This is a genomic window from Thermoanaerobacter siderophilus SR4 (assembly GCF_000262445.1).
In the GTDB taxonomy this organism is placed as follows: domain Bacteria; phylum Bacillota; class Thermoanaerobacteria; order Thermoanaerobacterales; family Thermoanaerobacteraceae; genus Thermoanaerobacter; species Thermoanaerobacter ethanolicus.
The window spans coordinates 2,441,453-2,499,123 of sequence record NZ_CM001486.1 but is presented as its reverse complement, the minus strand read 5'-3'; the positions used below and the strand labels follow the sequence as shown (position 1 = coordinate 2,499,123).

Genomic DNA, 57,671 nt, shown 5'->3' with positions numbered 1-57,671 from the left:
AATCTATAGACAGCCTTAAAATAGAGGGAATCTCTATTAATAGAGGACCTATAATCAGAAGATATAATAGCATACTTAGTACAGCCTCTATGCTTTTTGCCATTAAGATATTTAGGATGATTTATAGGGCAGGCAGAATCATCTTTAGAATTACAGAACTTGCAAACAAATTTTTGCTTAATAAAACCATCAAAATACTGCTTGCCATCTTTAAGCATTTTAATACCCGCTTCGCAGACCATATAACCATCATCAGTCAGAGGGGGATTTTTAGAATTGCGCTTGTTAAGAGGAATAAAGCAATGACCGTGGAGAATATTTCTAACATAATTATAAAGTTTCTTAACATCATAGCCTTTATCAGCAATAAAATTAACATACTTAAGGTTAAACCACTTATTAGTCTTCTCAAGTAAAGACAAAGCAACTTCAAAATCAGGGGCATCAGCGGGAGTAGTAGTTTCAGCGATGAGTAAACCAGAGATAGCATCAACAATAATGTGATTTTTATAGCCCCAATAAAACTTATAGCGTTTATTAGAAGAATCATTAGAAGCAGAATAAACTCCTAATTTACAATCCTTATCAGACTTAGGCTGATTATCTTTAGAGAATTTATTTTTAGAAAAAGACTTAGGGTTATTTAACTTAGTGTTAGCTTTAATAGGGGTAGAATCCATGGAAATAAACTCACCGGAGATAATACCCATATTTTTGAGGATATTGACCTGATTTTGAAAAATAGAGGTCAAATAATCATGAGAGAAGTCATTAATAAAACGGCGAAAAGTCCAATAAGAAGGAAGAGGTTTAGAAATGTCGAAGCCACAAAGATGAGCAATGATAAGATTATTGCGGAGATAATCTAAAAGGTCAGAAATTGTGCCGAATCTTTCAGCTTTCATGACAATAAAAGCTCTAAAAAGTGCATGATGAGAGTAACCCTTACGGCCAGGACTAGAGGAAGGGAATTCAGGTATTGAAGACAGGTCAAGATTTTCAAACATAGAAGAATAGAAATCAATTTTAGACTGAGAGGTAAAGAGTTCAGGTATATTTAAAAGTAATTGAAGCTGGTACATGTAGGATTTCCTCCTTCTTAAAAAATTTTTTATAGTGTATATATAATAATTCGACAAATGGGAGGGGAAATCCTACATAAAAGATAAAAAATTCAAGAGTGATAGAAAAAAAGCATGTCTGTGGAATGGCTTAAATGAAGGCTTTTGAATTTTGCACAAGTCTATAGAATATAAAAAGAGGAGGTGAAAAGATGGCAGATTGCATTTTTTGTAAAATTATAAATAAAGAGATACCTTCCAATATAGTCTATGAAGATGATTTAGTAGTAGCATTTCGGGATATTAACCCGCAGGCACCTGTACATATCCTCATTGTACCCAAAGAACATATACCGACATTGTTAGATTTAAATGAGGATAACAAACATTTAGTATCTCATGCTTATATGGTGGCAAAAGAATTGGCAAAAAAAGAGGGCATTGACGAAAAAGGTTATAGAATTATATCAAACTGTGGAAATGACGGGGGACAAACGGTATATCACATACATTTTCATCTTTTAGGCGGTAGATTTATGACTTGGCCACCAGGTTAATCATTGACACATTATGGTTTTAGGAGTATAATAAAATGAGAGTTTCCAGCAGGACATCGCAGCAAAATACGCAGCTTAGTTTGAGCAGTTTATCTGGAGGGAGGGAGAGTAGTGTCTGAAGTAAGAGTCGGCGAAAATGAATCATTGGACAACGCTCTGAGAAGATTTAGGCGCCAATGTTCCAAAGCAGGCGTTTTATCAGAGCTTCGCAAAAGAGAACATTACGAAAGTCCCAGTGTAAAACGTAAGAAAAAATCCGAAGCAGCAAGAAAAAGAAAATATAAATATAATAAATAAAGGAAGTGCTTGCCATGACCCTAAAAGAGCGAATATACAAAGATATGGTAGAAGCTATGAAAAACAAAGATAATTTTAAAAAGAATATTTTAAGTATGGTGAGAGCAGCTATTCTCCAAGTTGAAAAAGATACTCAAAAAGAATTAGACGATGAAGGGGTCATCAATGTAATTTCTAAGGAGATAAAGCAAAGAAAAGAAGTGTTGCCGGATTACGAGAAAAGCGGAAGGCAAGACTTAGTGGATAAAGCCAGAAAAGAAATTGAGATTATGCTTTCTTATTTACCGAAGCAGCTATCCGAAGAGGAAATAGAGGAAATAGTAAAAAAAGCTATCGAAGAAACTGGTGCTAAAACTAAAAGCGATATAGGAAAAGTGATGGGAAAGGTAATGCCAATCGTAAAAGGGAGAGCAGATGGCAACCTTGTTAAAGACATGGTAAACAAGTATCTACAGTAAACAAAGGACTTGATGCTATTAGGTATCAAGTCCTTTCTTCTTTAAACAATTTTTTGATTTCATTGTAATTATTAGAATAAGCAAGAGCTGCCATGAGTTTTATACGAGCTTTTTGCCCTGAGAGATTACCTCCAAAGATTACCCCTAAGGATTCAAGATGCTTTCCGCCACCTTTATAACCGTAAGAGGCATCAACTCTTCCCATAGGACATCTTGAAACTAACACTACAATTACTCCCTTTGATATAGCATATTCTATACCCTCAGCCAATTTTGGAGGTACATTTCCCCTTCCTGTTCCTTCTATTACTATTCCTTTTTCTCCACTGTCAACAAGGAATCTGATAATTTTATCGTCCATACCAAAGGCAACTTTTAAAAGACTGACTCTTGGCTCTAAATGGTCTACTGGTATATAATCTCTTGCCTCAATGTTCCTATAAAAATACGCTCTGTTATTATCTACAACACCTATTGGACCTGTTTCAAGGCTTTTAAAGGTGTCAATACTTGAAGTATGAGTTTTTGTGACATCTCGTGCAGCATGTATTTCGTTATTGAAAACTACTAACACTCCTTTGTTTTTGGCTTTTTCTGAGGAAGCAGTAATTACAGAAGCAATTAAGTTGCTGGGACCGTCGTACCCAACTTCAGAAGAATTTTTGATGGCTCCAGTCAAGACTATTGGTTTTTCGGAATTTATAGTTAAGTCTAAAAAGTATGCTGTTTCTTCTATGGTGTCTGTACCGTGAGTAATGACGACTCCTTTTACTTGTTGTTTCATGATTACGTTTTCAACTTCTCGTCTCAAATTTATTAATAGCTCGGGAGTAAAGTAAGGACTTGGAAAATTACCAAATTGGATTATTTCAATTTGGGCAATTTCTTTTATGTTGGGAACCATTTTTAGTATGTCATTTCCTGATAAAGAGGGTATAGCAGCATTTAAATTCGGGTCATTTTTCATGGATATAGTTCCACCAGTAAAAATTATTACTATTTTCTCCAAGGCAAATCCCCCCAAAAAATAATTTACAGCAACAGGAATATTCATTTTGTTACCTTCATTATAATACATATTTTCTAATTACTCAAAAGGTCTAATTGCCTATAAAAAAGCAAGAGAATTTTTTTAATTTCTTCCTCATAAAATTTTAAGAGAAGGGAGGTTACAGTATGAAAGATGGGATAAAAAACGAACTTGTAAATGCAATAGACTTTCCAAAAGAGGTACTGCTTAATCTCCCTAAAATAACTTTGATAGGGAAAACCCATGTTACTATTGAAAACCACAAGGGAATTATTGAGTATATTCCTGAAAGGATTAGGGTAAATACGACAATTGGAGTTGTTAGAATATTAGGTAAAAACATGATTGTAAATTCTATAATGACAGAGATTATAACGATTAGTGGCGAAATAATGAATATAGAAATAATGGTATAGGAGGAGTATTTTTGGTTGCAATAAAATTATGGAATTTTTTAAAAGGATATGTTATTATTAAGATTGAAGGTTTGTCAATTGAAAAATTTTTAAATCTCATAATGGTAAATGATGTCTATATTTGGGATATTGAGCGTAAGAATTATACTACTATAGTCGCAAAAGTAAGTTTAAAGGGTTTTAAAGAAATAGTGTCTTTTGCGAAAAAAACTAATTGTCGTGTTTCAGTGATTTCTAAAAGAGGGTTGCCTTTTGTAATTTCTCGATTAAAAAGAAGAAAATCATTGGTTTTAGGGGCAGCAATTTCTCTTATACTGATTTATGCATTTTCTACTTTTATATGGGAAATTAATATAGAGACCGTCAACAATGTAAATGAAAAAGTAGTTTTAGAAAAGCTTTCACACTTAGGATTAAAGCCAGGAGTTTCTAAATTTACTATAGATGTTAATAAAATAGAGACAGAATTTTTATTACAAAATAATGATATATCGTGGATAGGAATAAATATAAAGGGTACTAATGCTTTTGTAAAAGTTGTAGGTAAAACAAAACCTCAAGAGGTATTGTCAAAAGATGAACCATGCAATATAATAGCTAAAAAAGATGGTATAATTTATAAGATGACGGTTTTAGAAGGGGAAGCGGTAAAAAAAGTTGGAGATACAGTAAAAGCGGGAGATATAATTGTTACAGGGATAATTGAAAAGCCAGGACTAGAGACAAGATTTGTACATGCTGATGGCCAAATTATTGGGAGGACATGGTATGAAGTTTATGCTGACGCCGAACTCAAAAAAGAAGTCTTTGAGAGGACAAACAACAAAATAACTGTTACAAAAATAATATTTGGCAATAATACTATAACTATATCGCCTAAAAAAGTAGACTTTAAGAATTTTGAAAAAGAGGAAAAAGAGATAATATCAAAAAATTTTCCAGTTAGAATAATAAAAGAAGTATACTATGAAACCAAACCTAAAACTATTGTTTTATCTAAAGAGGAAGCAAAAAATATTGCTTTTGAAAAAGCACTAAAGGAGTTGGAGAAGGTTTTAGGCCCTCAAAGTAAGATAGTAAATAAAAAGAAAGTTATGTGATTATACAAGATAAAATATTAAGAGCCAATATTACTGCTGAGGTTTTAGAGGAAATAGGAATGAAAGAAAAATTTCTTATATAGGAGGGGAACATTGATTAAGGAGTTAGCTATTAATATTGAGGATATGGAGCAAGCTGCCAATTTGTTTGGCAACTTTGATGAAAATATTAAGTTAATAGAAGAGGGATTAGATGTCAAGATAGTGTTAAGAGGAGGAATTATTAAGATAACGGGGGAAGAAAAAAACGTGGAATCTGCTAATAAACTTTTTAACAAATTGATGGGAATGATTGAAAAGGGAGATGTGATTACTACCCAAAATGTTTTGTATACTATGAATATGATTGAGGCAGGAGAAGAAGAAAAACTAAAGTCTTTAATGTCTGATATTGTTTGTATAACAGCTAGAGGCAAACAGATAAGGTGCAAAACTTATGGGCAAATGAGGTATGTAGAAGCTATAAGAAAAAATCAGATTGTATTTGGAATAGGACCTGCCGGTACGGGCAAGACCTATTTGGCTATGGCAATGGCTATTACCGCAATGAAAAATAAAGAAGTAGGTCGTATAATTTTAACAAGGCCGGCTGTTGAAGCAGGAGAAAAGTTGGGTTTTTTGCCAGGAGATTTGCAAGAAAAAGTTGATCCTTATTTAAGACCTTTATATGATGCGCTTTACGACATTTTAGGAGCAGAAGTTTTCCAAAAATACATGGAGAAAGGCTTAATTGAGGTAGCACCCCTAGCTTATATGAGAGGTAGAACTTTGGACGATTCTTTTATAATACTTGATGAAGCTCAAAACACCACTCCTGAGCAGATGAAAATGTTTTTAACCCGTATAGGTTTTGGTTCTAAAGCAGTTATAACTGGTGACGTTACTCAAATAGATTTGCCAAGAGGTAAAAAATCCGGACTAAAAGAGGTTATGGAGATATTAAAAGGAATAGAAGGTATAGAGTTTGTAATGCTTTCTGAAGAAGATGTGATAAGGCATCCTCTTGTAGCTAAAATCATAAAAGCTTATGAAATTTATGAGAAGAACATGGAGGAAAACAAATCAGAAATCCCAGAGCGAGGGGAATAATCCATGAAAAAACTGGACAAACATATAAAAAATATAATTAAAAATGAGCAATTGATAATCATTTTTTTTGTTATTTTTTATTTTGTTTCTTCCTATGCCTTAGTTTATACTAGTGTAACGCCTCCAAAATTTGACTTAAAAGCTGGGGACGTAGCTACTCAAGACATAAAAGCTCCTAAAGATGTAGTAGATGTAGTTGCTACTCAAAAGAAAATAGAGGAAGCAGTAAATGCGGTAAATCCCAAATATGATTATAATGAAAATATTGCCAAAGAATCTTATCTTAAGCTGGTTGATTTTTTTAATAAATTGAGAGATGTACGCAAATCTTCAGAAACAGAAGAAAAGAAATTGCAGGACTTTAAAGCTGTAAGTCCCATAGGTTTAGAAGATAATGACGTGGCTTTGCTTTTAAAAATAGATGATAATACCCTTATAAACATGGAATCGGTGGTATTATCGACAGAAAAAGCAATTATGGCAAGGCAGATTACAGAAGATGCTTTGCCTACTGTTTTAAACGATGCCAAGAGTGTTGTAGAAAGTTCTGATATTTCTGAAGAAGTAAAACCAGTAGCTGTTAAGATTTTATCTTCTGTTATTGTTCCTAATATGATATATAATGCCTATGAGACAAACCTTGCTAAAAAAGAAGCAGAGGAAAGAGTACAGCCGGTTATGTATAAAAAAGGACAAAATATCGTAGTCAGTGGAGAAGTGGTGACACAACAACAAATTGAGGTTTTGAAATCTTTAGGTCTCTTAAAAGGTAGCAGTAAGATTGACTATGGAATGATAATAGGCTTATTTTTGATTTTAGGCTTGTCACTTTTTTTATCAGTGTATTATATTATAAAATTGGACAAAAAGATTACTACAAAAAAATGTACATTGAATTGTTGTGCTTAACAGGTATTTTTTATCTTTTATTAGCTGTTGCCTTTAAAGAGATTGAACCGCTTTTAATTCCTGCTGCTACTTTGCCTATGCTAATTTCTGTTTTAATAGATCCTTATATTGCTATTATGATTGACATAATTTATTCTCTTTTAGTAGGCTTAATGGTGGGTTTTAACCAAGAATTTATTTTTATGTCATTGCTAGGGGGATTGATTGGTGCAGTAAAACTTTCTCATTCTAAGCAACGTTTAGATTTTGTAAAAGCGGGTCTTTACGTCAGTGGGGTAAATCTTGTAAGTATTGTAGGAATAGGGCTTTTAAATAGCAATGATATAATTTCTGTATTAAAAAGTAGTTTATGGGGAATTGTCAGTGGAACTTTTAGTATAATTTTGGTTATTGGTACTTTGCCTTTTTGGGAAGCAGCTTTTGATATCTTAACTCCTTTAAAACTTTTAGAGCTATCAAATCCCAATAATCCGCTTCTTAAAAAACTTATGATGGATGCTCCTGGTACTTATCACCACAGCATAGTAGTAGCAAATCTCGCAGAAGCTGCTTCTGATGCTATTGGAGCAAACAGTTTGTTAGTTAGAGTGGGGGCTTATTACCATGATATAGGTAAAATTAAAAGACCTTATTTTTTCAAAGAGAACCAGCTTTCAGGAGAAAATTTGCATGACAAAATTTCTCCTGATTTAAGTACATTAGTAATAATTTCCCATGTAAAAGATGGTATAGAATTAGCTAAAAAGTATAAACTTCCTCAACAAGTCATCGATTTGATAAAAGAACACCATGGTACTTCCTTAGTGAAATACTTTTATACTAAGGCTTTACAGAATGAAGAGGAATCTTGCGAAGAAGAATCTTTCAGATATCCAGGTCCAAAGCCTTCTACCAAAGAGTCTGCCATTTTGATGTTGGCAGATTCTGTAGAAGCAGCTGTGAGATCTATCCCGGAACCTACTGAGGAAAATATAAAAAATATGATTGATAAAATCGTCGCAGATAGATTAAATGATGGTCAGTTGGAAGATAGCGATTTAACTTTAAAAGATATTAAAACTATAAAAAATTCTTTTTTGACTGCTTTAACTGGTATGTTTCATAAAAGAATTGAGTATCCTGATATTGAACCAAATCAAAATAAAGAGGTGTTAGAATGAACATTTTGATAGACAACAGACAAGATAAAGTTGATGCAATAAATTTGGAAGAATTGGTGGAAAAAGTTATAAAAACAGTATTAGAGGTAGAAGAGGTTATTGATAATGTTGAAGTAAGTGTGTCTTTTGTGGATAATGAGGAAATTAGAAAATTAAATAAATATTATAGAGGTATAGATAAGCCGACGGATGTTTTGTCATTTCCTTTAGCAGAGTTTGAAGATACTTATGCAGAGGTTGAAGAAATAGAGGAAGATTCAGAAGAGGTGCAGCCAATAGGAGATATAGTTATTTCTTTAGAAAAAGCATTAGAGCAGTCAATGGAATATGGGCATTCCTTTGAAAGAGAAGTAGCTTATTTAACAGCTCACAGCATGTTGCATCTTTTGGGTTATGACCATGAAACTGAAGAAGAAAGAAAAATTATGAGGGAAAAAGAAGAGGAAGTTATGGCAAGGCTTAATATTGGGCGGTGATTTTGTGAAATCGAGAAATTTAATTGACAGCTTTAATTATGCGATAGATGGCATTTTACATGCTTTTAAAACCCAAAGAAACATGAAGATTCACTTTGCCATAGCAATATTGGTATTATTCTTTTGCCTTTTTTTGGACCTTTCCAGGGTAGAATTTGTGGTAATTTTATTTACAATTTCTTTAGTTTTAATTTCTGAAATGATAAATACGGCTATTGAAACCACAATTGACATGATGGTTAAAAATTATAATCCTTTGGCTAAGGTTGCGAAAAATGTAGCTGCAGGAGCAGTTCTTATATCCGCGATAAATGCCATTCTTGTAGCTTATTTAATATTTTTTGATAGAGTAAATCCTTGGACAAAAATAATTTTATTAAAGCTTAGAGAGTCACCCATTCATATCACAGTTATAAGTCTTTTAGTTGTAGTGTTTTTGACTGTAATTTTAAAGGTGCATTTTAAAGAAGGAACTCCTATGAGGGGAGGAATGCCCAGCGCTCATAGTGCTATTGCTTTTGCTACTGCGACAGCTATAACTTTTATGACAGCAAATGCTTTTATTGCCACTTTAGGTTTTTTACTTGCTCTTATGGTGGCTGAAAGCAGAGTAGAAGGTAAAATCCACTCTTTTTCTCAGGTATTTTTTGGAGGTTTATTTGGGATATTGATTACAGTGTTGATTTTTCAAATAATCAAATAAGGAGTGATGATATGGGCCATAAAGCTGGTTTTGTAGCATTAGTTGGTAGAACTAATGTAGGTAAATCTACTCTTTTAAATGCAATTTTACAAGAGAAGATTGCTATTACTTCTCCCAAACCCCAAACTACTCGAAATACCATTCGTGGGATTTTGACAACAGATGAATACCAGGTTATTTTTGTTGACACTCCTGGCATTCATAAACCTAAATCTAAATTAAGCGAATTTATGATTGAGGTAGCTAAAAGAACATTGAAAGAAGTTGACCTTATTTTGTATATGATAGAACCAGATACGGAAGTAGGACCTGGAGATAGATACATAATCGAACATTTAAAAGAAGTAGATACACCTGTCATACTTGTAGTCAACAAAATAGATTTGGTGCCTGAGGAAAGAGTAGAAGAGACTATAAAAATTTTTAAAGAGCAATATGAGTTTAAAGATGTAGTAGCTATTTCTGCTATTGAAAATAAAAATATAGATTTGTTAAAAGAAAAAATTGTATCACTTTTGCCAGAAGGCCCCAAATATTATTTGGATGATTATATAACAGATCAGCCCGAAAAATTAATAGTGGCAGAAATAATTCGAGAGAAGATGTTACACTTTTTAGAGGAAGAAGTACCTCACGGTATTTATGTGGAAGTAGAATCTATTAAAGAGAGGGAAGATAAAGATATAATAGACATTGAAGCATATATTTACTGTGAGAAAGAGTCCCACAAAGGAATTATTATAGGCAAAAATGGGCAAATGCTAAAAAAGATAGGTCAAAGTGCGCGACTTGATTTAGAAGAATTTTATGGAAAACAGGTTTTTCTTGACCTATGGGTAAAGACGAGGAAGGGGTGGAGAGACAATACAACGTTACTTAAAAAATTAGGATATGCCATTGACAAGAAAACTTACGAATAGTAAAGTATTTAGTGAAAACAAAAGGAGGTTATATTATGAACATAGCAAAAATGATTGACCACACTTTATTAAAACCAAATGCGACAAAAAGCGAGATAGAAAAGCTTTGTAATGAGGCAAAAGAGTATGGGTTTGCTTCTGTCTGCATAAACCCTTGCTTTGTAGACCTTGCCTATAGTATGTTAAAAGATACAGATGTTAAAGTTTGCACAGTGATAGGTTTTCCATTAGGTGCAAATACTATCGAAACCAAAGTATTTGAAGCAGTTGAAGCGGTTAAAAAAGGTGCGACAGAAGTTGACATGGTATTAAATATAAGCATGTTGAAGAGTGGAGATTACGACTATGTAAAAAAAGAAATTGAAGAAGTTGTGAAAGCGGTAAAATCCTATGGAGATATAGTTGTAAAAGTAATTTTAGAAACCTGCTATCTCACTGATGAAGAAAAGGTAAAAGCATGTCAGATCACAAAAGAAGCAGGTGCTGATTTTGTTAAGACTTCTACTGGTTTTGGGCCAGGTGGAGCGACGGTAGAGGATGTAAAATTAATGAGACAGGCAGTTGGTGAAAACTTTGGTGTTAAAGCTTCTGGCGGTGTAAGAACTGCTGAAGATGCTAAGGCGATGATTGAAGCAGGAGCTAATCGCATTGGGGCAAGTGCAGGCGTTAAGATTGTGGAGGAATGGAATAAACTAAAAATGAGTTGATAAAAAATGCGCTTGTTAAAAACAGAAGCAATAGTATTAAAAAACAATTTAATAGGTGAAACAGACAAAATAGCCACCCTTTTTACTAAAAGCTATGGCAAACTCCAGGCAGTGGCAAAAGGGGCAAGGCGATCAAAGAGCCGATTTGTGAATGCAATAAGGCCTTTTGTTGTTGCCAATTATGTTATTTTTGAGGGGCAAAATTATTACTATATTGACCAATGGGAGTTAATCGAAGCTCATAAAAATATAGAAAAAGACTTAGCTAAATTTTCTGTAGCTTCGTATATTGCCGAAACTATAAACAAAATTTTAGAGGAAAATCAAAAAAGCGAGAGGCTGTATCTGTTTTTAAAACATTCTTTAAAAGCAGTTGACGAGCTACAAATAGACCCTTTAATTTTTATTTCTTCTTATAACTTAAAATTAGTTTCTTTATTGGGATATATGCCTCAACTTGATAATTGTGTTGTGTGTGGAAAAAGAGAGAATTTAAAATATTTTTCTAATTCCTGCGGGGGTGCAGTGTGTATAAACTGCAAAAATAAATGTTTTGACGCCAAGCCATTACATGAAGTAACATTAAAAGCTATAAAGTATTTTCTTAAAGGAGATTATGACAAGCTTCAAAATATTAAAGTTTCAGGAGTTATAAAAGAAGAAGTGGATAAAATAATAACAGCCTATATGAAAGAACATCTTGAAATAGAGTTTAAATCAAAAGATTTTATTGACAAGTTACAAAATATGTGAAAGGAGGGTTTAACGTGTTAGATGAAGAATTAGAAAAAATAGATATGATAGTAGAGAGAATGGGAGTAAGTTATAAAGAAGCAAAAGAAGCATTAGAAAAGTCAGGTGGCAGTGTTGTAGACGCATTGATATATATAGAAGAGAATAGAAAAAGTTGGACTGAGACCTTTACAGTCGCAGGTTCAGAAGTTATGGAAAAAATAAAAGAATTAATTAAAAAGGTAATGTTACAAAAATAAGAATAAAAAAGACGATAAAGTTCTCTTGGAGATTCCTGTAACTGCAGGTGCTATTTCTGCAGTTATCATTCCTCAGCTGACGTTAGTGGGAGCGGCAGTAGCGCTTTTAGCTAATTGCACAATTGAAGTTGAAAAACATGATAAAAGCGTAACCGTATTAAAAGAAGAAAAGAAAAAGATTGACAGAAACTTGTCTCTTTGGTATTCTTAAATAAGTAACGTCAAAAACCTTTCTTCCCAAAAGGGATGAAGGGTTTTTGTATAATTGCGAGAGAAAAAGGAGTGTTATTAAATGTCACAAGCAGTCACAATGGATAAAATAGTTGCCCTTGCAAAAAACAGAGGGTTTGTTTTTCCGGGGTCTGAAATATATGGAGGACTTGCTAATACTTGGGATTATGGACCTCTGGGAGTAGAACTTAAAAACAATATTAAGAGGATGTGGTGGAAAAGATTTATTCAACAAAGTCCTTATAACGTAGGAATTGATACTGCAATTTTGATGAATCCAGAAGTGTGGGTTGCATCAGGTCATGTTAGCAGTTTTAGCGATCCTTTAATGGACTGTAAAGAGTGCAAATCAAGATTTAGAGCTGACCAATTGATTGAAGACTACATTAAAGAAAAGGAATTAAATATTTCTATTGAAGGTTGGACAAATGAACAATTGATGGAATTTATAAAAGAGCATAAAGTGCCCTGTCCAAAATGTGGTGCCCATAATTTTACTGATATTAGGAAGTTTAATCTCATGTTTAAAACCTATCAAGGTGTTACAGAAGATTCTAAATCAGAAGTGTATTTGCGGCCTGAAACCGCACAAGGAATTTTTGTGAACTTTAAAAATGTTCAAAGGACAACTCGTAAGAAAATGCCTTTTGGAATAGGACAAATTGGTAAATCTTTTAGAAATGAAATTACTCCTGGTAATTTCATATTCAGAACGAGAGAATTTGAACAGATGGAATTAGAATTTTTCTGTAAACCGGGAGAAGATATGGAATGGTTTAGTTACTGGAGAAAATATTGCATGGATTGGCTTTTAGAATTCGGCTTAAAAGAAGAAAACTTAAGATTTAGAGACCATAAAAAAGAAGAATTGTCTCATTATAGTACTGCTACCACAGACATAGAATATAATTTTCCCTTTGGATGGGGAGAATTGTGGGGAATAGCTAATAGAACAGATTTTGATTTAAGGCAACACATGGAACATTCTGGAGTTGACCTATCTTATATGGACCCTGTAACAGGAGAAAAGTACATACCATATTGCATTGAGCCTTCTGTTGGGGTAGATAGGTTAATGTTGGCATTTTTAATAGATGCCTATGAAGAAGAAGAGTTAGAAGATGGAGAAACTAGAGTGGTTTTAAGGCTTCATCCTGCTCTTGCTCCCATTAAGGCAGCAGTGCTTCCATTATCCAAGAAATTATCAGAAAATGCCTATAAGCTTTATGACCAGTTGAGAAATAAATTCGTAGTAGATTACGATGAGACAGGAAGCATAGGTAAAAGGTATAGAAGACAGGATGAGATAGGCACGCCTTTCTGTATTACTTATGACTTTGATTCGGAAAATGACCATTGTGTAACCATAAGAGATAGAGATACTATGCAACAAGTGAGAATAAAAATTGAAGAAGTAGAGAAATATCTTGAAGAAAGGTTAAATTTTTAAGGGAATCAGGCTTTTTAACTGATTTCCTTGATTTTTTATGTTGCAATAATTTGTGATATAATAGGAAGGAAACGAAAAAGAAAGTTGGTTATCTTATAAACTTGTGATATAATTATACTAAAGTGATAAACCGATAGAAAACGTTTATGAAACGACAGAGGAAAGTATAAATTGTCAAAAACTTTAAAGGGGTGATAAAGATTCAACTGACAAACCGCCAGCATATAATTATTGACATTGTCAAGAAACATCAACCCATTACAGGGGAACAAATAGCTGAGAAATTAAATGTCACAAGAGCGACTTTAAGACCGGATTTGGCAATATTAACTATGTCTGGGATCTTAGAGGCGAGGCCAAAAGTGGGATATTTTTATACAGGAAAATCACCCCTCAGTTTAGTAGAAGATTATATAAAGAGCATAAAAGTAAAAGATATCAAGTCTTTACCTGTAGTGGTAGAGGAAAGTACATCAGTGTATGATGCCATTGTAACACTTTTTTTAAAAGATGTCGGGACAATTTTTGTACAGGATGGAGGATTTTTAACCGGCGCTGTTTCAAGAAAAGACTTTTTAAAAATCGCAATAGGCAACACTGATATTTATAAGGTCCCGGTGGGAATAATTATGACCCGTATGCCTAACATAGTTACAACTTATGATGATGAGCCTGTGTATAATGCTGCTGTTAAAATTATAGAGCACGAAGTAGACAGTCTTCCTGTAGTTGAGCCTGTAGTGGGAAGTGATGGAAAACAAGGATACAAAGTGACAGGAAGGATTTCAAAGACCAACATTACTAAATTGTTTGTAAAGCTTGGGGAAGGTTAGGGGGATTTTTAATGGAAGAAGGAGTATCAATTTACTTGGTTTCAGATTCTAATGTAGACACAGCAGAAAACATTGCGAGTATTGCTGCTGCCCACTTTGATACTTTTATAGAAAAATAAAAAATATTCTTATGTTGGAGATAAAAATCAAATAGAAGAGATTATCATGGAGGCAGCTAATGATGCAAATAGCATAATAATCCATACTATGGTGGTCCCGGAATTAAAAGATTATCTTCTTAAAAAAGCACAGAAATTTGGCATAAAAATAGTAGATGTAATGGGACCAGTGATAAATGCTATTGAAGATAGTACTGGTATATCCCCCCATACCAATTTAGCAAAAAATAATAAAGAAGATTATTTGAAAAAAATCGAAGTAATAGAATTTGCCGTAAAATATGATGATGGTAAAGATGCAATGGGTATACTATTGGCCGATGTAGTTGTTATAGGGGTTTCTAGAACATCCAAAACTCCTTTATGCATGTATCTTGCTCATAAATACATAAAAGCTGCTAATTTACCCTTAGTGCCAGAAATTGAACCACCTCAAGAATTATTTGAAATCAACCCTAAAAAAATATTTGGGTTAACTATAGACCCTGAAGTTTTGGTAAAAATAAGGAAAGAGAGATTAAAATCTCTTGGCCTTGATGCTAATGCCATATACGCTACTGAAGAAAGAGTTAAAAAAGAGATAAAATATGCTGAGGAGGTGATGAAGAGATTAGGGTGTACTGTAATCGATGTTACAAATAAAGCTGTAGAAGAAACAGCTAATGTTATATTAAACGTATTAAAAGGAGGAGAGATTTCATGAGTAAAAAGTATGTGTATTTATTTAGTGAAGGCGATGCTTCAATGAGAGACCTCTTAGGAGGAAAAGGCGCAAATCTTGCTGAAATGACGAAGTTGGGTTTACCTGTTCCACAAGGATTTACAGTCACCACTGAGGCTTGTACAAGGTACTATCAAGATGGTAAGACTATAGCTCCAGAAATTGTTGAACAAATCTATGAATATATGGCTAAATTAGAAGAAATTACAGGTAAAAAATTTGGAGACCCAACAAATCCTTTATTAGTATCTGTAAGGTCTGGCGCGAGAGTTTCAATGCCAGGTATGATGGATACTATTTTAAACCTTGGTTTAAATGACGAGACAGTAGAAGGCCTTGCTAAAGCTACAAACAATGAAAGATTTGCCTATGACAGCTATAGAAGATTTATTCAAATGTTCTCAGATGTTGTAATGGGAATTGACAAGAATAAATTTGAAGCTATTTTAGATGAAGTAAAAGAGGAAAATGGTGCAAAATTTGATACAGATTTAACAGCTGAAAACCTCAAAGAGGTAGTAAAAAGATTTAAAGAACTTTATAAAAAAGAAATGGGAGTAGACTTCCCACAAGATCCAAAAGAACAACTTCTGGAAGCTGTAAAAGCAGTATTTAGGTCTTGGGATAATCCAAGGGCTATAGTGTACAGAAGACTTAACGACATACCAAGTGATTGGGGTACAGCAGTAAATGTTCAATCAATGGTATTTGGCAACATGGGTAATGATTCAGGTACAGGTGTTGCTTTCACAAGGAATCCCGCGACTGGTGAAAAGGCTTTATTTGGCGAATTCTTGATGAATGCTCAAGGTGAAGACGTTGTTGCAGGTATTAGAACGCCTCAACCAATTTCAACTTTGAAAGAGACTATGCCAGAAGTTTATAACCAATTTGCAGAAATTGCTGAGAAATTGGAGAAACACTACAAAGACATGCAGGACATAGAGTTTACTATTGAAAAAGGTAAACTCTACATGCTACAGACAAGAAACGGAAAGAGAACTGCTCAAGCAGCTTTGAAAGTAGCTGTAGACTTAGTGGCTGAAGGTTTAATAGATGAAAAAACAGCAGTCTTAAGAGTAGATCCAAAGCAATTAGATCAGTTATTGCATCCAACCTTTGAACCAAATGCGTTGAAAGCTGCTAAGCCTGTTGCAAAAGGTTTACCTGCTTCTCCTGGTGCTGCATCAGGAAAAGTATATTTTACTGCTGATGAAGCAATAGAAGCTGCGAAATCAAGAGGAGAGAGAGTAATTCTTGTAAGAACAGAGACATCTCCAGATGACATTGAAGGTATGTCTGTAGCACAAGGAATACTTACAACTCGTGGTGGTATGACATCTCACGCAGCTGTTGTTGCAAGAGGTATGGGTACAGCTTGCGTAGTAGGTTGTGGCGATGCAAAGATAGACGAGCAAGCAAAAGTAATGAGAATTGGCGATATAGAAGTTCATGAGGGAGACTACATATCTATAGATGGTAGCACAGGCAATGTTTACATTGGTGAAATAAAGACTGTTACACCTGAGCTAACTGGAGATTTTGCAACTCTCATGAGCTGGGCAGACAAATATAGAAAATTAAAAGTAAAAACTAATGCAGATATACCAAGAGATGCAAAAGTTGCAGTTCAGTTTGGTGCTGAAGGAATAGGCCTTTGCAGGACAGAGCATATGTTCTTTGATGAAGATAGAATTCCTGCTATGAGAGAAATGATTGTCTCAAAGACAGAAGAACAAAGAAGAAAAGCTTTAGAAAAACTATTGCCTATGCAAAGGTCAGACTTTGAAGGTTTGTTTGAAGTTATGGGTGAATTCCCTGTTACTATACGCCTTTTAGATCCACCATTGCATGAATTCTTACCTCATACAGATGAAGAAATTAAAGAACTTGCAGAAAACATGGGTATAACTTTTGAAGAGCTAAAAGCAACAGTAGAAAGCTTAAAAGAGTTTAACCCAATGTTAGGTCATAGAGGCTGTAGATTAGCTATAACCTATCCAGAAATTGCTGAAATGCAGACAAGAGCTATTATAGAAGCTGCTATAAACGTAAAGAAGAAAACAGGCAAAGACGTAAAACCGCAGATTATGATACCACTTGTAGGTGAACTTAAAGAGCTTAAATACCTCAAAGACATAATAGTAAAAGTAGCTGACGAAGTTATAAAACAAAACAATGTTGAAATAAAATATCTTGTAGGAACAATGATAGAGGTACCAAGAGCAGCTCTTACAGCTGACCAAATTGCTAAGGAAGCAGAATTCTTCTCCTTTGGTACTAATGACTTGACTCAGATGACTTTCGGTTTCTCGAGGGATGATGCTGGCAAATTCCTTGAAACTTATTATGAAAAGAAGATATATGAATTTGATCCATTTGCTAAGCTTGACCAAGAGGGTGTTGGCAAGTTAGTAGAAATGGGTACTAAACTTGGAAGGCAGACAAGACCTGACCTTGAAGTAGGTATATGTGGTGAACACGGTGGAGACCCATCTTCTATTGAATTCTGCCACAAAGTAGGTCTTGATTATGTCTCTGCTTCACCTTACAGAGTACCTATTGCAAGACTGGCTGCTGCTCAGGCGGCAATAAAATACGATAATAAATAATTAATTTCAAAGGCAGCAAATCAAAATTTGCTGCCTTTGAGCATTGTTTAAGGTTATTGTTTTTTGACCATTCATGTTATAATATTAAGTAAAATTGGTAACTTTAATAGTAGGAGGAGAGTTAAATGGATAGAAACACGGCCTTAGCGCTTGTCAAAGAATATGTGTCAGATGAGACTTTAATAAATCACATGATAGCTACAGGTGCTATAATGGGAGGTTTAGCTGAAAGATTAGGACAAGATGTTGAAAGATGGGTAGTTACAGGGATATTACATGACATAGACTACCAAGAAACTAAGGACAATCCAGAGCTGCACAGTATAAGGGGGGGAGAAATTTTAAGAGAGCATGGTCTTGATGAGGAAATAGTACATGCAGTTATGGCACATAATGAAATTCATGGCATTGAGAGGATAACTCTTCTTGACAAAGCTCTTTTTGCCGTTGACCCTTTATCAGGTTTAATTACTGCAACAGCTTATGTGATGCCTTCTAAAAAATTGGAGGAGGTGCAAGTAAAATCATTAAAGAAAAAGTTTAAAGATAAGACTTTTGCTAAAGGAGCAAATCGCGACCAAATCAAAACTTGTGAAGAATTTGGAATTTCTTTAGACGAATTTTTAGAGATTGCCCTTAATGAAATGAAAAAAATCGCACCACAGATAGGATTGTGAGGAATGGGAATGAATGTGAAGGAAAAACTTTTAGAATTAATGAATGAAGAAGATTATAAGCCTTCTAAAATAGAGGAAATAATGAAAATATTAGGGATAGACTATAGTCAAAAAAGCATTTTAGAAAAAATATTAAAAGAGATGGAAAAAGAAGGACTTGTTTTTAAAACAAAACGAGGTAAATATGCTCTTCCTGAAAGATTAGATTTGGTCAAAGGTAAGATTGAATTTCATTCAAGAGGCTATGGCTTTTTAATTCCCGAAGATAGCAATATAAAGGACATATTCATACCTGTAAGCGGCATGAACGGTGCAATGCATGATGACACTGTTTTGGTAAGAGTTACAAAAAGGGTGGATGGAAAGAGTGAAGAGGGAGAAGTTGTAAAAATTCTCAAAAGGGCAAATACAACTATTGTTGGAACTTACGAAAAAAGTAAAAATTTTGGCTTTGTAGTACCAGACAACAAAAAGATCCATCAAGATATATTTATTCCTAAAGGAGAAGATAAAGGCGCCAAAACAGGCATGAAAGTTGTAGCCAGAATTACTAAATGGCCTGAAGGAAGGCGAAGTCCTGAAGGGGAGATTATAGAAATATTAGGGTATAAAGGAGACCCTGGTATAGATGTAATGTCCATTATAAGGGAATATGATATTCCTGAAATTTTTCCTAAAGAGGTTTTAAAGGAAACAGAAGAGATATCGACAGAAATTCCTGAAGAAGAAAAAAAGAGAAGAATTGATTTGACTAACTTAAACTTTGTCACAATTGATGGAGAAGATGCAAAAGATTTAGACGACGCAGTATGTGTTCAAAAAACTTTCAGAGGAAAATTATCTTTTATATGTGAGTATTGCAGATGTGAGCCACTACGTAAAAGAAGGTTCTCATTTAGATAAAGAAGCATTAAAGAGAGGATGTAGTGTATATTTCATTGATAGAGTAATACCAATGTTGCCACCTAAGTTATCTAATGGTATTTGCAGTTTAAATCCGCAGGAAGAAAGACTGACTCTCACTGTTAAAATGAAAATAAACTCTCAAGGAGAAGTTGTAGACCATGAAATTTTTGAAAGCATTATAAAAAGCAAAGAGAGAATGACATATACAAATGTTTACAAACTTTTAGAAGAAAATGATGAAGAATTAAAAAAGAGGTATCAGTACCTATTGGAAGATTTTAAACTAATGAAAGAGCTAGCTCTTGTTTTGCTAGAGAAAAGGAAAAGAAGAGGCAGTGTAGATTTTGATTTTCCTGAAGCTAAAGTAATAGTAGACGAGAAAGGTAAGCCAATAGATATTGTAAAAGTTGAAAGAAATATAGCTCACAGGATAATTGAAGAATTTATGTTAGCAGCTAATGAAACGGTAGCGGAGCACATGCATTGGTTAAATGTACCTTTTGTTTATAGAATTCATGAACATCCGGATATAGAAAAGCTGATTGCTTTTAATAAGTTTATTCACAATTTGGGGTATCATATAAAAGGAATTGAAGGAGGACAAATACATCCAAAGTCTTTGCAAGAGTTAATAAGACAAGTGAGAGGAAAGAGTGAGCAAAGAGTTGTAGAAACTTTGCTTTTAAGGTCTTTAAAAAGAGCAAGATACAGTCCAGAAGACATTGGCCATTATGCTTTGGCGACCCAATATTATACTCACTTTACTTCCCCCATAAGGCGATATCCTGACCTTATAATTCATAGGATAATCAAAGAATACATAAATGGAAAATTAACAGAAAAAAGGCAACGCCATTACAACAGAATTTTAAATGACATTGCTTTAAAATCTTCTGAGAGAGAAAGAGCAGCAGAAGCTGCAGAAAGAGAAATAGAAGAATTAAAGAAAGTAGAGTACATGGCAGATAGAATAGGGAATGTTTATAAAGGGATAATTTCCAACGTGACAAATTACGGATTTTTTGTAGAACTTGACAACACTGTGGAAGGGTTAGTAGATGTTGCTTCATTGGAGGATGACTATTACCATTTTGATCCAGAAAGATATGTTTTAATTGGTGAAAAGAGCAAAAAAGTTTACTCTATAGGTAAAGAGGTTTATGTAAAAGTTGTTCATGTAGATGTGGATAGGAGAGAAATAGACTTTGTTTTAGCAGAAGAAGAAAAAGATAATTTAGAGATTGGCTTAACCGAGCATAAAAGCTGAAACATATATTGACACTATTTAAAAATGTGTTATAATATAATAGCGATGAAGGTGCCCTATTTGTGACACACAAGTAGGGCAATTTTCTCCTAAAGAGGGTGTTTAAAATTTGGCGAAGGAAGAAATTAAAATAATCGCTCAAAACAAAAAAGCTTACCATGATTACTTCATTGAAGAAACTTATGAAGCAGGAATAGTGCTTAGTGGAACTGAAGTTAAATCTATTAGGATGGGGAAAGTCAATTTAAAAGATAGCTTTGCAAGAGTTGAAAACAACGAAGTTTATCTTTATAATATGCATATAAGTCCTTATGAAAAAGGTAATATATTTAATAAAGACCCCTTAAGGACTAGAAAATTACTTCTCAATAGACATGAGATTAATAAACTAGTTGGTTATGTGACAAGGAAGGGTTACACTTTAATTCCTACAAAGCTTTATTTAAAGCGAGGCCTTGTCAAAGTCGAATTAGCTGTAGCGAGAGGTAAAAAACTCTACGATAAGAGAGAAGATATTGCGAGAAGAGATGCAAAAAGAGAATTAGAAAAGCACTTTAAAGAAAAACAATTAGGCATATAACATGGGGGTGTACTGGTTTCGACGGGGGCAGTCGAGGTAAAAGTAGCGAGCCGAGTTGTCCGCCAGCTCGTAAAAATGGTGGAGTAAAAATAAACGCAGACAGAGAATTAGCTTACGCTGCCTAATTTAAGGTAGCCGTCCAACCTGAAATGCCCACGTTTCAGGATTGGGCGTCAAAAAAGTGGGGAACTGGTTTTGCTCAGGCTTCGGGGCAAAACCGGAACTTATGAAGCTACCGAGGCGGTTATCCTGTCGCTGGGAGAACCGCTGAGGGAAAGTTAAAACAGCGACTGCGCTCGGAGAAGCTTTTACTGTGACGCCTTCGGACCGGGGTTCGACTCCCCGCACCTCCACCAAAAATAAATATGGGGCTGTAGCTCAGTTGGGAGAGCGCCACAATGGCATTGTGGAAGTCGTGGGTTCAAGTCCCATCAGCTCCACCAGAAAATACTGAAAAATAGATGCACTTAGGGTTCATTTGCCTAAGTGCTTTTCTTTTTTACTACAAAATTGTTGTAATGGCCTAAAAAGATATAAAAGTTTATACATAAGTGTCATGGTAAAAATAGGATTTACAGGATTTATAAATAATTATGACTAAAAATTTATAAAATTGTAGCCGTGGCCACAGTTTTATTTATGTATTGTGATATAATTACAAAAAAATAAATCCATTTTAAAGGGGGATAGTTTATGATTAAGTTAATTGGTATTTTAATCATTATTGTGGGATTTATCTTGAAGCTCGATACTTTAGCAGTGGTTTTAATTGCTGGTATTGTGACTGGCCTGGTGGCAGGGGTACCTTTTCCTAAAATTGTAGAAATTTTAGGAAAAGCTTTTGTAGACAACAGATACATGTCTATATTTATTATCTCATTGCCTGTAATTGGAATACTTGAAAGGTATGGTCTCCGTGAAAGGGCTGCATATGTAATAGGAAAAACAAAAGCAGCTACAGTGGGAAAAGTAACTGCTTTATATTTAGTACTTAGGACATTGGCAGCGATGTTCGGCTTAAGGCTTGGGGGACATGTACAATTTATACGACCTTTGATATTACCTATGGCAGAAGGGGCAGCAATGAATAGATATGGCGAAATAAAAAGCGAAGACCATGAAAGGATTAAGGGCTTAGAAGCTGCAGTAGAAAACTATGGTAATTTCTTTGGGCAGAATGCTTTTGTTGCAGCAGGAGGTGTTTTGCTAATTGTTGGTGTATTAAAAGAATTAAACTATACTGTAGAAGCTTTAGATATCGCAAAAGCGTCAATACCTATCGCGTTAATAATAATGGTAGTTGGCACTTTGCAGTTTTTCTATTATGACAGAAAATTTGATCAAAAGTATGGGATAAGAGCGAGGGCCAAAAAAGAAAATAGGTAAAATGTTTAGGAAGGAGGAGTATTGAATGCTTAAGGAATCTTTAACTGAAATCCTATACATTATGATGGGCATAGTTTCTTTTTACTCAGCGTATGCTACACTAAAAGAAAAAAATCATCCTTCAAAAATCCCTACTGCTTTATTTTGGGGGTTATTAGGAATAATTTTTACATTTAGTCGAATAGGCTTATTGTGGGGTAATAAAAACATTTATATACCTGATATATATACAGGATACATGGTTATTGTATTGACTCTATTATCTGCATTTCGATTAGTCAAAATTGGAAAATTTGACGAATCAACCTCAGAATTTAAAGAACAAATGTCACAAAAAATTGGCAATCTAATTTTTGTTCCAGCTTTGGCTCTTGGCATAGTTACATTTATTGTTGCTCAAATATGGACAAAACAACTTGGCTCTCTTGTTGCATTTTGGATATCAACTGTAGTAGCTGCAATTTTAGCATTGGTGATTACAAAAGGGAAAGTTAAAGAAATGGCTGATGATGGTAGAAGATTACTTGAAGTAGTAGGACCTATAAGCATTTTACCGCAACTTCTTGCTGCTTTAGGAGCCGTTTTCACAGTTGCAGGTGTAGGTGAAGTAATAGCAAGTGGGATAAAGACAATTATTCCTCAGGGTAATATACTTTTAGGGGTAATTGCTTATTGTGTAGGAATGGCTCTATTTACAATGATAATGGGCAATGCTTTTGCAGCATTTGCGGTTATTACAGCAGGAATTGGAATTCCTTTTGTAATAGCTCAAGGAGGGAATCCGGTGATAGTAGCGGCTTTAGGTATGACAGCAGGATATTGTGGAACTTTAATGACACCAATGGCAGCAAATTTTAACATAGTTCCGACTGCAATATTGGAAATGGAAGATAAGAAATATGGAGTTATAAAATATCAAGTTCCTGTAGCTATTGCCATGCTCATTATTCACATAGTACTAATGTATTTTTGGGCGTTTTAATATTTTTATGAAAGGGTGATATGATAATGAAAATACTCGTAACAGCTTTTGATCCTTTTGGGGGGGAAAATATTAATCCTTCTTATGAAGTATTAAAAAACTTGAAAGATAATATAGAAGGTGCGGAGATAATTAAGATTCAAGTTCCTACTGTTTTTTATCTTTCTGTTGAGAAAGCAATAGAAAAAATAAAGGAAGTTAAGCCGGATGCAGTTCTAAGTATTGGACAGGCTGGCGGACGATATGATATAACTGTTGAAAGAATAGCGATTAATATTGATGATGCTAGAATTCCAGATAATATAGGGCAACAACCAATTGATACCCCGATTGACCCTGAAGGTGCTCCAGCTTATTTTGCTACTATTCCCATAAAAGAGATAGTAGAAGAGATAAAAAAAGAAAATATACCGGCATCAATTTCTAATACAGCAGGTACGTTTGTGTGCAATCATTTAATGTATGGAATTCTCAATTATGTTCACAATAACAGATTAAATATTAAAGCAGGCTTTATTCACATACCTTATTTGCCAGTGCAAGTTTTGAATAAGCCTTATACTCCTTCCATGTCTTTAGGGGATATGGTTAAAGCTATAGAAACTGCTATAAAAGTAATTGCAAAAAAAAGTAGATAGCAGTTATTTAGGAGAAACAAAAAAATTATTTGTATATGGGGAGAGATTATTACTTTCTATGATGATGGCAGCGTTTTGCCAAGTATTGATGAATTAGAGTCGTATTTTGGAGATAATCATGAAATTATGTATCTGAGAGAAAAAAGAGAAGTGTTTTATGAGGATGGCAAGAAAGAAGATGTAGATATTTATGTATATAAAAAGGACATAAAAAACGAGCCTCATATTTATATTGCAACGGGTGATTGGAGGGTATTTTTACTAAATAGATGAAACTATTTTAGGCATGGGGATTTTATGCTCCATGCTTTTTTGATATAAAAGATCAAAATATAGAAATATAATTTTGAAAATAGTATAATAAATTTTAAGGTTGACTTTTTTAATTAAACATATTGTAAAAATAGTAAAATTGTTGGTGCAATTTTTATTGTTTCAAACAGGAGAGAAGTGGGGAGCTGAAAGGGGATGACTATAAGTTCGGTATATAATGAAATGTTTGATATAAATCGACAGAAAGATATGAGAAAATTTTTCCTTAATATAGCTATACAGGGATATAAAAAGAGTTTTTTGAAAAATGAAACTATAACAATTAATTATAACAAACCATATATTGCCATAATAACAAAAGGGTTGATAAAGCAATTTATTTCAAATAAAAATGGAAAGATAAAAGTTCTTTATTTGCTGCAACCAGGGGAAATATTTGGAGAATTTTCCTATTTAGGAGGAGGATTTGATTTAATTGAAGGTCAAGCTATAAAAGATAGTGAAATATCTATTATTTTTGAAGATAAATTAAGTTCTATTCTGGAAACAAATCCTGATATGTATAAATATATTGCTCATAGCATGAGCAGAAAATTTAGAATTGTTACTATGCAGATGAGCGATTTGATTTTCAAAGATTCAATGGGAAGACTGTGCGATTTTCTAATTAGATTATTCTATCAACAAGGCAAGAAGATAAAAAAAGGTTATATAATAGATATTCCTTTAACCCATGAGAATATTGCCAATTTAATAGGATGTGATAGAGTAACGGTTACAAAAGGACTAAATAAGTTAAAAAAAGAAGGTTTAATTGAGATAGATGGAAAAAAGATTATAATAAAAGACCTTCGCTACCTTGAAAATTATGCGGATTCATAACATTTAAGCATGATATAATAAATAACAACCCCGCCTTAAGTGGCGGGGTTACAGACTGTAGACAAACTTTCGTAAAGGAGATATTTTGCATAAGGAACGACTTGTGACAAAGCGGCAACAAAACTTAGCGAGACCAAGGGTGGAGGCAGGGCCGTAGCCACGGATGGCGGAGGCGGGCACTAAGACAAGGATGTCGAATGTGCCCGGTACCCTGCCGGAACCCGAAGGTCGAGTTTAGTTTTGTCGCTTTGGAACATCGGAGTGACGATGCAAAATATCTCCTTTGAATATTTTTTAACTTTGTCAACAAACTGCAACCCCGCCTTAAGTGGCGGGGTTAGTAATTTGTGAAACATATAGTTCACTTAACCTTTTCAATTATGGCTTTTACAAAAGCTACCAAATCATTTGGAGTTCTGGAGGTTATTAAATTTCCATCTACAACTACTTCTTCATCTACATACTGGGCTCCTGCATTTATTAAGTCATCTTTTATTGAGAAAAAGCTTGTCACTCTTTTTCCTTTTAAATTGCAAGCGGAAGCCATAATCCAGGGGCCGTGGCAAATAGCCGCTATGGGCTTTTGCAGTTTGTCCATTTCTTTGACAAAATTAATAGTGTCATTACATCTCCTCATGTAATCAGGTGAATAACCTCCAGGGACTATTACTGCATCATAATCTTTGGCTTTTACATCTTTTGAAGCATGGGTGCTTTTCATTGGATATCCATGTTTTCCTGTATATACTTTGTCTTTTTCTGGACCTATTAAATGTACTTCATATCCTTCTTCTTTAAGTCTATAGTATGGATATAGTAGTTCTGGTTCTTCATACATATTCTCAATTAATATAGCAATTTTTTTCATAAGAATTCACCTCTTAGGATTTTTATGGTTAATATTATTGTAACATTTATGGCAACTTATGTCAAGAAATTAAAATTGTGAAGGGAATTCTTTAAGGTAAGACAGGAATTCATTAAATAAAGGGGAGGGGTATTTGTCTTTGTTTCCCACTGTTGTACTTGCCCCAATGCGAAGCTTTCCGGCTTTTAAGTTTGAAATATCTAAAAGAGTACTTTGGGCTTCCTCAACTAAAGAAGATATTCTTTTAGCGTATTCTTTTAAAACTTCTCCTGCATATGTCAACAAAAGTTTTTTGCTCATTCTTTCAAATAATTTTACATTTAGTTCCTGTTCTAATTCAGAGATTGTTTGGCTTATTGAAGGCTGTGTCATATAAAGCTTTTTTGCTGCTTTTGACATGCTGCCACTTTCGCAAACTGTCAAAAAAATTTTCAGTTGCCTTAAATTCATATTAACCACCTCATAAGTTTTCACTTATATGTTGTATAAAATTATATTATTTTACTTATGTCAATGCAAGTTTTAAAATATAACTATGAAAGAGGTGGTCAATGTGTTATTAAAAGAAGGGAAAATAGGGAATATTAAGTTAAAAAATAGGATAATTATGTTGCCTACTGTTACAAATTTATCAAATGAGGGTTTTGTAAGCGAAAGAGAAGTAGAATATTATAAAAGAAGATCAAAAGGTGTCTCATTGGTCATTGTGGGTGCAAGCTATGTAAATAAGCTGGGGAAATTCTTTGTAAATCAAATAGGAATAGATGATGACGACAAAATACAGGGACTTAGAAAATTATCGGAGGTAATTCACCAAAATGGGGCACAAGCTGCTATTCAGCTTGCAATGCACAATCCAAAATACAAGCCATCAGATTTTACAAAACAACAGATACAGGGCTTTGTACAAGATTTTGTAAGTGGAGCAATAAGGGCGAAAAAGGCTGGTTTTGATGCTGTGGAGTTGCACTTTGCCCATGGTTGGTTTGTAAATCAATTTTTATCGCCTGATACAAACAAAAGGACTGACGAATACGGAGGAAATTTTGAAGGAAGGACAAAGTTTGCACTTGATATATTGCGAGGAGTTAAAAAAGCTCTTCCGGATATGACAGTAATTTGCAGGATTAATGGCAGTGATTTTACAGATGGAGGCTTTTCAATCGAAGAGAGTGTAAGATTCGCAAAACTGTTAGAATACCATGGTGCTGATGCTTTAGATATATCGGGAGGTGTATCTTCCACATCAGAATACCATATCTCTCCTATGGGGATTGAAGATAAGCCTTTAATTGGAATTGCAAAGAGGATAAAGGAAAATGTAACTATACCTGTTATAGCGGTTGATAAGCTGGGCAGTGTTTATGATTGGGAAAAAATTTTAGAAGAGGGTATAGCTGATTTTATAGGCATAGCCCGAGGACTTATAGGAGATCCGGACTTAGTAAAAAAGTTGATAAAAGGACAAGAAGATATAAGGTATTGCATTCACTGCAATCAGGCGTGTATTGCATACATTCAAAAAGGACTTTCTGTTTCTTGCATGATTAATCCAGAGGTAGGTAGAGAAAAAGAATTTGAAGTAAAGACCGATAAACCTTTAAATATAGCTGTAATTGGCGGTGGACCTGCTGGTATGTCCGCAGCTAAATATCTCGCTAAAAAAGGCCATAATGTTACTTTGTTTGAAAAAGAAAATAAACTTGGTGGACAACTAAATGTAGCAAAAGTTCCTCCCCATAAACAAGAGATAGGAAAAGTTATCGAATATCTGGAAAATGATTTAAAGAAATACAATGTCAAAGTATATTTAAATAAAAAAATAAGTTTAAATGAAATAAAAGAAATGCCTTATGACAAAATTGTCATTGCTACAGGCTCAAAGCCAGCTAAAATCAATTTAGATGCAGATATAAAGCCTTACACGGCTATTGAAGTATTGGAAGGAAATATTCCAAAAGGAAAAGATATTGCAATAATTGGTGGAGGCCTTACTGGACTTGAAACAGCCGAATACCTTGCTGAAAAAGGGAAAAATGTTACAGTTTTAGAAATGAAAGGAGAAGTTGGCGAAGGGATATACCCAATGGTTAAAAAACTGCTTTTAAATAGATTAAAAGAACTTAAAGTTGATATAATCACAAATGCTTTAATAAAAGAAATATCTGGGGGGAAACTCATGTATACTTCCAAGGACACATATAAAGTAGTCAAAGTGGAGGATGTAGTTTTAGCAGTTGGAAATTTACCTGATACTGAATTTGAGGAACTAAAAAATGAGGACAGATATTATTTCATTGGCGACTGCAAAACTGTTGCTTCTGCAGTAGAAGCGATAAGGGATGGAGCAGAGCTTTCACTCATTATATAAGAGGTGATTCAAATGGTTATAAAAAATGAGTATGTAGATATAAAAGGAAACAAAATCCATTATTTAGAAGTGGGTGAAGGAAACAATAACGATATAGTTATGTTATTACATGGAAAAAGGTACAATGCCTATGATTGGATAAATTCAGGGATAGCTGAAAATTTGTCTAATGAAGGATTTAAGGTGATATGCTTTGAGCTTCCCGGATATGGTTCTTCCCAAGAGTGCGATTTAGAGAAGGAAGAGGCTTTACTAGAATTTGTAAAAAACTTAAATATCCCTTCTCTTCACCTTGTAGCTCCCTCTTTTAGCGGGGAGATATCTATAAAATTTGCACTCAAATATGGCAATATGCTTAAAAGTTTGACAATTGTGGATAGTATAAATATAGATAAATACAAAGAAAAATTAAATGAAATATATGTAAAAACATTGATTGTATGGGGGAAGAAGGATGAAATTGCACCCTATGAATTTGCAGAAATATTAAAAAATAATATTAAAAACAGTGCCTTGTTTGTGTTTGAAAATTTAGGACACACCTGCTATTTTGATGATGCCAAAAAAATTCTCTGAGGTGTTGATAAATTTTATAAGTGCATAAATTAAAGGGGCTGTCTTTAGGATGGCCTTTTTTTTATGTTGACAAATACAAAATTTCGTGTATAATGTATACATGATACCCCTAAACAGAGGGGGAGTATTTTTAATGGAGGTAGAATCATGAGAGTAGCAAGAATCGATGAAAATATATGCGACAGGTCACCTTTTTGTCCAGCAGCAATGAGTTGTAGATTTAAGGCTTTTAAAGTTACGTTTGGAGGGTCATTTAGGATAAACATAAGCATCGATGAAGAAAAGTGCACAGGGTGTGGTGTTTGTACGAGATATTGTCCTCATGGAGCAATTGAACTTATAGATAGAGAAAAAGCTTCATAAAAATAAGGCACACTTAAGTGCCTTATTTCAGACTGTAGACAAACTCTTTATGATATGTTGGCATTTTGCATAAGTGTAGCGACTTGATAGAGCAGTAACTAAACTTAGCGAGGCTGAGAGGCGAAAGCGGGGCCGAAGCCAAGGATGGCGGAGGCGGGCACTAAGTCAAGGATGACGAATGTGCCCGGAACCCCGCTTGAGCCCGAGGACGAGCGCTAGTTTAGTCTGCGATATCACCGGAGCAAACGATGCAAATGCCAACAAAAATAGAACTTTGTCAACAAACTGAGATAAGGCACAAACAAGTGCCTTATTTTACATTTGCCTTTTCTACTAATTTAATCCTATGCATTGTAGAAGGATGAGAATAAGAAAACCATTCTATAAAAGGCGGCGGAGCTACATCCAATAAACTTTTTTTAGCAAGGTCAATCTGAAGTTTTATTACAGGTTTTTTGTCGTGAAGGTACTCTACAGATAGTAAATCTGCTTGTTTTTCCATCTGCCTTGATATGTAATTTTGTATTGGAGTTGTGTCAAAATTTATAAGTAGTATAAACAAATATATCATCGCTAAAACTGCAGGAGTCATTCTTTTACCATAAGGGAGAAATAGGCTTGAGTGAATTAAAATATTAAGAAAATAAAGGCCTATTACAAGTCCTACTATGCCTATTAACATACTTTTTAATACGTGATTTTCTTTCCAATGACCTGCTTCATGAGCTATAACTGCCTTTATTTCATCCTCTGGATAATTTTTTAATAATGTATCATACAATACAATCCTACTTGTCTTTCCAAATCCATAAAAGTAGGCATTGGCAAGAGTAGTCCTTTTACTTGCATCCATTTCTTGAATCTTATCTATTTTTATTCCCGCATTTTTTTGATATTTCCTTTACCATGTTTATTATTTTTTGGTCTTTGATTGGGGTGAATTTATTAAATAAAGGTGCTATAAAAGTAGGATAGACGTAAATTTGCACAAACATAATTATCGTCAAAAAGACTGCAGCACTTACCCACCAGTTATTAGGCCATTTATTTAGAGCCACAAATAAGAGCAATACTCCCATTGACGAAAAAACAAAGTCTAAAGCCGCACTTTTAAAATAATCACTCCACCAAGAAACCATTGTCTGTACAGAGAAACCCCATTCAACTTGAACAGAATGGCTTAAAAGGCTAAAGGGTAGAGATATTAACCTTAAAATTACCCATAAGGCAATGAAATATAAAAAGACATTCACATAGTATTTACCTGAAGCTAATTTTTCGGTATAGTATGAAAGCTTGATAGCATTATTCCCAAATACAAGCCATAACAAAAAAGCTGCTTTTGTCAAAAAAGAAGTTATGTAAATCAATCGATTTATTTTGTGATACTTTTGCGCTTTTGATATTTCTGCAGGGGAAAAATATTTGTAGACTTCATGAGGTATATTTCCTGGAAATAATGTATAATAAAGGTATAAAACAGAAAATATTGTGGCAATTAATATAAGTATCAGCCACAATTTATTGAATTTTATAAAAGCCATAATCTTCAATCCTTTCACAAAGTTTTACCTAACAATATTATATCTCATTGGAGGAAAAAATAGTTGTGCAAATAAAATTATTTGCTTTTTTGTATAAATACTTATATTATATATTTGTAAAATGTAGTAAAATGCGAGGGATATATATGAAAACACTTCTTGTAGGAATCAATGCAAAATATTATCACACAAATCTTGCTATAAGAAATATAAGAAAGTTTTGTCATCCTTATGATATAGAGATTTTTGAAACTACTATAAATGACAGTACAGATTTTATGCTAGAAAGTGTTGTAGAAAAGGAACCAGACGTAGTAGGTATATCTTGTTACATATGGAATATAGAAATAGCATTAAATTTGGCTGAAAATATAAAAAAGATACTTCCGAAAGTAATATTGATTTTGGGGGGACCTGAGGCTTCTTATGATGTAGATAATCTTTTGTCAAAAGGCTTTGTAGATTACATAGTTTTAGGGGAAGGGGAAATTGCTTTTAAAGAATTATTGGAAGCGTTAGAAGGAAAAAGGGATATAAAAGAAGTTGCAGGAATTAGCTATAAGGTTGATGGGCAAATAGTAATTCAACCACAAAAAGATTATGTCAACTTAAATGAAGTTCCCATATCTTATGAGGAAAAGGAAGATTTGAGCAATAAGCTTGTGTATTATGAGACTTCAAGAGGTTGTCCTTTTAAATGTGCTTATTGTCTTTCTTCTATTGACAATAAATTGAGATATGAAAGCCTTGAAAAAGTCGAAAGGGATTTAAAGTGGTTTGTAGATAAAAATGTGAAAATATTAAAACTTATTGATAGGTCTTTTAATTCAAATAGAAAGAGAGCAAGAGAGATTTTAAATATTATGAAAAAAATAGGTGGAGATACTGTATTTCACTGCGAAGTTAACCCTGAGCTTGTGGATAAAGAGTTTATAGAAGAATTAAAAGGGTTGGAAAAAAGAATACAGTTTGAAGTAGGAGTTCAGACTACAAATAAGAATAGCCTAAAAAAAATATCTCGTATTACTGCAGTTGAAAAAGCCTTGAGAGGAATAAAACTGCTTAGAGAAGCGGGAATAAAACTGCATGTAGATTTGATAGCGGGACTTCCTGAAGATAGCTTTGGGACTTTTAGTAAAGCTTTTGATGATGTGTATAATTTAAAACCTGATGAAATACAGTTGGGATTTTTAAAAGTATTAAAAGGTACTCCTTTAATGAGAAAAGTGGGGGAGTTTAAAATAGTTTATGATAGTAAGCCCCCCTATGAGGTCTTGTATACAAAGGATATTAGTTATCAAGAGTTAGTCATTTTAAAAGGTATAGCATTCCTTTTGAACAAATATTATAATTCTGGAAAATTTAAAAAAACTCTTGAATATTTGGAGAATAAATTTGAAAGGCCATTTGACTTTTATCTTGAATTTTATAAGTACTGGAAGGAAAACGAGCTATTATATAAAAATCATTCATTAAAAGCCTTATACGATATTTTATATAAATTTTCTATTGAAACACTCGATGTCGATGAGGATTTAATAAAAGACATTATAAAATTTGATTTTTTGTATTTTAATGCTGCCAAAGATTTACCTGATTGTGTAAAAGAAAAATATGAGAAAGGTCAAGAGATTTTTAAAAAGTATCTTAAAGATGAAAATTGGTTGAAAAAAAATCTTCCACAAGCTGTTGGACTTTCCAGTCTTGAATTGTCAAAGAGAGTGACTTATGAATTTTTTAAACACGATGTGACAGCAGATTTTAAAAAAGAAAATTTAATAATAATTTTCCTTCATGAAGAAGAACAAACTTATTATACAAAATTAATTTTGTGAATTTGTTTTTAAAGGTAAGTGTGATAAAATTTGTATAGTAATTGAAAAATGAGGAGGCATATTTATGAAACCTTTAGTAATCGCCCATAGAGGAGATTCAAGAAATGCTCCAGAAAACACATTAGCATCTTTTAAAAGGGCTTTAGAAATGGGAGCTGACGGTATTGAATTGGACGTGCAGCTTACTAAAGATGGACAACTAGTAGTGATTCACGATGAAAGGGTAGACAGGACTACAGACGGAATTGGCTTTGTTAAAGATTTTACTTTAAAAGAGCTTAAGAGGCTAGATGCTGGCATAAAATTTGACAAGAAGTTTGCAGGGGAGAGAATACCAACTCTTTATGAGGTTTTTGAACTCATTGGACATAAAAATTTTATTATAAATATAGAGATAAAAAGTGGAGTTGTACTTTATCCAGGAATTGAAGAAAAGCTTATCAAAGCGATAGAGGATTATGACTTTGAGGATAGAGTAGTTATTTCTTCTTTTAACCATTATAGCTTAAGGGATGTAAAGAGAATGGCACCGGAGTTTAAAATTGGGCTTCTTTATCAATGTGGGCTTGTAGAACCATGGCACATGGCAATACGAATGAAAGCGTATTCTCTGCATCCTTTTTATTTTAATATAATACCTGAATTAGTAGAGGGATGTAAAAAGAATAATATAAAATTATTTCCTTGGACTGTTGATAGGAAAGAAGACATGGAAATGATGATAAAAGCAGGTGTGGATGCAATTATCACTGACGACCCACAAACTTTGATAAATCTTTTAGAGAAGGGAGAATAATATGTCCTCGCGATTGAATTATTTGAAGATATTTAATTTAGGCCTTGGTTTTATGGTAATTTCCATGATTTGGGCAGCATATAATGCCTATATGCCCATTTTTCTTGGTAATTTTACAAAAAGCAATACTTTAATTGGGTTTGTAATGAGTTGGGACAACATTGCTAACCTTTTTATACTTCCATTTTTTGGGGCTTTAAGCGATAATACGCGAACAAGAATAGGCAGGCGAATGCCATATATACTTGTAAGCATGCCTCTTGCTGGCGTTTTATATGCTTTGCTTCCACTTCAGACAAAACTTTTATCGCTTCTTGTTATAGATTTGCTGTTTAACATTGTTGTAGCTACGTATAGGACTCCTATGGTAGCTTTAATGCCAGATATTGTAGAAGAAGAGCACAGAAGCAAAGCTAATGGAGTCATAAATTTTATGGGAGGATTAGGTTCATTAATAATATTTTTTATTGGATCTCAGCTTTATAAAATAAACAAAGCATATCCCTTCTTTTTGTCAGGGATTTTATCATTAATTATACCTATAGTTTTATTTTTAACAATTAAAGAACCTAAAATAGTTGTTAATGAGGAAAAAAAGAAAAACAGAGTATTTTAAAGGCCCTTGCAACTGTGGTAAAAGATCAAAATAAAGCACCCTTTTATACTCTCCTGTCAATTTTTATGACAATTGCGGGTTTTGCTGCAGTTGAAACTTTTTTCACAAGGTATTGCAAAATAGCTTTAGGGATAGACGAAAGTGTTTCTTCTTTTACAATGGGTTTTTACGCTTTGGCATTTTTAGTTTTTGCTTTACCTGCTGGATTTATAGCTACAAAAATAGGGAAAAGAAAAACCATGATGATTGGAGCTTTTGGACAAGGAATTTTATTTTTAATATTTATGATAGTACGTGATTTTAGGACAATCCAAATTTTGATGCCTTTTGCTGGAATGTTTAATGCTTTATTTACAATAAATTCTTATCCTCTTGTAGTGAGCTATACTTCAGCTGAAAAAATAGGGACATATACAGGACTTTATTATTTCTTTTCATCCCTGGCCGCAATAGTTACTCCTTCCTCTTTTGGAGCTATTATGGATTTTATAGGATTTAACAAGTTATTTTTAGCAGCATCTATATGTTTATTTATATCTTTTGCTTTTCTATGGATAATTGGTGAAAAATATGAAAACACAATGTCGTGAAAATATCAGTTTTTTGTGATATAATTTTAAGCGTAAATAAAAATTAAAATTAGGGTGATGAAATGAAAGAGAGAATAAAATTAATAAAGGGGAATATTGTGGATCAAGAAGTAGATGCTATTGTAAATGCTGCAAATTCTTCTTTATCTGGAGGTGGTGGGGTAGACGGAGCTATTCATAGAGCGGGTGGCCCTTCTATCGCTGAGGAGTGCAGAATTATAAGAGAAAAACAAGGAGGATGCCCTACAGGTCATGCGGTTATAACTGGAGCAGGTAATTTAAAGGCTAAATATGTTATTCACGCTGTTGGGCCTATATGGAGAGGCGGCAATCATAATGAAGATAATTTATTAGCAAGTGCTTACATAGAAAGCCTTAAATTGGCGGATGAATACAATGTAAAAACTATAGCTTTTCCCTCTATAAGCACAGGAGCATATGGTTTCCCTGTGGAAAGAGCTGCAAAAATAGCTTTAAGAGTAGTATCTGATTATCTTGAAGGTAGCAATATAAAAGAAGTGAGATTTATACTTTTCAGTGATAAAGATTATGAAGTATATTCAAAAGCTTATGAGGAATTGGAATAAATAAAATAAATAAAAAGGATAGGCCATAAATGGGTCTACCCTTTTTTGTTTTTATTATTTAACTATCTTTTCAGATATTAGAAGTAACATAAGTAGTCCTACAATTAGCCTATAATAAGCAAATGGTTTTAAAGGATGTTTTGCGAGATAGGACAAAAATTTATCTACTACAAATAAAGCGGTTATGAAGGACATTATGAATCCTACTGTAAGAGCTTCCCATTCCAATAAGGACATGGCAGTAAAACTTTTGATAAGTTCAAAGCCTGTTGCTGCCAACATTGTAGGTATAGCTAAAAAGAAAGAAAATTCTGCAGCTGCTTTAACTGATAAACCTACAAGCATACCTCCCATTATAGTAGAAGCAGACCGTGACATTCCAGGGAAAAGAGACATAACTTGTGCTATACCTATCCAGAAAGATTTTTTTGTGTCTACTTTGTCCATGTTGTCAATTTTATATCTTTTTCCGAAAGTATCTTCTATGACTATCATCATTATTGCACCTACAATGAGGGCAATTGCTACAGTGAAGGGCGAAAATAAATGCTCTTCAATGTATTTGTGAGTAAATAATCCTATAACTGCTGCTGGTATAAAAGCTATAAAGATTTTGAACCACAAATTAAATCCCCAATCTCCAGGTTTTAAATTTTTAAGAGAAGCAAATATTTTTCCCTTGTAATAATATACAACTGCTAAAATAGCTCCCAACTGAATGACGATTTCAAACATTGTAGCAAATTTTCCGGTAAAATTAATAAAGCTTCCTACAATGATTAAATGTCCTGTAGAGGAGATGGGGAGAAATTCAGTTAACCCTTCCACGATTCCCATTATAAAAGCTTTGATTAATAGTTCCATTACCATACCCCTTTGTCTTAAATTTTGTAACCTCTATTATTTTATATGATTAATAAGGACTAATCAATCAAAAAAATGTAAATTTAATTTATTTTTAATTTGCAAAATATGATATAATGTAATCAAGATATGAGAGGTGATTACAGGGTGATGGAAGGGACTTTTTCGTTTATTGTTGCTATTTTAATATTAGTTTTTATTTTATGGCTTTTAGGTAAATCTCTAAGGTTGATGGTAAAGTTTGTATTAAATGCCTTAGTGGGTTTTGTGATGCTTTTGTTTTTAATTTTTTTGGTGTTCTATTTGGGATTTACTTGCCTGTCAATATAATTACTTCATTTATTACAGGAGTTTTTGGAATAGCAGGTATAGCAATTTTGCTGATTCTTAAATATTTATTCCATGTCATATAGGTTCCTTTTTAGGAACTTTTTTGTTTATTATTTTTTGTTTTGGGAATTATATTAGTGAATCTTACAATTGGAGGTATGTTATGGACATAAAAAAAGCTGTGCTCGACAACTTAAAAGGAAGAACAAAAGAGGAAATCAAAGGGTTTATACAGGAGGTTGTTGACAGAAAAGAGGAAAATGCAATACCAGGATTGGGGGTGATTTTTGAGGCGATATGGGAAAAAATGACTGATGAAGAAAAAGACAGTATGATGAATTTGATAATGAGGGGAATATCTTAAAAGCCGAGGTTTAGTCCTCGGCTTTGTAATTATAATAAAAATATTGTAACAAGATATGCTGCTATAAGACCTGCTATTGCAGGTACCATGTTTTTTTAGCGATTTTTTCGGCTTCTACGTCTATTACTGTAGAAACAGCTACGGTACTCCAAGGTATTATTGTACCACCTCCTGTCCATATTGCGACTATCTGCCCTATAGAAGCTAAAATTGCTGGGTTTAGATTTAAAGTTGAAGAAAAAGTTTTAGCAATAGCACCTATTAAAGGAAGTCCAGAAAATCCAGAGCCGGATAAACCAGTCAGAACTCCTAATGAAAATTCTAATAAAGAAACAGTGTACTTATTTAATGGAATGTGCTGAGATAAATACATTCCTAAATCTACAAGATATCCTTTTGCATGAGGACTTATAACTTCCTTTGCCATGCTTGTTTCTCCAAGGAGAAAAAAGGCGCTGATGACTATAATTGGGGCAAAAGTTCTCATTCCAGTTATGAAACCTTCTCTTAAATATTCGCGGGTTTTATCTAGAAAATTTTTTTGTACTAAAGTAGAGGCAATTAAAACTATTATAGATGTTCCTCCTATCAAAGCAGTGGCCGCGTTAGAGTGAATTCTAAATAACAGCATCAAAATTATGTCTAAAATAAAAAGTCCTACTGCGATTATTGAAACCACCACACTACTAAAAGGAGGAGAAGGCTTGTCAGCATTATTAATGTCTAAATGATTGTTTCGCTGTTGTTTTTTACTTTGCTGCAATGTAATAAAATAAAGTATAAGAATGCTTACAGCTGAAGCTGTAGCCCAAATAGGTAAACTTGCCAATATTAATGTGTGAATTGGTATACCTGTTGCCCTAGCTGTTATAGAGGGAGCTCCTTGTATGAAAAAGTCTCCTGATAATGCTGATCCAAAGCCAAAAATTGAAACAATAGAGGCAAGGCTTACTTTGTCAATACCCGATTTTAAAGCGGGATTGATGAGAACCGCACCGATTAAGCCGACTGCAGGGGCAGGCCATATAAAAAATGATAAAAACATCGTTAAAAAACCTATTATCCAAAAAGAAAAAGTAGGAGTTTTTAAATATTTTATAAAAGGTTTTGTTATGATTATATCTGCGCCTATGTCATCTAAAGCTTTTGACATAGATATTATAAGAGATATTATTACTACGATTTGCCACAACCTTTTTCCTGACACAAAAATTGCAGTGTAAAGTATTTGAACTGCTTTTAAGATATTTCCAGTTGATAGAAATCCAATTAAAAATATTGCTAATATTATGGGTAAAATTATATCTTTTCTCATTAAAAGTAAAATCAATATAATTAAAATCATTATTAGATATGCTATGTGGGATGCAGTCAAGGTAACCATTTCAACACCTCTCAATATTTTTCATAGTTTTATGATAGCTATATTTTGAGTTTTTATACCTTTTATAAAGTGGTATAATTGTTATGAGGTGTTATAATGAACAAGATTGCAATGATTGCTTTATTAACTTTAAATGTATTTTCTTTTGTTTTAATGGGTATTGATAAATATAAAGCGTTACATAAACTTTGGAGAATAAGTGAAAAGACCTTTTTCTTTTTAGCACTATTTGGCGGTTCAATAGGCGTATGGCTCGGTATGTATTTTTTTAGACATAAGACAAGACATAAATTATTTACGATAGGAATACCCTTGATTATTTTTTGCCAAATTTTATTGTTTTTTTACATAAAAGTTTGGTAAAACAATGCATATAATAAAAACTTGCAAGAAAAACTATTTTTTTTATAAAAGATTATTTGCTATAATATAGTTGAGAAATTAACAAATAGGAGGGGACATCGATGAAAGCAATGACTATAAAACCAGGAGTAAGTAAAATTGGCGCAGTACATTGGGAGAGAAGATTATTCGACTCTTTAATACCCCTGCCAGATGGTACGAGTTATAATGCTTATTTGGTAGAAGGAAAGGATAAAATAGCCCTTTTAGATACTGTAGATCCGATGACTTCGGATGTTTTGATAGAACAGTTAAAGGATGTAGAAAAAATTGATTATATAATAGCACATCATGCAGAGCAAGACCATTCGGGATGTATTCCTTTAGTCCTTGAGAAATATAAAGAGGCTAAGGTGATATGTACTCCTAAAGCAAAAACTTTTTTAATGGATTTACTTTTAATACCTGAAGACAAATTTATTACTGTAGAAGACGGTGAAACTTTAGATTTAGGAGGAAAGACGTTAAAATTCATACATGCCCCGTGGGTACATTGGCCAGAAACAATGTTTACTTACCTTGTAGAAGATAAAATCCTTTTTACGTGTGACTTTTTAGGTTCCCACCTTGCAACTTCTGAACTTTATGCAACAGATGAGTGCAAAGTGTATGAGGCAGCAAAAAGATACTATGCAGAAATAATGATGCCTTTTAGAAACTTTATAGAAAAGGACTTAGAAAAAATAAAAGATTTAGATATAGATATAATTGCTCCCAGTCATGGTCCTGTGTACAATAACCCTAAATTTATCTTAGATGCTTACAATGAATGGGTTTATGCAAAACCTAAAAATATAGTCGTAATACCTTATGCTACCATGCACGGCAGTGTGAAAAAAATGGTGGAATACCTACAGACTGCTCTTGTGGCAAAGGGCGTCATTGTAAAGCCTTTTGATTTGTCTGTTACAGATATAGGTGAATTGGCTATGGCATTAGTGGATGCTGCTACAATAGTTATAGGTACTCCAACAGTACTTACAGGTGCTCATCCAATGGTGGTTTATGCTACTTATTTGGCCAATGCTTTAAAGCCGAAGACAAAGTTTGTTTCAATTATAGGCTCTTATAATTGGGGTAGCAGGGCACAAGATCAGCTTTCTCAAATGATTACCAATTTAAAAGTAGAGGTTATTTCACCAGTTTTCATAAAAGGATTCCCAAAAGAAGAAGACTTTAAGGCTCTTGATAAGTTAGCTGAAGAAATAGTGAAAAAACATGAAGAGGCTGGAATTTTATAATTTAAAAGCACTCGTGATTAGTGCGAGTGCTTTTTTATGTCTTCTATCAAATTTTTTACATTTTCTTTGATTATATCTCTTATTTCACGAAATTTATTTAAAACTTCTTCTTCTGTGCCTGTTGCTCTTGCAGGGTCTTCTAAGTCCCAATGGAGGCTTTTTATTGAAGGAGGCAAAGCAGGACATTTATCTCTTGCATCACCACATAAAGTTATCACATAATCTGCTTTAAAAAGGATATTTTCATCCAATAAATCGGAAGTTTGATTGCTTATGTCAATTCCTATTTCCTTCATAACTTGTACAGCTTTTGGGTTTAAACCGTGAGCTTCTACACCACCACTATATACTTCAAAATCATCTTTTCCATAATATTTGCCAAAACCTTCTGCCATTTGACTTCTACAGGAATTGCCAGTGCATATAAAATACAAAATTTTTTATTTTTTGACACGTAACATCCCCCTTTTTGTTTATTCACAAATTATTATAAATGATTGTAGATTATAAAACAATCCGCTTTTTGTTAAGAATATGTTAAATTCTTTTGAGTAAAATAAAGTAGAGGTGATGTTTAATGTTGAATTATCCATACGGGCAAAATTCCATAGCGCCTGGTATAATTGTTACACCAGACAATGGAAATGCAAATTTAAAAGTACCTACAGATACATTTAGTATATATGTAAATGGGAAATATGTGGGAGAAAAAATCCTTATTGCACAAGGAGATTTAGGGGAAAACTCTGTAAAAGAGTACCTTATGAATCAAGGTTTTACGGATTTTAGTTATACAATTGATGGAAAAAATATTTATATAGACACCTATGAAGAAAATGCTAAAAATATGATAAATTATTTAAAAGTGTATTTAAGAATAAGGTAAAAGGGACTAAAATAGGTCCCTTTTTAAAATTTGTTATATTGCAGATAAAAACAAGGGAAAATAATAGTGTAAAGGTATTAAGCAGGGTTTTTCCTTGCTTTTTAAATGAAAGCATGTGATTTTCGTCATTTAAATTTTTAAAATGTGTGATATAATTATATAACACACTCAAGTAAAAAATATTATACAACAATAATTATTATTAAGGAGGATTTATATGAAGGTAGGTTTAATTGGATTAGGACGAATGGGATTTAATCTTGCTTTAAATATGAGAGACCATGGGCATGAGGTAGTGGCATATAACAGGTCACCTGAGAAAATAAAGGAGGCTGAAAAGGAAGGAATAAAAGGAGCTTATACAATTGAAGATTTAGTAAAAAAACTTGAAAGGAGAAGAATAATATGGCTTATGGTACCTGCAGGAGACCCTGTTGACGAAATGATAGAAAAATTAGTTCCCTTGCTTGAAGAACATGACATCATAATAGACGGCGGCAATTCCTACTATAAAGATACTTTAAGAAGGTATGAGATGCTTAAAGAAAAAGAAATTGATTTTGTAGATGTAGGCACAAGTGGAGGAATTGAAGGAGCAAGACATGGGGCTTGCACCATGATAGGAGCAGAAGATGAGGTCTTTAAATATATTGAACCTCTAATTAGGGATATAAGTGCGGAAAACGGTTATTTACATACAGGCAAAAACGGCTCAGGACATTTTGCAAAAATGGTTCACAACGGCATAGAATACGGAATGATGCAAGCTATAGGAGAAGGGTTTGAGGTTTTAGAGAAAAGTCAGTTTGATTTTGATTTAAAAGAAGTGGCCAGAGTTTGGAGTCATGGGTCAGTGATTCGCGGATGGCTTATGGAGCTTATGGAAAAAGCTTTTGAAAAAGACCCTAAATTGTCTGGGATAAAAGGAGTAATGCACTCTTCTGGAGAAGGACTCTGGACGGTAGAAGAAGCTTTAAACCTCAAAGTGCCAGTGCCTGTAATTGCACAGTCTTTATTTATGAGATATCGTTCAGAGCAAGAAGATACATTTGCAGGAAAGGTTGTAGCTGCTTTGAGAAATGAGTTTGGAGGACATGCGGTGGAAAAGAATTAATAGAGGTGGTTTTATGGTTAAAAATAATATATCTAATATAATGGTTATATTTGGCGGGACAGGGGATTTGACTCACAGAAAACTTATGCCTGCTTTGTACAATTTGAAATACCAAAAAATTCTTCCTGAAAATTTTGCTGTTGTATCCATAGGAAGAAGAGACAAAACAGAGGAACAATATAGGAAGGAAGTATTAGAGTCCGTTAAAAATTATTCGAGATTTGACATTGATGAAAAAGTTTGGCAAGATTTAAGTGAAAGGATATATTATAAGAGATTTGACTTTGTATATGATAATGGCTATATGGAATTAAGTTCTTTTTTAAAAGAACTTGATGAAAAATACAATACAAAGGGCAATAGGGTATACTATCTTGCAGTAGCTCCAGAATATTTCGGTATAATTGTTGAAAAACTCTATAGGCATGGTATGGTAAATAATGAGACTTCCTGGCAAAGGGTGGTCATAGAAAAACCTTTTGGAGAAGATTTGGAATCGGCACGGAAATTAAATAAAATAATAACTGATGTTTTCACGGAAAGGAATACCTACAGGATAGACCATTATCTGGGAAAAGAGATGCTTCAGAACATAATGATAATTAGATTTGCTAATGTATTTTTTGAACCTGTGTGGAACAGAAGGTATATTGATAATGTTCAGATTTCTTCAAATGAAATAGTCGGAATAGAAAATCGCGGTGGGTATTATGAAAAAGCCGGGGCGTTACGAGATATGGTACAAAATCACATGCTTCAACTTCTAACTTTAACGGCAATGGAACCGCCTGTAAACCTCGATACAGAATCTATAAGAGACGAGAAGGTAAAAGTTCTGAAGTCTTTGGAGATATTTACTCCAGAGGCTGTTGAGAAAAATGTTGTGAGAGGGCAGTATGCAGGATATAGACAAGAAGACAAAGTTTCCCCTACTTCTAGTACAGAGACATTTGTAGCTTTGAAAGTGCATGTAGAAAATTTTCGCTGGGCAGGAGTACCTTTCTACATTCGCACAGGCAAAAGAATGCCGGAAAAGTCTACACAAATTGTAATACAGTTCAAACCGTTGCCAGGAATCTTGTATTTTAAAGAATATAAAAATTTATTGCCAAATTTGTTAGTTATAAAAATTCAACCTGAGGAAGGTGTAAAGCTTCAATTTAATGCAAAAGTCCCTGGGGCAGGAGATATCACCATACAACCTGTAAATATGGATTTTTGTCAAAATTGCCAGATTTCAAATAATTCTCCAGAAGCTTATGAAAGACTTCTTTACGATGTCATGAGAGGAGATTCTACTTTATTTACGCGATGGGATGAGGTAGAATATTCTTGGAAGTTTGTAGATGCTATTGCTGAAGCATGGAAAGACAAAACGCCTGACTTTCCTAATTATCAGCCAGGGACCTGGGGACCTAAAGAAGCAAATGAGCTGTTACTAAGGGACAATAGAATGTGGTGGAATGTATAAAAGAAGGGGGTAAATTAAATGAAAATATACGATATTTCAATGGAAATTCACGAAAATATGACTGTTTACAAAAATAAAGAAGAGAAAAGGCCTAAACATACTATTACTGTTGATAGTGGCGATGTGAGAGAGTCCTGTATTAGCATGGACATGCATACAGGAGCGCATATTGATGCTCCTCTACACATGATTAGGGGAGGAGATACAGTAGAAAATATAGACCTCAATAAGGTTATAACTAAATGTAAAGTATTTGACTTTACAAATATATCTGATAAAATAACATCGGAAGACCTTGCAAGTAAAGACATTCAAAAAGGAGATTTTATAATATTTAAAACAAGAAATTCTTTTAGAGAGGATTTCGATTTTGAATTTGTCTATTTAGATAAAAGCGGTGCCCAGTTTTTAAAAGAAAAAGGTGTAATTGGTGTAGGTATTGATGCGTTAGGAATTGAGAGAAATCAGCCGGAGCATGAAACTCACAAGATTCTTTTAGGAGCAGGTATAGTTATTCTTGAGGGACTACGGTTAAAAGATGTAGAAGAAGGAGAATATTTCTTATATGCTGCGCCTTTAAAAATTAGAGGTGCCGAAGCCTCCCCTACAAGAGCTGTTTTGATAAAGGAAGAGTAAAAAATCATGAAGTTAAAATGGTCTAAGGGCAAAAATTTTGTTTTTGGAAAAATCTCATATGATGAAGAAAATACAGATGAATATATAGAACTTTTATTTGAAAAATTCGGCAAAGAATTTTTTGAAGAAGTATATTTAGAGTATCAAAAAGGTACGACTATTGACGTAGCTTTTAAAGAGGTGCTAATCAAGCATAATAAGCTAAAACCCTTAAATATAAAAAAATTGAAAATAAAAAAGCAATAAGTCAGATTTACTGGCTTGTTGTTCTATTGCATTTTTATAGGGCTAAAGGTACAATATAGTTAAGAAAACTTTTACGTAAGGGGATTTTGTATGAGAGAATACAGTGTATTTGATATTATGGGGCCTGTGATGATTGGACCCAGCAGTTCTCATACAGCAGGGGCCGCAAGGCTTGCGAAAATTGCTCGAGAAATTGTGGAAGAGGATATATCAGAAGTGGAATTTGTATTGTATGAATCTTTTGCCCGTACATATAGGGGACATGGTACGGATAAGGCTCTTGTGGCAGGGATATTAGGTTTTGACCCAGATGATGAGAAACTGCCTCATTCTTTTGAAATAGCAAGACAGCAAGGGATAAAGTTTAAATTTACTGAAAGTGACGAAGAATCACCACATCCCAATACTGTAAAAATGATAATAACAGGTAAAAGTGGACAGAAAAACAGCATTTTAGGATGTTCTATTGGTGGAGGAAATGTGCTTTTAAAAGAGATAAATGGCATAGAGGTAGAGTTTACTGGTGAATATGAAACGTTGATTACAAATCACATAGATAGACCAGGGATAGTGGCAAATGTCACTAAAATTTTTGCAGATTACAAAATAAATATAGCTTTTATGAGAGTGTACAGGCATTCAAAAGGTGACAAAGCTATTATGGTCATAGAATCAGACCAAAAAATACCTGATGCTGCAAAAGAAACCATAAAAAACATTGATGGAATTTTAAATGCCATAATAATAAATCCTATGTAATGGAGGTATAAAATGTATCAATTTAATCATGGTTATGAACTATTAGAACTTACAAAAAAATTTAACTTACCAATATCGCAAATTGTGGTGCTAGCGGAGCAAGAAAAGACAGGAGAAGGCCTTGATACAATTTTTCAAAAGATGAGAAATAACCTCAAAGTAATGAAAGAAGCTATTAATAAAGGTTTAAATGAAGATTTAAAATCAGTAAGTGGTTTATCAGGTGGAGATGCAAAAAAACTATATGAAAGAATAATCATTGGCAATACTCTTTCTTGTGAAACAATGGCAAAAGCTGCTGCTTCTGCTCTTGCAGTGACAGAAGTAAATGCTTCTATGGGTAAAATTGTTGCTGCTCCTACTGCAGGTTCCAGTGGAGTTATTCCGGGAGCTCTTATTACAGTGGCGAGAAAATTTGGCAAAAGTGATGATGATATGACAAGAGCTCTTTTCACTGCTACCGGCATAGGTATTATAATAGCTAAAAATGCTACTTTATCTGGAGCTGAGGGGGGATGTCAAGCAGAAGTAGGTTCTGCTTCAGCGATGGCTGCAGCAGCTTTAGTAGAACTTATGGGGGGAACACCAGAACAGTGTTTGACGGCAGCTTCTTTTGCTATAATGAATTTGCTAGGGCTTGTATGCGACCCAGTTGCAGGGTTGGTAGAAATCCCTTGTGAAAAGAGAAATGCCCTTGGGGCGCTTAATGCTATGATATGCGCTGATTTTGCAATAGCAGGAATGGACAGTGTCATACCCTTTGACGAAGTGGTAGAAGCTATGTATAAAGTAGGGAAAGCTATACCTTACGCTTTAAGGGAAACTGCAGAAGGGGGACTTGCAAAGACTCCTACAGGGATAAGGCTTAAGAAAGAGATATTTGAAAAAGTTGAACGGGGGGATTAAAGTGGAGGTTTTAAAAGATAGAAGCGAAATTGAAGATAAGTATAAATGGCGACTTGAAGATATATATGAAAATGAGAATTTGTGGGAAGAAGACTATAACAAGACTAAAGAGCTTTTAAAAGAGATTGTAAAGTTTAAAGGCAAAATTAACACTTCAAGAAATTTATTAGAGGTACTAAAACTTAATGACCAAATTGGGATGACAGCCAGCAAAATTTTTGCCTATGCCCGTATGAGAAGAGACGAAGATAATACTAATCCCAAATATCAAGCTTTGACTGACAAGGCCATGAGACTCAATGTTGAAGTTATGAGTGCTACTTCTTTTATAGCTCCAGAGATTTTATCCATTGATACACAAAAATTAATGGAAATGATAGAAGAATTAGAAGAATTAAAGATTTATAAGCAATATCTTGAAGATTTAATCAGGTTTAAACCTCATGTACTTTCATCGGAAGAAGAAAAAATATTAGCAGAAGCAGAAACATTGGCAGAATCTGTTTCAAATGTATATACTATGTTGAATAATGCTGACATGAGATTCCCCACTATTAAAGATGAAGAAGGCAAAGAAGTAGAAGTGACTCATGGCAATTTTGTACGCTTCATGCAGAGTAAAGACAGAAACGTCAGAAAAGCCGCATTTAACGCCATGTATGACACATACAAAAAATTTATAAATACTTTTGCTTCTACAATGGCGGGGAATGTAAAGAAAGATATTTTCTACGCTAAAACACGGAAATACAATTCTTCTTTGGAAGCTTCACTTTTTGAAGACAATGTTAGTGTAGAAGTTTACAACAATCTTATAGAGACAGTACATAGTAGACTTGATGTATTACATAGATATGTGAGGCTTAAAAAGAAGCTTTTAGGTTTAGATGAGCTTCACATGTATGACTTGTATGTGCCCTTGATACAGGAATATGATAAGAAATTTACATATGAAGAAGCAATTAACCTCGTGCTAGAAGGACTACAACCGTTAGGAGATGAATACATAAATTTACTAAGGAAAGGATTTAATTCTCGTTGGGTGGACGTATATGAAAATCGAGGAAAAACTTCTGGAGCTTATTCATGGGGAACTTATGGCACTCACCCTTATGTACTTTTAAACTATCAGGGCAAATTAAATGATGTATTTACAATTGCCCATGAAATGGGACATTCTTTGCATACCTATTACTCAAATGCGACCCAGCCCTATGTGTATGCAGGTTATAAGATTTTTGTGGCAGAAGTAGCTTCTACTTGCAATGAAGCTATACTTATGAATTATCTTTTAAAAAATTCTAAAGATGAAAAAGAAAAACTTTATCTTTTGAACCACTTCTTTGAGGAATTTAGAGGGACAGTCTATCGGCAAGTTATGTTTGCTGAGTTTGAAAAACTCATACACGAAATGGCAGAGAGAGGAGAACCTCTTACAGCGGAAGTGTTAAACAAAAAATATTATGAATTAAATAAGCTCTACTATGGAGATGACATAGTGGTAGATGAAGGAATAAGCTATGAGTGGGCGAGAATCCCACATTTTTATAGAAATTTCTATGTTTATAAATATGCTACTGGATTTTCTGCGGCAATAGCTATTTCTCAGATGATATTAAATGAGGGGGAAAAAGCTGTAGAAAGGTATAAGGAGTTTTTAAAGAGCGGGAGCTCTGATTATCCCTTAAACCTTTTAAAGAAGGCAGGAGTGGATTTAACTACTCCAAAACCAGTAAATGAAGCTTTGGATGTTTTTGAAAAATTGCTTGATGAGTTTGAAAAAATGCTATAATGAATCAAGAGGGCAGTAAAAGAGACTGTCCTTTTTGTTTTTTAATAATCAGTAGAACCAGAATTTGAAGACATGTACCTCTATTATTTTGATAAAGAGCCAGAAGAAGTTTAAGCTGAAATATTGTTTTACTCATTTTGCTTAACTTTTTCTTTTTAATGATGTATAATATTAAAATAAAAAAGTGTGAGGTGTGAACTTTGGATTTTATAACAGTTGATTTAAAAGAAAGGTCTTATCCTATTTATTTTGCCTATGATTATTTGGATAAAGTAGGAGAAGTGATAAAGAAACATGTGAGAAGCAGTAAAACATTTGTAATAACTGATTCTAATGTTTATCCTTTGTATTTTGAAAAACTCAATGAAAGTCTTAAAAAAAGTCGTTTTGATGTGTCATATGAAGTTATTCCTGCAGGGGAAACAAGTAAAACAATGGAAATGGCACAAAGGCTTCTTGAAAAAGCTTATGACTATGGACTTTTAAGAGACAGTTCAGTTATAGCTCTTGGAGGAGGCGTTGTAGGAGACATAGCTGGATTTGTCGCAGCAACTTACATGAGGGGAATAGACTTTGTGCAAATTCCTACGACTTTGTTGGCGCAGGTTGATAGCAGTGTAGGGGGCAAAGTAGCAGTCAATCTAAAAAAAGGCAAAAACATAATAGGAGCTTTTCATCAACCTAAAATGGTATATATAGACACCGCCGTTTTAAACACGTTAGATAAAAGAGAAATACTTGGTGGATTAGCTGAAATAATCAAATATGGTATTATATGGGATTTTAGTTTATTTGAGTATATTGAAAGCAACATTTATGAAATTTTAGATTTAAAAGAAGATAAATTAAGGCATATAATCAAAAAATCTTGCGAAATAAAAGGGAAAATCGTATCTCTTGATGAAAAAGAAGAAAACCTGCGTTCAATATTAAATTTTGGCCATACAATAGGACATGCCATTGAAGCTTTAACAGGTTATGAGAGGTATATTCACGGTGAAGCTGTTGCTATAGGTATGGTATACGCTTGTAAACTTGCATTAAATTTAGGGTATATTGATGAAAAATATTTTGAAAGAATTTTTTCTTTAATACAAAGGACAGGATTACCTACAGATTATGAGGATTTGCACAAAGAAGACATCGTAGAGGCTATAAAACTTGATAAAAAGAGTAGAGAAGCCAAAATAAATTTTGTTCTTCTTCGTGGTTTAGGAAAAGCTGAAGTTACGACTGTTAAAGAGGAAGAAATCTTAAAAGTTTTAAAATAAGCGGGTAACCGCTTTTTTCTTTATCTTTTTTAGACTTTATGAAAAATTTACTTGACTTTACTTATGCAAAGTATTAAAATATCACCAATATTATAAATTGCAAGGGGGTGTTGGATGAAAATTGGTTATTTAGGGCCTAAAGGAACATTTTCTGAAGAAGCTGTTATAAAATACACACAAGGTGTTGAAAACTGTGAAGTTGTAGAGTTTAACACCATTCCGGAAGTCATAAATTGTATAAGCAATAGCTTATGCGAAGAGGCAGTAATTCCTATTGAAAACTCTATCGAAGGTTCTGTAAATATTGCCGTAGATATGCTGATAAACGACGCAAATGGGATAATGATAAAAGGAGAGGTGATAATACCTATTTCCCATTGCTTGATTTCGGATGCTCCAGTTGAATTTAAAGATGTACATTGTATACTTTCTCATCAGCAGGCAATTGCTCAGTGCAGGGAATATATATCTAAAAAATTTCCCAATGCGGAAATAAAAGCTACAGACAGTACTGCCCAAGCAGTCTTAGGTGTCAAATCTAAACCTGGAGTAGTGGCGATAGGTCCTGAAAGAGCAGCTGTTATTTACGGTATGAGAATAATTGATAGGGACATACAAGATGTAAAAGAAAATTATACAAGGTTTTTGGTCCTTTCTCAAAAGGACGGGGTTGTCACAGGGAAAGACAAGACATCAATAGTCTTTTCTGTCCCAAATGTTCCAGGCAGTTTATATAACGCTTTAGGGGTTTTGGCCAACAAAAAAATCAATATGACAAAAATAGAATCTCGACCTTCAAGGAAAAAACTTGGGGAATATGTTTTTTGGGTGGACATTGAGGGGCATAGAGAAGATGAAATAGTAAAGAGTGTCTTAGAGGAGTTAAAAGGTAGAACGGATTTTTTAAAAGTATTAGGTTCATATCCTAAATTTAAGTAGAACGGTAGAATGGAGGAATTGAAAATGGTAATTGTTATGAATATTGATGCCACTGATAAGCAAATCTCTGATATTACAAATCTTTTAACATCTCTTGGTTTAGGTTACCACATTTCAAAAGGTGAAGAAAAAATAGTCATAGGTGTTATAGGTGATAAGAAAAAATTAGAAGGTAAGGCTGTAGAAATGATGGAGGGAGTAGAAAAAGTCATTCCTATTGTGGAGCCTTACAAACTTGCTAGTAAGATATTTAAACCAGAGCCAACTGTGGTAAAAGTAGAAGACATCGAAATTGGTGGAAGCAACATAGTTATAATGGCGGGCCCTTGTGCGGTAGAAAGCAGAGAACAACTCTTTGAAAGTGCTATGGCTGTTAAAAAAGCGGGAGCTCAATTTTTAAGAGGAGGAGCATTTAAACCGAGAACATCACCTTACTCCTTCCAAGGCCTTGAAGAAGAGGGCTTAAAGATGCTAAAAGAAGCTAAAGAACTTACTGGACTTAAGATTGTTACAGAAGTTATGGATGTCCATTCAGTTGAACTAGTGGCGGAATACGCTGATGTTATACAAATAGGTACAAGAAATATGCAAAATTTTCCATTACTTAAAGCAGTAGGTAGAATCAACAAGCCTGTTTTATTAAAGAGAGGACTTGCGGCAACATTAGAAGAGTGGTTAAGTGCTGCGGAGTATATCCTAAGCGAGGGTAATAAAGACGTCATCCTTTGTGAAAGAGGAATAAGGACGTTTGAAACTTATACGCGAAATACTTTGGATTTAAGTGCAGTCCCAGCCATAAAAAAGTTGAGCCATTTGCCTATAGTTGTTGATCCCAGTCACGGGACTGGGAAATGGCACCTTGTAGCTCCTATGGCTAAAGCCGCTATAGCAGCAGGAGCCGATGGCCTCATTATTGAGGTACATCCAGACCCTAAAAATGCATTATCCGATGGGGCTCAATCCCTTACTCCTGAAAATTTTGAGACTTTGTGTGAGGACATAAAGGTTATCGCTAAAGCAGTAGGGCGTGATTTTGTATGATAAAAAATGCGGTTATTGTAGGATTGGGTCTTATAGGAGGGTCACTGGCAAAAGCGTTAAGTAAATATACTGATATAAAAGTTATGGCTGTTGATATAAATGAAAATAGTTTACACAAAGCGTTTGAAGAGGGAGTAATTTCTTATGGCGTGACACACCTTGATTTTCAAGTAGATGCTGATGTAGTTTTTATATGCACGCCTGTTGGAAAAATTGTTGAAAAGACTAAAAATATACTTCCTTATTTAAAAAAAGGTTGCATTGTAACTGACGTTGGAAGTACAAAAAAAGTTATAATGGAAGAAGTGCAAAAATTTTTGCCCGATGAAATTTTTTTCATCGGGGGCCATCCTATGGCTGGCACAGAGAAAGCAGGTTATGACAACGCTGATGCAGATTTATTTGTCAACTCTAATTATTTGTTGATGCCTTTTGATAATGTAAAGGAAGATGTTTTAGAATTATTTATAAATGAAGTAATAATAAAAATAGGTGCAAAACCGGTAATAATGGATTATAATAAACACGATGCCATTGTCGGAATAATAAGTCATGTACCTCATATTCTTTCTGCTACCCTTACGAATTTTGCTTATAACAAAAGCAGTGAAGCATTTAAATACGCAGCTGGTGGGTTTAAAGATACTACGCGAATTGCCTCGTCTCAGACTGAAATATGGAAAGACATAATTTGTACAAACAAAGAAGTTATTTTGGAGTTACTAAAAAATTACAGGAAAGTCCTAAGTGACTTTATTTGTTATTTAGAAAATGACGATATTGACAGCATACAAAAGTTTCTTGAAGATGCAAGAAAATATCGAAACACTATAACTTGAGGTGTTGTTATGGATATTGAAGTTAAAAAGAAAAGATTTTTAAAAGGTATTATCTCAGTCCCTGGAGACAAGTCAATATCCCATAGAGCTGTAATGATTGGGTCAATTGCAGAAGGGATTACAGAAATTGAAAATTTTCTTTTGGGAGAAGATTGTATATCTACTATTAATTGTATGAAGGATTTAGGAGTTGATATTGAATTAAAAGGAACAAATGCTAAAGTTCATGGAAAAGGGCTTTATTTAAATAAAAGCGAAAAAATCCTTGATGTAGGAAATTCGGGTACTACCATTAGGCTTTTGATGGGTATTCTCGCTGGTCAAAAGTTTGAGACAACGCTTACAGGTGATGATTCTATAAAGAGACGCCCTATGGGAAGAGTGATAACTCCTCTTAGTATGATGGGAGCGAAAATAGAAGCAAGAGAAGGAAATTTTGCACCTCTTACGGTTTTTGGAAACAAACTTAAAGGCATATATTACAAAATGCCAATTGCCAGTGCACAGGTTAAGTCCAGCATAATGTTGGCAAGCCTTTACGCTGATGATAAAACGACTATTGAAGAGCCTTACCCTTCAAGAAATCACACGGAACTCATGTTTAGTTCTTTTGGTGCTAAAGTGGATGTAAATGGCACAAAAATAACTTGTTACCCTGGCTACAAATTACAAGGGCAGAGAGTTATTGTACCAGGGGATATATCGTCAGCAGCATATTTTATTGTTGCTGCAACTCTCGTTCCAAATTCGGAGGTTACTATAAAAAATGTAAATGTAAATCTTACAAGGACTGGTATTATCGATGTGATAAAAGAGATGGGAGGAGACATTGTCTTAACAAATGAAAGAACTATAAACAATGAAAAAGTAGCGGATATAACAGTTAAGACTTCAAGGCTAAAAGGAATTGAAATTGGAGGAAGTCTTATTCCAAGGCTTATTGATGAAATTCCAGTAATAGCAGTTGCAGCAGTCTTCGCAGAAGGGAAAACAGTGATAAAAGATGCCGAGGAGTTAAAAGTAAAAGAAAGCAATAGAATAAATACAATCACTTCAGAATTAAAGAAAATGGGAGCAAAAATTTTTGAAACAGAAGATGGGATGATTATAGAAGGGACGGGTTTTTTAAGAGGAAATACAGTGGAAAGTTACAACGACCACAGGATTGCCATGTCTTTATGGGTTGCTGGACTTATAGCAGAAGGAGAAACTAAGATAAAAAATGCTGAATGTGTAAATATTTCATATCCAGATTTTTATAAAACCTTTGATATGCTATAATATCATTGGTGATGAATGATGAAAGAAAAGATACTTATCATAGAGGATGAAAAGCACATAGCCCGTTTTTTACAATTGGAGTTTGAACATGAAGGATATACTGTCACTGTGACTTACGATGGACCTTCTGGCTTAAAGGAGGCATTAGAAGGAGATTATGACCTTGTGCTTTTGGACATAATGCTTCCGGGAATTGATGGATTTGAAGTTTTAAAAAAATAAGAGAACATTCTGACATACCTGTTATAATGCTTACTGCCAAGTACGAAGTAAAAGACAAAGTGGAAGGACTTGACATTGGAGCTGATGACTATGTGACAAAACCCTTTTCTATAGAAGAGCTTTTTGCAAGAGTGAGGGCTGCTTTGAGAAAGAAAAAGCCGCATCTTAAAAAAGATGTGTTAAGATATAGCGACATCACTATGGATTTGACAACTCATGAAGTAAGAAGAGCGGGTATAAAAATTGAACTTACAAAAAAAGAATTTGACCTTTTAGAGTTTTTAATTAAAAATGCGAATATAGCTTTGACAAGGGAAAAAATCCTTGAGTGTGTGTGGGGTTATGATTATTATGGAGATACTAACATAGTGGATGTATATATAAGGTATTTAAGGAGCAAGATTGACGACCCCTTTGACCGGAAGTTAATCCACACCATAAGAGGAGTGGGGTACACTTTGAAGGAGGATAAGGATGAAGATTAAACTGTGGCCCCGCCGCATAACTTTAAGGATAGCTCTTCTTTATTCTGTAGTTTTTTCAGTAATATTGGTTGCGCTTAATGCTTCTGTGCTTTACGGCTTAAAATATTATTTAATATACCAAGCAATGGACCAAGTAACAAGCCAGGCAGAGGCTATAAAAAGTAAACTGGGGGAAATAAAAGGGGACGTCAATTTATCTGAAAAAGATTTGATTTTTTCAAGCATACCAAATGAAAATATTTATACAAAAATATTTGATGAAAAAGGGAATGTCATCTATTCTTCTAAAAGATTAGAAAGAATTAATATTCCTCATGATGTAAACATAGATATTCCTGTTAAAATTGACAAATATGATAAGGATTTGACTTACCTCAATACCATTTTTAAAAGCGATGATAAAGTGTTCTATATTCAAGTGATAAAAGACATGGAAAATGAATATTTGTTTTTGAAGCTACTTTTTATTTTGATGTTTTTTGCGGATGCGGCAGGAATTTTTGTGTCCTTTATTGCAGGATATTTCGTTACAAAGAGGGCTTTAAGACCTGTGGATTATATGACAAAAGAAGTAAGAGAGATAGATGCCCATGGGTTAAATAAAAGACTTAAAATATATGGAGAAGACGATGAACTTACAAGATTGGCAAAAACCTTTAATGACATGCTGGATAGGTTGGAAGATTCTTTTAAAAGGCAGAACATGTTTGTCTCTGATGCTTCTCACGAACTTAGAACCCCAATTTCTGTAATAAAAGGGTATATTGACATGTTGGATAGATGGGGAAAAGAGGACAAAGCCGTATTGCAAGAGGCTATAGAGGCGATTAAAAGAGAAACGTTAGACATGGAGCATCTCATTGAAAGACTCCTTTTGTTGGCAAAAGGAGATAATAAGTCAATAAAGTTAAATAAGGAACAATTTAATTTAAAGGATGTAATAAAAGAAGTTGCAGAGGAAATAAAAATGTTAAATGAAAGCAAAAATATAGTTGTAAAAGGGCAAAATGACATAAATATAACGGCTGACAAAAAACTCATTAAAGAGCTTATAAGGATATTTTTAGACAATGCAGCAAAATACACTTCTTCAGATGGCAATATAGAAATTGATGTGGGGAAAGATAATTCAAAAGCCTATATAAAAATTAAAGATGATGGCATAGGTATACCACAAGAAGATATTCCACATATTTTTGATAGGTTTTACAGAGTAGACAAAGCGAGAGCCAAGGAGACAGGTGGGGCAGGATTGGGATTAGCTATTGCTAAGTGGATTATTGAGGAACACAAAGGAAGTGTCACTGTAAAAAGTGAAGTAGGGAAAGGTAGTGAATTTACCATAACATTGCCTTTAAGGTGATGTTATTTTTTTATCGAACTTTGCTCTTGAAATTCTATATATTGTGTGGTATTATAATAATACAACAATATATAGAGGTGATTAAAATGAAAAACCAAGTGGCAGAGGATAAAAAACAGCTAAAAGAAAATAAAGCTGATCAAAATAATGTAAATGTGTTTACATGTCCGGATTGCGGTGCTAAATTGGTTCATGAGGGAGGTTGTGTTTTCTGTCCTTTCTGTGGTTACAGTGAGTGCCAGTAAGTACCTATCTTTCCACCAGTTTAATATGGACACAAGTTAAATATCCGGCTATAATTTAGTTAAAAATATGCCGAATCCCCGATAAGGGGTACGGGGGAACTAAATTGGGGTGAATCCACTTTTGTGGTAGGGTGTCCCTAACCCGAACCCGTCAACTAACCTCGGAGGCAAAAGGGGGAACAACATGTTTAATATTCGCATCAAGGTCAAACCTCTCATCGCATCAGTTATAGCCGGATTGTTTATTTCCCAATCAGTATTTGCCGCAACTTACACAGTTAAACCCGGCGATACCTTATGGGGTATAAGTCAAAAATACGGGACTACCTATACTAAGCTGATGTCTTTAAACGGCCTTCAAAATACAATAATATATCCAGGGCAAGTTTTACAAGTGCCGGGCAGTGATAACACATATGTTGTCCAAAAAGGTGACAGCTTGTACTTAATTGCTTTAAAATACGGTATTACTGTTGATATGCTCAAATCTGCAAACGGATACAAAAGCGACATAATATATCCTGGACAAGTCTTTATTATACCCCGTGATACTTCTTCTAATAGGACATATCAGGATGTCAGCAGAGGTTCTATTGAAAGGGGTGTAATACCCTACACAAAAGAGGAATTTGACCTCCTTGCGCGACTTGTTACCGCGGAAGCAGATGGAGAACCATACCAGGCTAAAGTAGCAGTTGCGGCCGTAGTAATAAACAGAGTTAAAAGTGGTATTTTCCCTAATACTATAAAAGACGTGATATATCAAGTCGATGCATACGGAAATTACCAATTTACTCCTGTGTTAAATGGGTGGATAAATAGACCTGCCTCAGCTGACGCTATAAGTGCAGCAAGAGATGCGTTAAGTGGTGTTGACCCAACAAACGGAGCCTTGTATTATTTTGACCAAAGTTCTACTAATGCGTGGTTGTGGTCACTTCCTATAGCGGCAAGAATAGGTAATATGGTTTTCTGTTACGGCAGGTAAAACTTCCGATGAGAGGGTCAAAAACGGGTACAATTTAAGTACCCGTTTTTGACGTGCGCCCGGCATGGGCGATAACTAGGCGGTGAAAGTCCGCTGTGGGCTTGGTAGTGGGAACCACTAGCCAAGAGCAAGGGTGTCCATCGTGAGGTGGAATCTGAAGGAAGCTTAAGGCAAAATCTCGGTCTGATGAACAAGAACCAGATAAGAGGCTGAATTGGGATGGATGAGTTTGCGTAACAAAACGAAGTCCAACACTACCCGAATCCCATACAGTAAATCTGGCAGATATATGAGATGAAAGTTATCGTTCTTACCCGGGGAGGTCTCAAGGATAAGTCATGGAAGTAAAATCTGAAGTGACAACCCATACAGTGATGTATGGTTGAACCTTGAGAAGTCAGCAGAGGTCATAGTACTTATCTAGACATGAATAGATAAGGAAGGACCGAACGTTAGGAGGTTTTGGAAATCTTATGGACTCGAAAGATATGCAGAGACTGCAGACAACTCAACAAAGAGGCTATCCGTTGAATAGAGAAATGGAATTTCAAAAGACAACGGAAGTGCATAGTATATCATCGGCGTCGGAAGATGGAAGAAACGAGGTACAAAGATATACCGGCAAGATGCTTGAAAAGATTAGTTAAAACCAGGGAAACATGGAAAACCTCCATACAAGCTACTTTGTTTCAAAATAAAAGGGAAGCCTAAGGAAATTCTTATGGGGAATGGGAAGGTAAATTAAAACTTTTCCCACGAAATTTTACAATAAAAAAATTAGGCCCCTCTCAGTAAAATAAAACAACTGTCCTCGTGGAGGGGGAAAAAAACAAAACACACAATAACCCCGGGTCGTATAAGAAAGATATAAAATTTCCCCCAAAATAACCTGAATTGGGTGGGGGAGGAGTAAAAGACCCACTCCCCCGCTGAACATATTAACCCCTTTACAGCCGGCCCCTTTTATGATATATATAGACTGCGATAACTATAATTATTCAAGTGTGCGCTCGCGAGAATGGCA

General features: G+C 34.1%; 52 protein-coding genes, 1 tRNA gene, 1 other RNA gene, 11 pseudogenes and 1 riboswitch (1 of these 66 cut by a window edge). Of the genes and pseudogenes, 57 read left to right on the top strand and 8 right to left on the bottom strand.

All coding sequences use genetic code 11. The features are described from left to right. Positions 1 to 1,082: the 5' portion of a transposase gene (locus THESIDRAFT1_RS12440; protein ID WP_006570545.1), read on the bottom strand. It extends 196 nt beyond the left edge of the window; 1,082 of the gene's 1,278 nt are visible here — the first part of the coding sequence; its start codon is at positions 1,080 to 1,082; the stop codon falls past the left edge of the window. A 191-nt stretch (positions 1,083 to 1,273) separates the two neighbouring features. Between THESIDRAFT1_RS12440 and THESIDRAFT1_RS12435 the strand changes: the two genes are divergently transcribed. From THESIDRAFT1_RS12435 to THESIDRAFT1_RS12425, 3 genes are all read left to right on the top strand, one after another. Then, positions 1,274 to 1,618: a histidine triad nucleotide-binding protein gene (locus THESIDRAFT1_RS12435; protein ID WP_006570544.1), complete on the top strand. Its 345-nt coding sequence runs from the start codon at positions 1,274 to 1,276 to the stop codon at positions 1,616 to 1,618. Between the two features lie 111 nt (positions 1,619 to 1,729). Beyond that, positions 1,730 to 1,915 (top strand): 30S ribosomal protein S21, encoded by a 186-nt coding sequence (gene rpsU, locus THESIDRAFT1_RS12430; protein ID WP_003869512.1) that lies wholly within the window; start codon positions 1,730 to 1,732, stop codon positions 1,913 to 1,915. Between the two features lie 14 nt (positions 1,916 to 1,929). Beyond that, positions 1,930 to 2,373 (top strand): GatB/YqeY domain-containing protein, encoded by a 444-nt coding sequence (locus tag THESIDRAFT1_RS12425; protein ID WP_003869511.1) that lies wholly within the window; start codon positions 1,930 to 1,932, stop codon positions 2,371 to 2,373. A 25-nt stretch (positions 2,374 to 2,398) separates the two neighbouring features. Here the strand turns inward: THESIDRAFT1_RS12425 and THESIDRAFT1_RS12420 are convergent, their stop codons facing one another. Then, the gene (locus THESIDRAFT1_RS12420; protein WP_006570543.1) at positions 2,399 to 3,451 is read right to left on the bottom strand and encodes an asparaginase; all 1,053 of its coding nucleotides are present in this window, start codon (positions 3,449 to 3,451) and stop codon (positions 2,399 to 2,401) included. Between the two features lie 98 nt (positions 3,452 to 3,549). Between THESIDRAFT1_RS12420 and yqfC the strand changes: the two genes are divergently transcribed. From yqfC to THESIDRAFT1_RS12305, 24 genes and pseudogenes are all read left to right on the top strand, one after another. Beyond that, positions 3,550 to 3,819 carry a sporulation protein YqfC gene (gene yqfC / locus THESIDRAFT1_RS12415; RefSeq protein ID WP_003869509.1) on the top strand — a complete coding sequence of 90 codons (270 nt, stop codon included), beginning with the start codon at positions 3,550 to 3,552 and terminating at the stop codon, positions 3,817 to 3,819. Between the two features lie 11 nt (positions 3,820 to 3,830). Further along, positions 3,831 to 5,016: pseudogene (gene yqfD, locus THESIDRAFT1_RS12410) on the top strand (sporulation protein YqfD). Then, positions 5,013 to 6,008, top strand: a complete 996-nt coding sequence (locus tag THESIDRAFT1_RS12405) for a PhoH family protein (RefSeq protein WP_003869507.1) — start codon at positions 5,013 to 5,015, stop codon at positions 6,006 to 6,008. Before yqfD ends, THESIDRAFT1_RS12405 begins: the two are co-directional and overlap by 4 nt. Positions 6,009 to 6,011: 3 nt before the next feature. Beyond that, positions 6,012 to 8,077, top strand: a pseudogene (locus THESIDRAFT1_RS12400) (HD family phosphohydrolase). Beyond that, the gene (ybeY, locus tag THESIDRAFT1_RS12395) at positions 8,074 to 8,553 is read left to right on the top strand and encodes an rRNA maturation RNase YbeY (protein WP_006570541.1); all 480 of its coding nucleotides are present in this window, start codon (positions 8,074 to 8,076) and stop codon (positions 8,551 to 8,553) included. Before THESIDRAFT1_RS12400 ends, ybeY begins: the two are co-directional and overlap by 4 nt. A gap of 4 nt (positions 8,554 to 8,557) precedes the next feature. Further along, positions 8,558 to 9,256: a diacylglycerol kinase gene (locus THESIDRAFT1_RS12390; RefSeq protein WP_003869504.1), complete on the top strand. Its 699-nt coding sequence runs from the start codon at positions 8,558 to 8,560 to the stop codon at positions 9,254 to 9,256. Positions 9,257 to 9,267: 11 nt separating this feature from the next. Continuing rightward, positions 9,268 to 10,176, top strand: coding sequence for a GTPase Era (gene era / locus THESIDRAFT1_RS12385; RefSeq protein ID WP_006570540.1), 909 nt, complete (start codon positions 9,268 to 9,270; stop codon positions 10,174 to 10,176). 35 nt (positions 10,177 to 10,211) lie between these two features. After that, the gene (gene deoC / locus THESIDRAFT1_RS12380; protein ID WP_003869502.1) at positions 10,212 to 10,883 is read left to right on the top strand and encodes a deoxyribose-phosphate aldolase; all 672 of its coding nucleotides are present in this window, start codon (positions 10,212 to 10,214) and stop codon (positions 10,881 to 10,883) included. Positions 10,884 to 10,889: 6 nt separating this feature from the next. Next, positions 10,890 to 11,636 carry a DNA repair protein RecO gene (recO, locus tag THESIDRAFT1_RS12375; RefSeq protein WP_003869501.1) on the top strand — a complete coding sequence of 249 codons (747 nt, stop codon included), beginning with the start codon at positions 10,890 to 10,892 and terminating at the stop codon, positions 11,634 to 11,636. A 14-nt stretch (positions 11,637 to 11,650) separates the two neighbouring features. Continuing rightward, a pseudogene (locus tag THESIDRAFT1_RS14825) lies at positions 11,651 to 12,086 on the top strand (DUF4342 domain-containing protein). An 81-nt stretch (positions 12,087 to 12,167) separates the two neighbouring features. Beyond that, positions 12,168 to 13,556 (top strand): glycine--tRNA ligase, encoded by a 1,389-nt coding sequence (locus THESIDRAFT1_RS12365; protein WP_006570538.1) that lies wholly within the window; start codon positions 12,168 to 12,170, stop codon positions 13,554 to 13,556. Positions 13,557 to 13,747: 191 nt separating this feature from the next. Next, positions 13,748 to 14,389: a transcriptional regulator CcpN gene (gene ccpN / locus THESIDRAFT1_RS12360; protein WP_003867910.1), complete on the top strand. Its 642-nt coding sequence runs from the start codon at positions 13,748 to 13,750 to the stop codon at positions 14,387 to 14,389. Positions 14,390 to 14,400: 11 nt separating this feature from the next. Then, positions 14,401 to 15,211, top strand: a pseudogene (locus tag THESIDRAFT1_RS12355) (pyruvate, water dikinase regulatory protein). Continuing rightward, positions 15,208 to 17,841 (top strand): pyruvate, phosphate dikinase, encoded by a 2,634-nt coding sequence (gene ppdK / locus THESIDRAFT1_RS12350; RefSeq protein WP_006570536.1) that lies wholly within the window; start codon positions 15,208 to 15,210, stop codon positions 17,839 to 17,841. The pseudogene THESIDRAFT1_RS12355 and the gene ppdK overlap by 4 nt, the downstream one beginning before the upstream one ends. A 125-nt stretch (positions 17,842 to 17,966) precedes the next feature. Next, positions 17,967 to 18,518, top strand: a complete 552-nt coding sequence (locus THESIDRAFT1_RS12345; RefSeq protein WP_003869493.1) for an HD domain-containing protein — start codon at positions 17,967 to 17,969, stop codon at positions 18,516 to 18,518. A gap of 9 nt (positions 18,519 to 18,527) precedes the next feature. Then, positions 18,528 to 20,691: pseudogene (rnr, locus tag THESIDRAFT1_RS12340) on the top strand (ribonuclease R). A gap of 109 nt (positions 20,692 to 20,800) precedes the next feature. Further along, a complete protein-coding gene (gene smpB, locus THESIDRAFT1_RS12335; RefSeq protein WP_006570534.1) occupies positions 20,801 to 21,271 on the top strand; it encodes an SsrA-binding protein SmpB in 471 nt (156 codons plus the stop codon). Positions 21,272 to 21,274: 3 nt separating this feature from the next. Further along, positions 21,275 to 21,627, top strand: a transfer-messenger RNA (tmRNA) gene (gene ssrA / locus THESIDRAFT1_RS13110). Between the two features lie 11 nt (positions 21,628 to 21,638). Then, positions 21,639 to 21,714, top strand: a tRNA-Ala gene (locus THESIDRAFT1_RS12330). A 250-nt stretch (positions 21,715 to 21,964) separates the two neighbouring features. Next, the gene (locus THESIDRAFT1_RS12325) at positions 21,965 to 22,657 is read left to right on the top strand and encodes a DUF969 domain-containing protein (RefSeq protein WP_006570533.1); all 693 of its coding nucleotides are present in this window, start codon (positions 21,965 to 21,967) and stop codon (positions 22,655 to 22,657) included. A gap of 25 nt (positions 22,658 to 22,682) precedes the next feature. Then, positions 22,683 to 23,639, top strand: coding sequence for a DUF979 domain-containing protein (locus THESIDRAFT1_RS12320; protein ID WP_006570532.1), 957 nt, complete (start codon positions 22,683 to 22,685; stop codon positions 23,637 to 23,639). A 26-nt stretch (positions 23,640 to 23,665) separates the two neighbouring features. Next, complete coding sequence (pcp, locus tag THESIDRAFT1_RS12315) at positions 23,666 to 24,277, top strand: pyroglutamyl-peptidase I (protein WP_019907597.1); 612 nt, start codon at positions 23,666 to 23,668, stop codon at positions 24,275 to 24,277. A gap of 24 nt (positions 24,278 to 24,301) precedes the next feature. Next, positions 24,302 to 24,550 carry a gamma-glutamylcyclotransferase gene (locus THESIDRAFT1_RS12310; protein ID WP_463281340.1) on the top strand — a complete coding sequence of 83 codons (249 nt, stop codon included), beginning with the start codon at positions 24,302 to 24,304 and terminating at the stop codon, positions 24,548 to 24,550. A 195-nt stretch (positions 24,551 to 24,745) separates the two neighbouring features. Beyond that, complete coding sequence (locus THESIDRAFT1_RS12305) at positions 24,746 to 25,432, top strand: Crp/Fnr family transcriptional regulator (protein WP_003869488.1); 687 nt, start codon at positions 24,746 to 24,748, stop codon at positions 25,430 to 25,432. 361 nt (positions 25,433 to 25,793) lie between these two features. Here the strand turns inward: THESIDRAFT1_RS12305 and THESIDRAFT1_RS12300 are convergent, their stop codons facing one another. Continuing rightward, the gene (locus THESIDRAFT1_RS12300; protein ID WP_003869487.1) at positions 25,794 to 26,300 is read right to left on the bottom strand and encodes a type 1 glutamine amidotransferase domain-containing protein; all 507 of its coding nucleotides are present in this window, start codon (positions 26,298 to 26,300) and stop codon (positions 25,794 to 25,796) included. Between the two features lie 69 nt (positions 26,301 to 26,369). Beyond that, entirely contained in the window at positions 26,370 to 26,750 is a 381-nt protein-coding gene (locus tag THESIDRAFT1_RS12295) for a LysR family transcriptional regulator (RefSeq protein ID WP_006570530.1), read from the bottom strand. Positions 26,751 to 26,853: 103 nt separating this feature from the next. On the opposite strand from THESIDRAFT1_RS12295, the gene THESIDRAFT1_RS12290 reads away from it, so the two are divergent. The 3 genes and pseudogenes from THESIDRAFT1_RS12290 (at position 26,854) to THESIDRAFT1_RS12280 (ending at position 29,610) form a co-directional block, all read left to right on the top strand. Next, on the top strand, positions 26,854 to 28,671 hold the full coding sequence (locus tag THESIDRAFT1_RS12290; RefSeq protein ID WP_006570529.1) for an NAD(P)/FAD-dependent oxidoreductase: 1,818 nt from the start codon (positions 26,854 to 26,856) through the stop codon (positions 28,669 to 28,671). A gap of 12 nt (positions 28,672 to 28,683) precedes the next feature. After that, positions 28,684 to 29,275, top strand: a pseudogene (locus THESIDRAFT1_RS12285) (alpha/beta fold hydrolase). 119 nt (positions 29,276 to 29,394) lie between these two features. Continuing rightward, a complete protein-coding gene (locus tag THESIDRAFT1_RS12280) occupies positions 29,395 to 29,610 on the top strand; it encodes an ATP-binding protein (RefSeq protein WP_004406807.1) in 216 nt (71 codons plus the stop codon). Between the two features lie 310 nt (positions 29,611 to 29,920). Here the strand turns inward: THESIDRAFT1_RS12280 and THESIDRAFT1_RS12275 are convergent. Then, positions 29,921 to 31,154, bottom strand: a pseudogene (locus THESIDRAFT1_RS12275) (M48 family metallopeptidase). 146 nt (positions 31,155 to 31,300) lie between these two features. Here THESIDRAFT1_RS12275 and THESIDRAFT1_RS12270 point away from each other — a divergent pair. The 5 genes from THESIDRAFT1_RS12270 (at position 31,301) to THESIDRAFT1_RS12255 (ending at position 35,578) form a co-directional block, all read left to right on the top strand. Continuing rightward, the gene (locus THESIDRAFT1_RS12270; RefSeq protein WP_006570526.1) at positions 31,301 to 32,989 is read left to right on the top strand and encodes a B12-binding domain-containing radical SAM protein; all 1,689 of its coding nucleotides are present in this window, start codon (positions 31,301 to 31,303) and stop codon (positions 32,987 to 32,989) included. A 64-nt stretch (positions 32,990 to 33,053) separates the two neighbouring features. Then, the gene (locus THESIDRAFT1_RS12265) at positions 33,054 to 33,785 is read left to right on the top strand and encodes a glycerophosphodiester phosphodiesterase (RefSeq protein ID WP_003869478.1); all 732 of its coding nucleotides are present in this window, start codon (positions 33,054 to 33,056) and stop codon (positions 33,783 to 33,785) included. A gap of 1 nt (position 33,786) precedes the next feature. Next, entirely contained in the window at positions 33,787 to 34,401 is a 615-nt protein-coding gene (locus THESIDRAFT1_RS14410) for an MFS transporter (protein WP_003868820.1), read from the top strand. Between the two features lie 14 nt (positions 34,402 to 34,415). Then, positions 34,416 to 34,991 (top strand): MFS transporter, encoded by a 576-nt coding sequence (locus THESIDRAFT1_RS14405; protein WP_244262673.1) that lies wholly within the window; start codon positions 34,416 to 34,418, stop codon positions 34,989 to 34,991. Between the two features lie 62 nt (positions 34,992 to 35,053). Beyond that, the gene (locus THESIDRAFT1_RS12255) at positions 35,054 to 35,578 is read left to right on the top strand and encodes an O-acetyl-ADP-ribose deacetylase (protein ID WP_006570524.1); all 525 of its coding nucleotides are present in this window, start codon (positions 35,054 to 35,056) and stop codon (positions 35,576 to 35,578) included. 54 nt (positions 35,579 to 35,632) lie between these two features. Here THESIDRAFT1_RS12255 and THESIDRAFT1_RS12250 read toward each other — a convergent pair whose 3' ends face one another. Continuing rightward, the gene (locus THESIDRAFT1_RS12250) at positions 35,633 to 36,442 is read right to left on the bottom strand and encodes an undecaprenyl-diphosphate phosphatase (RefSeq protein ID WP_004403992.1); all 810 of its coding nucleotides are present in this window, start codon (positions 36,440 to 36,442) and stop codon (positions 35,633 to 35,635) included. 129 nt (positions 36,443 to 36,571) lie between these two features. Here THESIDRAFT1_RS12250 and THESIDRAFT1_RS13105 point away from each other — a divergent pair. Together THESIDRAFT1_RS13105 and sspI are read left to right on the top strand one after the other, a co-directional pair. Continuing rightward, positions 36,572 to 36,855: pseudogene (locus THESIDRAFT1_RS13105) on the top strand (pro-sigmaK processing inhibitor BofA family protein). A gap of 80 nt (positions 36,856 to 36,935) precedes the next feature. After that, positions 36,936 to 37,136, top strand: coding sequence for a small acid-soluble spore protein SspI (gene sspI, locus THESIDRAFT1_RS12240; protein WP_006570521.1), 201 nt, complete (start codon positions 36,936 to 36,938; stop codon positions 37,134 to 37,136). A 29-nt stretch (positions 37,137 to 37,165) separates the two neighbouring features. On the opposite strand, the pseudogene THESIDRAFT1_RS12235 reads toward sspI, so the two are convergent. Then, positions 37,166 to 38,520 (bottom strand): annotated as a pseudogene (locus THESIDRAFT1_RS12235) (hypothetical protein). A 96-nt stretch (positions 38,521 to 38,616) separates the two neighbouring features. Between THESIDRAFT1_RS12235 and THESIDRAFT1_RS12230 the strand changes: the two are divergent. Continuing rightward, a complete protein-coding gene (locus THESIDRAFT1_RS12230; RefSeq protein ID WP_003869470.1) occupies positions 38,617 to 38,883 on the top strand; it encodes a DUF1294 domain-containing protein in 267 nt (88 codons plus the stop codon). Between the two features lie 101 nt (positions 38,884 to 38,984). Then, on the top strand, positions 38,985 to 40,163 hold the full coding sequence (locus THESIDRAFT1_RS12225) for an FprA family A-type flavoprotein (protein WP_006570519.1): 1,179 nt from the start codon (positions 38,985 to 38,987) through the stop codon (positions 40,161 to 40,163). A 17-nt stretch (positions 40,164 to 40,180) separates the two neighbouring features. Here the strand turns inward: THESIDRAFT1_RS12225 and arsC are convergent, their stop codons facing one another. Continuing rightward, positions 40,181 to 40,597: an arsenate reductase (thioredoxin) gene (gene arsC, locus THESIDRAFT1_RS12220; RefSeq protein WP_483027936.1), complete on the bottom strand. Its 417-nt coding sequence runs from the start codon at positions 40,595 to 40,597 to the stop codon at positions 40,181 to 40,183. A gap of 143 nt (positions 40,598 to 40,740) precedes the next feature. Here arsC and THESIDRAFT1_RS12215 point away from each other — a divergent pair, with 143 nt between their 5' ends. From THESIDRAFT1_RS12215 to THESIDRAFT1_RS13340, 18 genes and pseudogenes are all read left to right on the top strand, one after another. After that, the gene (locus THESIDRAFT1_RS12215; RefSeq protein WP_003869468.1) at positions 40,741 to 41,049 is read left to right on the top strand and encodes a hypothetical protein; all 309 of its coding nucleotides are present in this window, start codon (positions 40,741 to 40,743) and stop codon (positions 41,047 to 41,049) included. Positions 41,050 to 41,266: 217 nt separating this feature from the next. Beyond that, positions 41,267 to 42,163, top strand: coding sequence for a phosphogluconate dehydrogenase (NAD(+)-dependent, decarboxylating) (gene gnd / locus THESIDRAFT1_RS12210; RefSeq protein ID WP_004404005.1), 897 nt, complete (start codon positions 41,267 to 41,269; stop codon positions 42,161 to 42,163). Positions 42,164 to 42,176: 13 nt separating this feature from the next. Beyond that, positions 42,177 to 43,634, top strand: a complete 1,458-nt coding sequence (zwf, locus tag THESIDRAFT1_RS12205; protein ID WP_006570517.1) for a glucose-6-phosphate dehydrogenase — start codon at positions 42,177 to 42,179, stop codon at positions 43,632 to 43,634. 18 nt (positions 43,635 to 43,652) lie between these two features. Continuing rightward, positions 43,653 to 44,270, top strand: coding sequence for a cyclase family protein (locus tag THESIDRAFT1_RS12200; protein ID WP_003868626.1), 618 nt, complete (start codon positions 43,653 to 43,655; stop codon positions 44,268 to 44,270). Positions 44,271 to 44,276: 6 nt separating this feature from the next. After that, on the top strand, positions 44,277 to 44,516 hold the full coding sequence (locus THESIDRAFT1_RS12195) for a hypothetical protein (RefSeq protein WP_003868625.1): 240 nt from the start codon (positions 44,277 to 44,279) through the stop codon (positions 44,514 to 44,516). 90 nt (positions 44,517 to 44,606) lie between these two features. Then, positions 44,607 to 45,275 carry an L-serine ammonia-lyase, iron-sulfur-dependent subunit beta gene (sdaAB, locus tag THESIDRAFT1_RS12190; RefSeq protein WP_003869464.1) on the top strand — a complete coding sequence of 223 codons (669 nt, stop codon included), beginning with the start codon at positions 44,607 to 44,609 and terminating at the stop codon, positions 45,273 to 45,275. Positions 45,276 to 45,287: 12 nt separating this feature from the next. Further along, positions 45,288 to 46,181, top strand: a complete 894-nt coding sequence (gene sdaAA, locus THESIDRAFT1_RS12185; protein WP_003869463.1) for an L-serine ammonia-lyase, iron-sulfur-dependent, subunit alpha — start codon at positions 45,288 to 45,290, stop codon at positions 46,179 to 46,181. Position 46,182: 1 nt separating this feature from the next. Then, entirely contained in the window at positions 46,183 to 47,973 is a 1,791-nt protein-coding gene (gene pepF / locus THESIDRAFT1_RS12180) for an oligoendopeptidase F (protein WP_003869462.1), read from the top strand. Between the two features lie 200 nt (positions 47,974 to 48,173). Further along, positions 48,174 to 49,244: a 3-dehydroquinate synthase gene (aroB, locus tag THESIDRAFT1_RS12175; protein ID WP_006570516.1), complete on the top strand. Its 1,071-nt coding sequence runs from the start codon at positions 48,174 to 48,176 to the stop codon at positions 49,242 to 49,244. A 114-nt stretch (positions 49,245 to 49,358) separates the two neighbouring features. Further along, positions 49,359 to 50,183, top strand: coding sequence for a prephenate dehydratase (gene pheA / locus THESIDRAFT1_RS12170; protein WP_006570515.1), 825 nt, complete (start codon positions 49,359 to 49,361; stop codon positions 50,181 to 50,183). Positions 50,184 to 50,207: 24 nt separating this feature from the next. Then, complete coding sequence (gene aroF, locus THESIDRAFT1_RS12165; RefSeq protein ID WP_003869459.1) at positions 50,208 to 51,224, top strand: 3-deoxy-7-phosphoheptulonate synthase; 1,017 nt, start codon at positions 50,208 to 50,210, stop codon at positions 51,222 to 51,224. Next, positions 51,221 to 52,063, top strand: a complete 843-nt coding sequence (locus tag THESIDRAFT1_RS12160; protein WP_006570514.1) for a prephenate dehydrogenase — start codon at positions 51,221 to 51,223, stop codon at positions 52,061 to 52,063. Before aroF ends, THESIDRAFT1_RS12160 begins: the two co-directional genes overlap by 4 nt. Positions 52,064 to 52,072: 9 nt before the next feature. After that, entirely contained in the window at positions 52,073 to 53,344 is a 1,272-nt protein-coding gene (gene aroA / locus THESIDRAFT1_RS12155; protein ID WP_006570513.1) for a 3-phosphoshikimate 1-carboxyvinyltransferase, read from the top strand. An 18-nt stretch (positions 53,345 to 53,362) separates the two neighbouring features. Then, positions 53,363 to 54,051 (top strand): annotated as a pseudogene (locus tag THESIDRAFT1_RS12150) (response regulator transcription factor). Further along, entirely contained in the window at positions 54,041 to 55,414 is a 1,374-nt protein-coding gene (locus tag THESIDRAFT1_RS12145; RefSeq protein WP_006570511.1) for a sensor histidine kinase, read from the top strand. Before THESIDRAFT1_RS12150 ends, THESIDRAFT1_RS12145 begins: the two are co-directional and overlap by 11 nt. Before the next feature lie 86 nt (positions 55,415 to 55,500). Next, complete coding sequence (locus tag THESIDRAFT1_RS14400; protein WP_019907605.1) at positions 55,501 to 55,659, top strand: hypothetical protein; 159 nt, start codon at positions 55,501 to 55,503, stop codon at positions 55,657 to 55,659. A 58-nt stretch (positions 55,660 to 55,717) separates the two neighbouring features. Next, positions 55,718 to 55,844, top strand: a riboswitch (cyclic di-AMP (ydaO/yuaA leader). Then, positions 55,844 to 56,647, top strand: coding sequence for a cell wall hydrolase (locus THESIDRAFT1_RS12140; RefSeq protein ID WP_004404048.1), 804 nt, complete (start codon positions 55,844 to 55,846; stop codon positions 56,645 to 56,647). Its footprint overlaps the riboswitch before it by 1 nt. 473 nt (positions 56,648 to 57,120) lie before the next feature. Next, positions 57,121 to 57,292, top strand: a pseudogene (locus THESIDRAFT1_RS13340) (group II intron reverse transcriptase/maturase); the annotation flags it as partial. Positions 57,293 to 57,671: the final 379 nt, after the last annotated feature.

Bases quoted from the DNA above. Each gene is read 5' to 3' on its own strand.
- ybeY (WP_006570541.1), top strand. From the start codon at position 8,074: ATGAACATTTTGATAGACAACAGACAAGATAAAGTTGATGCAATAAAT.
- THESIDRAFT1_RS12270 (WP_006570526.1), top strand. From the start codon at position 31,301: ATGAAAACACTTCTTGTAGGAATCAATGCAAAATATTATCACACAAAT.
- THESIDRAFT1_RS12250 (WP_004403992.1), bottom strand. From the start codon at position 36,442: ATGGAACTATTAATCAAAGCTTTTATAATGGGAATCGTGGAAGGGTTA.
- deoC (WP_003869502.1), top strand. From the start codon at position 10,212: ATGAACATAGCAAAAATGATTGACCACACTTTATTAAAACCAAATGCG.
- THESIDRAFT1_RS12420 (WP_006570543.1), bottom strand. From the start codon at position 3,451: ATGTATTATAATGAAGGTAACAAAATGAATATTCCTGTTGCTGTAAAT.
- THESIDRAFT1_RS12280 (WP_004406807.1), top strand. From the start codon at position 29,395: ATGAGAGTAGCAAGAATCGATGAAAATATATGCGACAGGTCACCTTTT.
- sdaAB (WP_003869464.1), top strand. From the start codon at position 44,607: ATGAGAGAATACAGTGTATTTGATATTATGGGGCCTGTGATGATTGGA.
- THESIDRAFT1_RS12320 (WP_006570532.1), top strand. From the start codon at position 22,683: ATGCTTAAGGAATCTTTAACTGAAATCCTATACATTATGATGGGCATA.
- THESIDRAFT1_RS12300 (WP_003869487.1), bottom strand. From the start codon at position 26,300: ATGAAAAAAATTGCTATATTAATTGAGAATATGTATGAAGAACCAGAA.
- THESIDRAFT1_RS12345 (WP_003869493.1), top strand. From the start codon at position 17,967: ATGGATAGAAACACGGCCTTAGCGCTTGTCAAAGAATATGTGTCAGAT.
- THESIDRAFT1_RS12435 (WP_006570544.1), top strand. From the start codon at position 1,274: ATGGCAGATTGCATTTTTTGTAAAATTATAAATAAAGAGATACCTTCC.
- pheA (WP_006570515.1), top strand. From the start codon at position 49,359: ATGAAAATTGGTTATTTAGGGCCTAAAGGAACATTTTCTGAAGAAGCT.
- THESIDRAFT1_RS12195 (WP_003868625.1), top strand. From the start codon at position 44,277: ATGAAGTTAAAATGGTCTAAGGGCAAAAATTTTGTTTTTGGAAAAATC.
- zwf (WP_006570517.1), top strand. From the start codon at position 42,177: ATGGTTAAAAATAATATATCTAATATAATGGTTATATTTGGCGGGACA.
- THESIDRAFT1_RS12255 (WP_006570524.1), top strand. From the start codon at position 35,054: ATGAAAGAGAGAATAAAATTAATAAAGGGGAATATTGTGGATCAAGAA.
- THESIDRAFT1_RS14400 (WP_019907605.1), top strand. From the start codon at position 55,501: ATGAAAAACCAAGTGGCAGAGGATAAAAAACAGCTAAAAGAAAATAAA.
- sdaAA (WP_003869463.1), top strand. From the start codon at position 45,288: ATGTATCAATTTAATCATGGTTATGAACTATTAGAACTTACAAAAAAA.
- THESIDRAFT1_RS12295 (WP_006570530.1), bottom strand. From the start codon at position 26,750: ATGAATTTAAGGCAACTGAAAATTTTTTTGACAGTTTGCGAAAGTGGC.
- era (WP_006570540.1), top strand. From the start codon at position 9,268: ATGGGCCATAAAGCTGGTTTTGTAGCATTAGTTGGTAGAACTAATGTA.
- THESIDRAFT1_RS12425 (WP_003869511.1), top strand. From the start codon at position 1,930: ATGACCCTAAAAGAGCGAATATACAAAGATATGGTAGAAGCTATGAAA.
- THESIDRAFT1_RS12365 (WP_006570538.1), top strand. From the start codon at position 12,168: ATGTCACAAGCAGTCACAATGGATAAAATAGTTGCCCTTGCAAAAAAC.
- recO (WP_003869501.1), top strand. From the start codon at position 10,890: ATGCGCTTGTTAAAAACAGAAGCAATAGTATTAAAAAACAATTTAATA.
- THESIDRAFT1_RS12265 (WP_003869478.1), top strand. From the start codon at position 33,054: ATGAAACCTTTAGTAATCGCCCATAGAGGAGATTCAAGAAATGCTCCA.
- THESIDRAFT1_RS14410 (WP_003868820.1), top strand. From the start codon at position 33,787: ATGTCCTCGCGATTGAATTATTTGAAGATATTTAATTTAGGCCTTGGT.
- aroA (WP_006570513.1), top strand. From the start codon at position 52,073: ATGGATATTGAAGTTAAAAAGAAAAGATTTTTAAAAGGTATTATCTCA.
- THESIDRAFT1_RS12200 (WP_003868626.1), top strand. From the start codon at position 43,653: ATGAAAATATACGATATTTCAATGGAAATTCACGAAAATATGACTGTT.
- gnd (WP_004404005.1), top strand. From the start codon at position 41,267: ATGAAGGTAGGTTTAATTGGATTAGGACGAATGGGATTTAATCTTGCT.
- THESIDRAFT1_RS12160 (WP_006570514.1), top strand. From the start codon at position 51,221: ATGATAAAAAATGCGGTTATTGTAGGATTGGGTCTTATAGGAGGGTCA.
- THESIDRAFT1_RS12225 (WP_006570519.1), top strand. From the start codon at position 38,985: ATGAAAGCAATGACTATAAAACCAGGAGTAAGTAAAATTGGCGCAGTA.
- THESIDRAFT1_RS12325 (WP_006570533.1), top strand. From the start codon at position 21,965: ATGATTAAGTTAATTGGTATTTTAATCATTATTGTGGGATTTATCTTG.
- THESIDRAFT1_RS12230 (WP_003869470.1), top strand. From the start codon at position 38,617: ATGAACAAGATTGCAATGATTGCTTTATTAACTTTAAATGTATTTTCT.
- ppdK (WP_006570536.1), top strand. From the start codon at position 15,208: ATGAGTAAAAAGTATGTGTATTTATTTAGTGAAGGCGATGCTTCAATG.
- aroF (WP_003869459.1), top strand. From the start codon at position 50,208: ATGGTAATTGTTATGAATATTGATGCCACTGATAAGCAAATCTCTGAT.
- yqfC (WP_003869509.1), top strand. From the start codon at position 3,550: ATGAAAGATGGGATAAAAAACGAACTTGTAAATGCAATAGACTTTCCA.
- THESIDRAFT1_RS12140 (WP_004404048.1), top strand. From the start codon at position 55,844: ATGTTTAATATTCGCATCAAGGTCAAACCTCTCATCGCATCAGTTATA.
- sspI (WP_006570521.1), top strand. From the start codon at position 36,936: ATGGACATAAAAAAAGCTGTGCTCGACAACTTAAAAGGAAGAACAAAA.
- THESIDRAFT1_RS12305 (WP_003869488.1), top strand. From the start codon at position 24,746: ATGACTATAAGTTCGGTATATAATGAAATGTTTGATATAAATCGACAG.
- pcp (WP_019907597.1), top strand. From the start codon at position 23,666: ATGAAAATACTCGTAACAGCTTTTGATCCTTTTGGGGGGGAAAATATT.
- THESIDRAFT1_RS12215 (WP_003869468.1), top strand. From the start codon at position 40,741: ATGTTGAATTATCCATACGGGCAAAATTCCATAGCGCCTGGTATAATT.
- THESIDRAFT1_RS12145 (WP_006570511.1), top strand. From the start codon at position 54,041: ATGAAGATTAAACTGTGGCCCCGCCGCATAACTTTAAGGATAGCTCTT.